General features: G+C 36.3%; 49 protein-coding genes (1 of these 49 running past the window's edge). 30 read left to right on the plus strand and 19 right to left on the minus strand.

The features are described from left to right. Positions 1-106: 106 nt before the first annotated feature. Together dsbB and nhaB are read right to left on the minus strand one after the other, a co-directional pair. Positions 107-622 carry a disulfide bond formation protein DsbB gene (dsbB, locus tag I3259_RS12045; RefSeq protein ID WP_238029897.1) on the minus strand — a complete coding sequence of 172 codons (516 nt, stop codon included), beginning with the start codon at positions 620-622 and terminating at the stop codon, positions 107-109. A 144-nt stretch (positions 623-766) separates the two neighbouring features. Then, on the minus strand, positions 767-2,353 hold the full coding sequence (gene nhaB / locus I3259_RS12050) for a Na(+)/H(+) antiporter NhaB (protein ID WP_238029853.1): 1,587 nt from the start codon (positions 2,351-2,353) through the stop codon (positions 767-769). 522 nt (positions 2,354-2,875) lie between these two features. Here nhaB and fadR point away from each other — a divergent pair. From fadR to I3259_RS12070, 4 genes are all read left to right on the plus strand, one after another. Beyond that, the gene (gene fadR, locus I3259_RS12055; protein ID WP_238029854.1) at positions 2,876-3,727 is read left to right on the plus strand and encodes a fatty acid metabolism transcriptional regulator FadR; all 852 of its coding nucleotides are present in this window, start codon (positions 2,876-2,878) and stop codon (positions 3,725-3,727) included. A gap of 191 nt (positions 3,728-3,918) precedes the next feature. After that, positions 3,919-4,764 (plus strand): winged helix-turn-helix domain-containing protein, encoded by an 846-nt coding sequence (locus tag I3259_RS12060; RefSeq protein WP_238029855.1) that lies wholly within the window; start codon positions 3,919-3,921, stop codon positions 4,762-4,764. An 83-nt stretch (positions 4,765-4,847) separates the two neighbouring features. Beyond that, positions 4,848-5,246: a hypothetical protein gene (locus tag I3259_RS12065; RefSeq protein ID WP_238029856.1), complete on the plus strand. Its 399-nt coding sequence runs from the start codon at positions 4,848-4,850 to the stop codon at positions 5,244-5,246. A gap of 150 nt (positions 5,247-5,396) precedes the next feature. Continuing rightward, entirely contained in the window at positions 5,397-6,008 is a 612-nt protein-coding gene (locus I3259_RS12070) for an outer membrane beta-barrel protein (protein ID WP_238029857.1), read from the plus strand. 79 nt (positions 6,009-6,087) lie between these two features. On the opposite strand, the gene I3259_RS12075 is transcribed toward I3259_RS12070, so the two are convergent. From I3259_RS12075 to I3259_RS12085, 3 genes are all read right to left on the minus strand, one after another. Continuing rightward, positions 6,088-7,617 carry a SpoVR family protein gene (locus I3259_RS12075; RefSeq protein WP_238029858.1) on the minus strand — a complete coding sequence of 510 codons (1,530 nt, stop codon included), beginning with the start codon at positions 7,615-7,617 and terminating at the stop codon, positions 6,088-6,090. Positions 7,618-7,710: 93 nt separating this feature from the next. Further along, positions 7,711-8,982 carry a YeaH/YhbH family protein gene (locus tag I3259_RS12080; protein WP_105059723.1) on the minus strand — a complete coding sequence of 424 codons (1,272 nt, stop codon included), beginning with the start codon at positions 8,980-8,982 and terminating at the stop codon, positions 7,711-7,713. A gap of 29 nt (positions 8,983-9,011) precedes the next feature. Continuing rightward, positions 9,012-10,946 carry a PrkA family serine protein kinase gene (locus tag I3259_RS12085; RefSeq protein WP_238029859.1) on the minus strand — a complete coding sequence of 645 codons (1,935 nt, stop codon included), beginning with the start codon at positions 10,944-10,946 and terminating at the stop codon, positions 9,012-9,014. A 525-nt stretch (positions 10,947-11,471) separates the two neighbouring features. On the opposite strand from I3259_RS12085, the gene I3259_RS12090 reads away from it, so the two are divergent. Next, positions 11,472-11,852 (plus strand): VOC family protein, encoded by a 381-nt coding sequence (locus tag I3259_RS12090; protein ID WP_238029860.1) that lies wholly within the window; start codon positions 11,472-11,474, stop codon positions 11,850-11,852. 37 nt (positions 11,853-11,889) lie between these two features. Here I3259_RS12090 and I3259_RS12095 read toward each other — a convergent pair whose 3' ends face one another. Together I3259_RS12095 and gap are read right to left on the minus strand one after the other, a co-directional pair. Beyond that, entirely contained in the window at positions 11,890-12,762 is an 873-nt protein-coding gene (locus tag I3259_RS12095) for a D-hexose-6-phosphate mutarotase (RefSeq protein ID WP_238029861.1), read from the minus strand. Between the two features lie 339 nt (positions 12,763-13,101). After that, positions 13,102-14,097: a type I glyceraldehyde-3-phosphate dehydrogenase gene (gene gap / locus I3259_RS12100; RefSeq protein WP_238029862.1), complete on the minus strand. Its 996-nt coding sequence runs from the start codon at positions 14,095-14,097 to the stop codon at positions 13,102-13,104. Positions 14,098-14,431: 334 nt separating this feature from the next. Here gap and msrB point away from each other — a divergent pair, with 334 nt between their 5' ends. Beyond that, positions 14,432-14,818, plus strand: a complete 387-nt coding sequence (gene msrB, locus I3259_RS12105) for a peptide-methionine (R)-S-oxide reductase MsrB (RefSeq protein WP_238029863.1) — start codon at positions 14,432-14,434, stop codon at positions 14,816-14,818. A gap of 141 nt (positions 14,819-14,959) precedes the next feature. Here msrB and I3259_RS12110 read toward each other — a convergent pair whose 3' ends face one another. Continuing rightward, positions 14,960-15,733: a DUF2989 domain-containing protein gene (locus tag I3259_RS12110; protein ID WP_238029864.1), complete on the minus strand. Its 774-nt coding sequence runs from the start codon at positions 15,731-15,733 to the stop codon at positions 14,960-14,962. 314 nt (positions 15,734-16,047) lie between these two features. Here I3259_RS12110 and I3259_RS12115 point away from each other — a divergent pair, with 314 nt between their 5' ends. Next, the gene (locus tag I3259_RS12115; RefSeq protein ID WP_238029865.1) at positions 16,048-16,347 is read left to right on the plus strand and encodes a DUF1315 family protein; all 300 of its coding nucleotides are present in this window, start codon (positions 16,048-16,050) and stop codon (positions 16,345-16,347) included. A 2-nt stretch (positions 16,348-16,349) separates the two neighbouring features. Here the strand turns inward: I3259_RS12115 and I3259_RS12120 are convergent, their stop codons facing one another. The 3 genes from I3259_RS12120 to sppA form a co-directional block, all read right to left on the minus strand. Then, the gene (locus tag I3259_RS12120) at positions 16,350-17,033 is read right to left on the minus strand and encodes a glutathione S-transferase family protein (RefSeq protein WP_238029866.1); all 684 of its coding nucleotides are present in this window, start codon (positions 17,031-17,033) and stop codon (positions 16,350-16,352) included. Positions 17,034-17,179: 146 nt separating this feature from the next. Continuing rightward, on the minus strand, positions 17,180-18,193 hold the full coding sequence (gene ansA, locus I3259_RS12125; RefSeq protein WP_005369017.1) for an asparaginase: 1,014 nt from the start codon (positions 18,191-18,193) through the stop codon (positions 17,180-17,182). A 244-nt stretch (positions 18,194-18,437) separates the two neighbouring features. Continuing rightward, positions 18,438-20,285, minus strand: a complete 1,848-nt coding sequence (sppA, locus tag I3259_RS12130) for a signal peptide peptidase SppA (RefSeq protein WP_238029867.1) — start codon at positions 20,283-20,285, stop codon at positions 18,438-18,440. Positions 20,286-20,527: 242 nt separating this feature from the next. On the opposite strand from sppA, the gene I3259_RS12135 reads away from it, so the two are divergent. Continuing rightward, a complete protein-coding gene (locus I3259_RS12135) occupies positions 20,528-22,540 on the plus strand; it encodes an NADPH-dependent 2,4-dienoyl-CoA reductase (RefSeq protein ID WP_238029868.1) in 2,013 nt (670 codons plus the stop codon). 63 nt (positions 22,541-22,603) lie between these two features. Here I3259_RS12135 and I3259_RS12140 read toward each other — a convergent pair whose 3' ends face one another. The 3 genes from I3259_RS12140 to I3259_RS12150 all read right to left on the minus strand — a co-directional run bounded on the left by I3259_RS12140 (position 22,604) and on the right by I3259_RS12150 (position 26,778). After that, the gene (locus I3259_RS12140; RefSeq protein WP_238029869.1) at positions 22,604-24,739 is read right to left on the minus strand and encodes a YjbH domain-containing protein; all 2,136 of its coding nucleotides are present in this window, start codon (positions 24,737-24,739) and stop codon (positions 22,604-22,606) included. A 93-nt stretch (positions 24,740-24,832) separates the two neighbouring features. After that, positions 24,833-25,747 carry a hypothetical protein gene (locus tag I3259_RS12145; RefSeq protein WP_238029870.1) on the minus strand — a complete coding sequence of 305 codons (915 nt, stop codon included), beginning with the start codon at positions 25,745-25,747 and terminating at the stop codon, positions 24,833-24,835. Positions 25,748-25,797: 50 nt separating this feature from the next. Beyond that, the gene (locus tag I3259_RS12150) at positions 25,798-26,778 is read right to left on the minus strand and encodes an OmpA family protein (RefSeq protein WP_238029871.1); all 981 of its coding nucleotides are present in this window, start codon (positions 26,776-26,778) and stop codon (positions 25,798-25,800) included. 457 nt (positions 26,779-27,235) lie between these two features. Between I3259_RS12150 and I3259_RS12155 the strand changes: the two genes are divergently transcribed. From I3259_RS12155 to I3259_RS12250, 20 genes are all read left to right on the plus strand, one after another. Further along, a complete protein-coding gene (locus tag I3259_RS12155; RefSeq protein ID WP_238029872.1) occupies positions 27,236-28,366 on the plus strand; it encodes a polysaccharide export protein in 1,131 nt (376 codons plus the stop codon). 65 nt (positions 28,367-28,431) lie between these two features. Then, entirely contained in the window at positions 28,432-30,600 is a 2,169-nt protein-coding gene (locus I3259_RS12160) for a polysaccharide biosynthesis tyrosine autokinase (protein ID WP_238029873.1), read from the plus strand. Positions 30,601-30,850: 250 nt separating this feature from the next. Continuing rightward, positions 30,851-31,975, plus strand: coding sequence for a UDP-N-acetylglucosamine 2-epimerase (non-hydrolyzing) (gene wecB / locus I3259_RS12165; protein WP_238029874.1), 1,125 nt, complete (start codon positions 30,851-30,853; stop codon positions 31,973-31,975). A gap of 24 nt (positions 31,976-31,999) precedes the next feature. After that, a complete protein-coding gene (gene wecC / locus I3259_RS12170; RefSeq protein ID WP_238029875.1) occupies positions 32,000-33,268 on the plus strand; it encodes a UDP-N-acetyl-D-mannosamine dehydrogenase in 1,269 nt (422 codons plus the stop codon). A gap of 2 nt (positions 33,269-33,270) precedes the next feature. Then, positions 33,271-34,491 carry an oligosaccharide flippase family protein gene (locus I3259_RS12175; RefSeq protein ID WP_238029876.1) on the plus strand — a complete coding sequence of 407 codons (1,221 nt, stop codon included), beginning with the start codon at positions 33,271-33,273 and terminating at the stop codon, positions 34,489-34,491. Further along, on the plus strand, positions 34,478-35,611 hold the full coding sequence (locus tag I3259_RS12180; RefSeq protein WP_238029877.1) for a polysaccharide pyruvyl transferase family protein: 1,134 nt from the start codon (positions 34,478-34,480) through the stop codon (positions 35,609-35,611). The genes I3259_RS12175 and I3259_RS12180 overlap by 14 nt, the downstream gene beginning before the upstream one ends. Positions 35,612-35,625: 14 nt before the next feature. After that, positions 35,626-36,747, plus strand: a complete 1,122-nt coding sequence (locus tag I3259_RS12185) for an EpsG family protein (RefSeq protein ID WP_238029878.1) — start codon at positions 35,626-35,628, stop codon at positions 36,745-36,747. A gap of 13 nt (positions 36,748-36,760) precedes the next feature. Continuing rightward, positions 36,761-37,288, plus strand: a complete 528-nt coding sequence (locus tag I3259_RS20280) for a DapH/DapD/GlmU-related protein (protein ID WP_275949792.1) — start codon at positions 36,761-36,763, stop codon at positions 37,286-37,288. A gap of 415 nt (positions 37,289-37,703) precedes the next feature. Further along, positions 37,704-38,327: a glycosyltransferase gene (locus tag I3259_RS12195; protein WP_238029879.1), complete on the plus strand. Its 624-nt coding sequence runs from the start codon at positions 37,704-37,706 to the stop codon at positions 38,325-38,327. Between the two features lie 31 nt (positions 38,328-38,358). Further along, a complete protein-coding gene (locus I3259_RS12200; protein ID WP_238029880.1) occupies positions 38,359-39,306 on the plus strand; it encodes an AAC(3) family N-acetyltransferase in 948 nt (315 codons plus the stop codon). Then, a complete protein-coding gene (locus I3259_RS12205; RefSeq protein WP_238029881.1) occupies positions 39,303-40,403 on the plus strand; it encodes a hypothetical protein in 1,101 nt (366 codons plus the stop codon). Before I3259_RS12200 ends, I3259_RS12205 begins: the two co-directional genes overlap by 4 nt. A gap of 5 nt (positions 40,404-40,408) precedes the next feature. Next, the gene (locus I3259_RS12210) at positions 40,409-42,547 is read left to right on the plus strand and encodes a bi-domain-containing oxidoreductase (protein WP_238029882.1); all 2,139 of its coding nucleotides are present in this window, start codon (positions 40,409-40,411) and stop codon (positions 42,545-42,547) included. Positions 42,548-42,551: 4 nt separating this feature from the next. Beyond that, positions 42,552-44,189 (plus strand): alginate lyase family protein, encoded by a 1,638-nt coding sequence (locus I3259_RS12215; RefSeq protein ID WP_238029883.1) that lies wholly within the window; start codon positions 42,552-42,554, stop codon positions 44,187-44,189. Position 44,190: 1 nt separating this feature from the next. Then, entirely contained in the window at positions 44,191-45,354 is a 1,164-nt protein-coding gene (locus tag I3259_RS12220) for a glycosyltransferase family 4 protein (protein ID WP_238029884.1), read from the plus strand. Next, a complete protein-coding gene (locus I3259_RS12225) occupies positions 45,350-46,294 on the plus strand; it encodes an SDR family oxidoreductase (protein ID WP_238029898.1) in 945 nt (314 codons plus the stop codon). The genes I3259_RS12220 and I3259_RS12225 overlap by 5 nt, the downstream gene beginning before the upstream one ends. A 14-nt stretch (positions 46,295-46,308) precedes the next feature. Then, positions 46,309-46,860 (plus strand): sugar transferase, encoded by a 552-nt coding sequence (locus I3259_RS12230; RefSeq protein ID WP_238029885.1) that lies wholly within the window; start codon positions 46,309-46,311, stop codon positions 46,858-46,860. 281 nt (positions 46,861-47,141) lie between these two features. Further along, positions 47,142-49,085, plus strand: coding sequence for a nucleoside-diphosphate sugar epimerase/dehydratase (locus I3259_RS12235; protein ID WP_238029886.1), 1,944 nt, complete (start codon positions 47,142-47,144; stop codon positions 49,083-49,085). 57 nt (positions 49,086-49,142) lie between these two features. Then, positions 49,143-49,631: a GNAT family N-acetyltransferase gene (locus I3259_RS12240; protein WP_238029887.1), complete on the plus strand. Its 489-nt coding sequence runs from the start codon at positions 49,143-49,145 to the stop codon at positions 49,629-49,631. A gap of 190 nt (positions 49,632-49,821) precedes the next feature. Continuing rightward, the gene (locus I3259_RS12245) at positions 49,822-50,202 is read left to right on the plus strand and encodes a hypothetical protein (RefSeq protein ID WP_238029888.1); all 381 of its coding nucleotides are present in this window, start codon (positions 49,822-49,824) and stop codon (positions 50,200-50,202) included. Next, positions 50,202-51,167 (plus strand): polysaccharide deacetylase family protein, encoded by a 966-nt coding sequence (locus I3259_RS12250; RefSeq protein WP_238029889.1) that lies wholly within the window; start codon positions 50,202-50,204, stop codon positions 51,165-51,167. Before I3259_RS12245 ends, I3259_RS12250 begins: the two co-directional genes overlap by 1 nt. A 36-nt stretch (positions 51,168-51,203) precedes the next feature. On the opposite strand, the gene I3259_RS12255 is transcribed toward I3259_RS12250, so the two are convergent. Genes I3259_RS12255 through I3259_RS12275 form a run of 5 tightly spaced genes read right to left on the minus strand, consistent with a single transcriptional unit; the run spans position 51,204 to position 55,777 of the window. After that, positions 51,204-52,325, minus strand: coding sequence for a DUF3596 domain-containing protein (locus tag I3259_RS12255; protein ID WP_238029890.1), 1,122 nt, complete (start codon positions 52,323-52,325; stop codon positions 51,204-51,206). A gap of 22 nt (positions 52,326-52,347) precedes the next feature. Continuing rightward, the gene (locus tag I3259_RS12260) at positions 52,348-53,667 is read right to left on the minus strand and encodes a hypothetical protein (RefSeq protein ID WP_238029891.1); all 1,320 of its coding nucleotides are present in this window, start codon (positions 53,665-53,667) and stop codon (positions 52,348-52,350) included. 3 nt (positions 53,668-53,670) lie between these two features. Continuing rightward, positions 53,671-54,678, minus strand: a complete 1,008-nt coding sequence (locus I3259_RS12265; protein WP_238029892.1) for a site-specific integrase — start codon at positions 54,676-54,678, stop codon at positions 53,671-53,673. A gap of 11 nt (positions 54,679-54,689) precedes the next feature. After that, a complete protein-coding gene (locus I3259_RS12270; RefSeq protein ID WP_238029893.1) occupies positions 54,690-55,286 on the minus strand; it encodes a hypothetical protein in 597 nt (198 codons plus the stop codon). A 14-nt stretch (positions 55,287-55,300) separates the two neighbouring features. Then, on the minus strand, positions 55,301-55,777 hold the full coding sequence (locus tag I3259_RS12275; protein ID WP_238029894.1) for a hypothetical protein: 477 nt from the start codon (positions 55,775-55,777) through the stop codon (positions 55,301-55,303). Between the two features lie 295 nt (positions 55,778-56,072). Between I3259_RS12275 and rfbB the strand changes: the two genes are divergently transcribed. Next, positions 56,073-57,098, plus strand: a complete 1,026-nt coding sequence (rfbB, locus tag I3259_RS12280; RefSeq protein ID WP_238029895.1) for a dTDP-glucose 4,6-dehydratase — start codon at positions 56,073-56,075, stop codon at positions 57,096-57,098. Positions 57,099-57,322: 224 nt separating this feature from the next. Then, positions 57,323-57,671, plus strand: the beginning of a protein-coding gene (gene tsgA, locus I3259_RS12285) for an MFS transporter TsgA (protein WP_238029896.1). Its footprint extends 842 nt past the window's final position; only the first 349 of its 1,191 coding nucleotides appear in the window; the start codon lies at positions 57,323-57,325; the stop codon falls past the right edge of the window.

Consider the following 57,671-nt stretch of genomic DNA (forward strand, 5'->3'; position numbering starts at 1 on the left):
AAAGCCTACCCTAAGCCTAACGGCTTAGGATGAGGCGGACCATATAATTAAGCGAAGCCTAGTAACCTAGTCTTCGCTTTTTCTGTCTTATTTATTCGTAGCTAACTTAAGCTGATTTCTTACCGAAGAACTGAGCGATAACCATCACTGCCCAAACAATAAGATTTCCAGCAAAAATAACAACCAACCATTGTGGCATCGTTAGTGTTAAGAAATGCCAAACAATTTTGGCACAATCACCGTATGCTTCAAACATCCATGGTGCCCAATGGTTTATTGGTGCCCAGCTTGGAAATTGGACGAATAGATCGCAAGTTGCAAATGGTGACGGGTTCAACTGAAAACCAACATGTTGATAAGCCAATACAACACCGCGATAGGCACAATACCCCCAACCAGCTAATCCCATCCAACGGAAAAAGGCATTTTGGGGAGCGATAAGACCAATAATAGCGGCAAAACCGATCCCCATCATCGCGACACGTTCATAAACACACATTACACACGGTGCAAGGTTCATTACATGTTGGAAGAATAGGGCACAACCTTCAAATACAACAATAGAAAGAAGTAATAGCAGCCATGCTAAACGTGATTTTGAAAAGGTATTGAGGTGTTGCATCATTGATACTCTACGCACTAATTGAGATAAAAGAAAACCCTGAACTATCAGGGTTTTCATATACGTTATGACACTAATCTAACAGCAATATTCAATCATAGCTTCATAGAGAAGTAAATCATCTGTCAATTTAGCCGTTGTAAATTAGTGAGCAAGCGCCGGTATAGTTGCCGCAGCTGATGACGCATCAGTTATCCAACCCATGGTATAGAACCACTCTGTCATTGGTACTAGCATTAGCTCAATGCCTGCTAAACCTACGCACGCAAGTACAATAGTATAAGGTAGCGCCATGTATACCATTCGGCCGTAAGAAAGACGGATAAGTGGTGCAATAGCCGAAGTTAAAGCAAACAAGAATGCCGCTTGACCATTTGGTGTTGCTACAGACGGTAAGTTAGTACCTGTATTGATAGCAACGGCTAACATGTCAAACTGACTACGGTTGATAACACCGTTTGTTAGCGCTGTTTTTACTTCGTTAATATATACCGTACCAACAAATACGTTATCAGATACCATAGATAACAAGCCATTCGCAATGTAGAACATAGTTAGCTGTGAACTACCTTCAAGGCTTAATACCCAATGAATAATCGGTGCAAATAATTGTTGATCAATAATTACCGCAACAATTGAGAAGAACACCGCAAGTAGTGCAGTAAAGGGTAGTGCTTCTTCAAACGCTTTACCCAGCGCATGCTCTTCGGTGATACCAGTAAACGAGGTCGCTAAAATAATAACGGTTAAACCGATTAAACCAACGGCTGCTAAGTGCATTGCAAGACCGATGATTAGCCATACTGCAATAGCGGCTTGAATAATTAATTTTGCGTAATCAAGATTAGTACGTGATTTACGTTCTTCATTATCAAAGTCGACTAAGATTTGGCGAACATTTTCAGGTAATTCTGCACCATAGCCACAGATTTTAAACTTCTCAACTAGTGCACAGGTTAACAAGCCACAGAAAAAGACAGGAACAGTAACAGGCGCCATACGAATAATGAATTCACCAAAATCCCAACCTGCTTGATCGGCAATGATTAAGTTTTGTGGTTCACCTACCATTGTCATTACACCACCTAACGCGGTACCCACACCAGCATGCATTAACAAGCTACGTAGGAATGCGCGGTAGTTTTCTAAGTCATCACGACTTAGCTCTGGAACGTGATTATCATTGGTATGATCATGATTAGAGTGAGGATCTTGCCCTGAAGCAACCTTATGATAAATGCTGTAGAAACCTACCGTTACACTGATAACAACCGCAATCACGGTTAGTGCATCAAGGAAAGCAGAAAGAAAAGCGGCCATCACACAAAATGCGAGTGAAAGTAAAATTTTAGAGCGGATGCCGATTAGTATTTTTGTAAACATGAACAACAATAGTTGCTTCATGAAGTAGATGCCCGCGACCATAAAAACCAGTAAGAGCAGTACTTCAATATTGGCAACAAGTTCATGTTTCACTTGATCTGGGCTTGTCATCCCGATGGCAACAGCTTCTATCGCCAATAAGCCGCCGGGCTGCAACGGATAACATTTTAATGCCATTGCCAACGTAAAGATGAATTCGATTACTAACAACCAGCCAGCAACAAACGGATCAATAAGAAAAAAGACAATAGGGTTAATGATCAAAAAAGTAATGATTGCAATTTTGTACCAGTCAGGTGCCTTACCCAAAAAATTTTTGATAAAGGCATTCCCTAGCGATATAGCCATGTGTTGGATCTCTTTATTATTAGCGCAAAATAGTATGGATTTGATGTCGGCTAAATGCCTTGATTGATCAATCAGCAGGGTAATCAGTTGCTTCTTGCAAAAGATTATTGGTCGAGATTGAGGTATCAAAGTTAAACAAGAGTATGGTTCTTGGATGTTTTAACTTTCTTAGGCAGCAGCTTCCATTCGCTCCCAGTTCATCTTTATATAACTTTACCGTTTGAGAGGTATTAGTCAATAATTTAAACAAAAATGCAATTATTTCGTTACATTTTCATCGTGAAATGGGAGTTGAATATGTCAGTGTTATAAACCGCACAGTATACAGAAAATGTGACTAGAATTGTTAGATTGCATTCAAAAACCCTTTTTTTTAGTGAGCAGTTTAACAATATCGTTGTATTTTTATACTTCTCTTTCATGTTCATGTCAGAGTTAGTGGCTAGGTTTCTTCTCAGAAGAAACTAGTGGTATGATGAGTACTATTATAAAAATGCATGAAGCGAACTGGATTTTACTTAGATGGTCATTAAGGCAGATAGCCCAGCGACATTTGCTGAGAAATATATTATTGAAAGCATATGGAATAATCACTTTCCTCAGGGGTCGATTCTTCCTGCTGAGCGTGAACTTTCAGAGTTAATTGGAGTAACTCGAACAACATTACGTGAAGTATTGCAGCGTTTAGCGCGTGATGGATGGTTAACCATTCAACATGGTAAACCAACGCGTGTTAATAACTACATGGATACTTCAGGTCTAAATATCCTTGATACCTTAGTGACATTAGATGGGCAGGATGTCCAACGAGTGCTAACCGATCTTCTTGCTGCACGTACTGATATTAGTAGCGTATTTATGCGTTACGCAGTCAGAGGTAATGCAGAAGAGTCGAGTATTTTAATTCAGCATGTCATTGATTCAGTTGAAAGGCTTCGTAAAGCATCAAGCTTTGCTGAGTTTATTGAAAACAGTGATGATCGCATTGATCTTATTCAAGAAGTTAAAAAAATCGTAGATAAGTACGGTAAAGATGATCCTCAGCTTTGCGAAGAAATTTGTTTAGCTCGTGCGTTCAACTATTATGATTATCGTCTATTCCAAGGTATGGCGGGTAAATCTGGTAATACACTTTATGTACTAACTATTAATGGTTTACGCAAAATATATACACGTGTTGGTGGCTATTACTTTATGAAGCCAGAAGCATGTGAATTAGCATTAAGTTTCTACCGCGATATGAAATCATATTGTGACGAAAATAAGCCAGAGCTAGTCGCTGATCGCATTCGTTTATATGGACGTGAAAGTGGTGCGATTTGGTATAGTCACCGTGTTGAAATTTCAAAATACATGTACGAAGAAGAGCAATAATTTAAAATTACTGCGGCGAATATTAGACCAAGTGTTAAGCACTTGGTTTTTTTATGCCTGTATTTCTGTTGGTTAAATCAGCATATTGATGTAAATAGAAATGCTTGAAGGTGAATAACTCGATTGTAAGTTGATTGTATGGTTAGCATAACTAATAATTAAGGATTAATTATGTTAATAAAATGGTCAGTATGACAAGCAGTGAAGTGTACCGAATTGGTTCCGTAACCTACGACAGTTCCACACGAACTCTTACTCATGACAATGGACAGACAGAGTATTTTACGCCCCGTGTGAGTGATGTATTTTTACTTTTACTGGCACACCAAGGAAAATGTGTAGAAAAAGAGTTTTTATTATCTCAATGTTGGGGAGATACGATTGTATCTGAGCAAGCCTTAACAAATGTGATTTCTAAACTTAGAAAAGTATTAGCTAAGCATGCTTTAGAGATGATTACGATCACAACAGTCAGTAAGTCTGGTTATTTACTTGAAGTGAAAGAAGAAAGTTTCAGTTTTGAATACCAACAAGAGAGTTGCGATATTATACCAGAACACGTTTCTGAGGATGTCGTTGTAGAGAAAGGCAACGTAAAGATAAAAGAAACGCCACTGTCATTCTATTCCCATAAGCGCTTTTTCTATTTGCTACTTGTTATAGCTATTATGCTAGTAAGCATATTTAGTTACATGAATAATAAAATAAATACATTACCGTATTTTATTGATACTGAAAATTATAGTAATGAACTCAGTATTGGTAGTAATAATATATATTTTAATAATATCGATAAATATAAAGTTGATAAAGTTTTCTTTATTAAAGATATAAAGAAAGGTGTTTCATCAATATGTGACTCTAAGGTTTTTATACAATTTTACTATAATACAAGAATAGCTAACAATACGGCAGTCGTAGTGTTTATAATTACATCAGATGGTGGAACATTTAATTTTAGAATGTCTAAATATATTAATGGTGGATTTTCTAAACAGTTAAATGATTATTTGAAGAGCAAAAAAGTAGTATGTTGAAGTATATTAACGCAGTATTAATGGTTATTGTTTTCCTCCTTCTATTAGGTCTTTTTTACTTATTTACAAATAAAGATAATTTAGTGTCAACGACATGGGTATGCGACCAAATAAAATCGGGGTTTATATCAAAATCTTATACTAAATATAGCCATATATCTGAAAGTATGATCTTAACATTTAGCTCTAAAAGTAGCTTTTTGATTAATGAATTTATACAAGCTCAGGAAGGGGATGATGAGTATAAGCTGATGGAGCTTTATTATGAAGGTGATTATATACAAACGAGAGAACATTTAACCTTGAATTTTAATCGTGTTCGAATTTTAAAAAAACATGATGATCCTAATTTAAATAAAGCCTATAAAGATTATGAAGGTTACAGCATCTATTATCGCTATAAAAGAATAGATAATAGATTGTACTTTTTCACCGATAGCAAAAATGAAGCGTTTGATATGGTTTGTTACACTGACAAGTAGTAATAAAGTAAGATATATCATCATGATTTTGTTTGTTTTTTATGTTTATTTATTTTTGGTGTAGTTAAGGTTTGGTTTTCGTTTGTTTTTTTTAGACATGCTTTACTAAACTACGCTTCTCTTTTGTAAAGCAGTTTAAAAAGTAAAAACATGAAAAAATTATTATTAGTGACACTTATTGGTACGCTAGCTTCATCTTATGCTTCAGCGTCTGAAAACCCATCTAATAAATATAATGGATTTTATATTGGTGCTGGTGTAGGTACTACTGATTTTCATTATGATAAATCACTTGCAAGTAGTATTGAAAATAACCATGAAGTTGGCTATTCAAATAAAGCTGATGGTGAAAGTTATAAACTAATTGCGGGTTATCAGTTCAACCGCATTGTTGCTTTAGAAGCGCAATACACGACCTATGGCGATATTAAAAACACCTTAGAAGTAAAAGGTCACAAGTTCACAGGTAAAACAGAGCATCAATCTTTCAGCCTAGCTGCAAACTTGGGTTATACTTTTGATAATGGTCTACGACCTTTTGCTCTTGTTGGTTTAGGTCAAATTTCTGTTAAAGAGCCTGGATTTAAAGATGATGGTGGTTTAATTCGTTTAGGTGCTGGCTTAGAGTATCAAATTAAACAAGTACCAGGTTTAGGTATTCGAACAGCTTATGAAGCAGACTTCTATACACTTGAAGCGACGAATAAAGATTATGATATGTCTGTTGGCTCTTGGTACTTAGGCGCAACATATAAGTTCTAATGATTAATTTAATCTAATAAATAAAACGCCACTGAAGTTAAAAATTTCAGTGGCGTTATTTTTAAGTAGAGATTAAAAGTTAAATCTCAGTATTATATTGTGTCTTAATTGGACAAGTCGCAATGATTTGGGTACGTCCGTCTGGTAATTCTTCTTCCAATGTGACATCAAATCCCCAGAGTCGATGAAGATGTTTGATCACTTCTTTATGGCTATCAGCAAGTGGGATCCGATTATGGGGAATATAGCGTAGTGTTAATGAGCGATCACCGCGCAAAGCAACATTCCATACTTGAATATTGGGTTCATTATTACTGAGGTTATATTGTGAAGAGAGCTTTTCTCTTATAGCGCGATAACCTTCTTCATTATGTATAGCGCTCACTTCAACATAGTTATGACGATCATCGTCGTTAACAGCAAACAGCTTAAAATCTCGCATGAGTTTGGGCGACAAGAATTGGCTAATAAAGCTTTCATCTTTAAAATTTTCCATCGCAAAATGTAGGGTATCAAGCCAATTAGATCCTGCAATGTCAGGAAACCAATGCTTATCCTCTTCTGTAGGATCTTCACATATCCGACGTATATCTTGAAACATAGCAAACCCTAAAGCATAAGGGTTAATACCGCTGTAATAAGGACTGTTATATTCAGGTTGAGCAACAACATTAGTATGACTATGCAGAAATTCCATAATGAATCGCTCTGTCACCAAGCCTTCGTCATAGAGGTGGTTAAGAATCGTGTAGTGCCAAAATGTCGCCCAGCCTTCATTCATGACTTGAGTTTGTTTTTGGGGATAAAAATATTGACTGATCTTGCGCACTATCCGAACTAACTCACGTTGCCAAGGTTCAAGCAGTGGGGCGTGTTTTTCGAAGAAATAAAGAATATTTTCTTGTGGCTCAGAAGGAAAGCGTTCTTCTTCAATAACGGTTTCTTTTTCTGCTTGAACGGGGATGGTACGCCAAAGTGCATTAACTTGGGATTGAAGATAATCTTCACGGGCTTTTTGACGAGCTTTTTCTTCGACTAATGATATTTTTTGCGGACGTTTGTAACGATCAACACCATAGTTCATTAACGCATGGCAGGAATCAATGAGCTTTTCGACGTCATTGACTCCGTATTTTTCTTCACATTCAGAAATGTATTTTCGAGCAAAGAGAAGGTAATCGATGATAGAACTTGCATCGGTCCATGTTTTAAACAGGTAATTACCTTTAAAAAACGAATTATGACCATAGCAGGCATGCGCCATCACGAGCGCTTGCATAGTGATGGTATTTTCTTCCATTAAGTAGGCGATACAGGGATTCGAGTTAATGACAATCTCATAAGCGAGTCCCATTTGCCCGTGCTTATAACCGCGTTCTGTTTCAATAAAACGTTTACCAAAAGACCAGTGATGATAATTTATTGGCATTCCGATACTTGAATAGGCGTCCATCATTTGTTCGGCAGTAATGATCTCAATTTGGTTTGGATAGGCATCTAGGCGATAGTGCTCTGCAACTCGCTTGATCTCAACATGGTACTGTTCTAGTAGGTCAAAGGTCCAATCCGGCCCATCGCTGAGTGTTTTTGTTTTTGTCTTTGTATTCATGACTAAGATCCCCTTAAAGCGCGTGATACCAGCCAGAAAGAGTAGCGATATTGTTTCAATATCGCTGACTATCGATTAGTAAGTTTTCAAACATTAACTCACTTGTTTTTTAAATAGCTCTCTAAATACTGGGAAAATATCATCTACAGTCCGTATGTTTTGCATCGCAAAATTATCATGGCTGTTGTGTAGCGCTTCATACTCACGCCATAATGTCTGATGTGCTCGTCGTGTAATTTCTATGTATGAGTAATAACGTGAAAATGGTAAAATATGCTTATCTAATAGCTCTCGACAACCGGGAGAGTCATCAGCCCAGTTATCGCCATCAGAAGCCTGAGCCGCATAAATATTCCACTCTTCAGGACGATAGCGGTCTTTCACTATGTCATTCATCATACGTAGTGCACTTGAAACAATAGTTCCCCCAGTTTCTTGCGAATAGAAAAACTCGTGTTCATCCACTTCTTTTGCTTGGGTATGGTGACGAATAAAAACCACATCCACGTTTTTATAGGTACGGTTTAAAAAGAGATAAAGCAAAATATAAAAACGTTTAGCAATATCTTTTGTGGCTTGATCCATCGAGCCTGATACATCCATCAAACAAAACATCACCGCTTGGCTTGATGGTTGCGGTCGGCGTTCATAATTTTTATAGCGAAGATCAAACGTATCAATAAATGGTGTTCTATTTATTTTTTGTTTCAATGACTCGATTTCTTGCTTTATCCTTTCTTCTTCAAAAGGTTGCGCAGGTTCGGTGTTAAATAATAACGTGAGCGCTTGTTCTAAATCACGCAGTTTTCTTCTTTTTCCTGCGGTCATTGCGGTACGTCTTGCTAATGAATTTTGCAAGGTTTTTACAATGGCAATATTTGCGGGAACACCTTGTGATTTATAGCCTGAACGGAAGGTTTTCCACTCGACTATTTTGTTCATCTGGTTTTTTTGTAAATTAGGTAATTCAAGATCTTCAAATAAAAGGTCAAGATATTCATCTTTAGATATTTGGAAAACAAATTCATCATTGCCTTCGCCATCAGGACTTGCATCTCCTTTACCAGCCCCACCTTGACCAGCGCCACCCGGCGGTCGTTCGATACGATCGCCTGGTGTGAATTGGTCGTTGCCAGGGTGGACAACATCACGTTGTCCACCTTTACCTTGATGAAAGCTAGGTTCTCGGATATCACGTGATGGGATAGTGATATCTTCACCACTATCAACATCCGTGATCGAGCGTTTATTTACCGCATCAGCAATAGATTCTTTAATTTGCTGCTTATGGCGGCGTAAAAAGCGCTGGCGATTAACCGTACTTTTATTTTTACCATTGAGCCTGCGGTCGATAAAATATGCCATAGCTCCCCCTTATCTCATTTGCAGCTGGTTTACGACGATTTACGTACGCGTAAATACCATTCAGACAATAAACGTACTTGCTTGCGGGTATAGCCTTTTTCCATCATACGAGCGACGAAATCATCATGTTTCTTTTGCTCATCTGTTGATGTTTTTGCATTAAATGAAATAACAGGAAGTAGCTCTTCAGTATTAGAGAACATCTTCTTCTCTATTACTGTTCTCAGTTTTTCATAGCTGGTCCAGTTGGGGTTTTTGCCTGCATTGTTTGCTCTAGCACGTAACACGAAGTTAACAATTTCATTTCGGAAATCTTTAGGGTTACTGATCCCCGCTGGTTTCTCTATTTTCTCTAATTCGTTATTAAGTGCTTCGCGATTAAAGAGTTGTCCAGTTTCAGGATCACGGTACTCTTGGTCTTGAATCCAGAAGTCGGCGTAGCTGACATAGCGGTCAAAAATGTTTTGACCATATTCGGAGTAAGACTCGAGATAAGCGGTTTGGATCTCTTTACCAATGAACTCGACATACTTCGGTGTAAGGAAACCTTTTAAATGTTCAAGGTATTTTTCAGCAATGTCTTGTGGGAATTGTTCACGTTCAATTTGTTGCTCAAGCACATAGAACAAGTGAACAGGGTTTGCAGCAACTTCTGAATGATCGAAGTTAAATACTCGCGATAAAATTTTAAAGGCGAAACGAGTTGATAGCCCATTCATACCTTCATCGACACCGGCATAGTCGCGATATTCTTGGTAAGATTTTGCTTTTGGATCTGTATCTTTTAGTGTTTCACCGTCATAGACTCGCATTTTTGAGTACACACTTGAGTTCTCTGGCTCTTTTAAGCGAGAAAGAACGGTGAATCGAGCAAGAATCTCAAGCGTACTTGGTGAGCAAGGTGCAGCTGATAGCTCACTGTTTTCAAGTAGTTTTTGGTAGATTTTTATTTCTTCAGAAACCCGTAAACAATAAGGGACTTTGACGATATAAACACGATCTAAGAAAGCCTCATTTGTCTTGTTATTTCTAAAGGTTTGCCATTCTGACTCGTTAGAGTGAGCAAGGATCATTCCATCGAAAGGTAATGCGGATAGCCCTTCAGTACCGTTGTAGTTACCCTCTTGCGTTGCGGTAAGAAGTGGGTGAAGTACTTTTAACGGCGCTTTAAACATCTCGACAAACTCCATTAAGCCTTGGTTAGCTTTACAAAGTGCACCGGAATAACTATAAGCATCAGGATCGTCTTGAGAATAATGTTCAAGTTGACGTATATCGACCTTACCAACTAGCGATGAAATATCTTGGTTATTCTCATCTCCTGGCTCAGTTTTGGCTATACCAACTTGGTCAAGGATGGATGGGCGAACTTTCACCACCTTAAATTGTGTAATATCACCACCAAATTCATGGAGTCGTTTTGCCGCCCATGGTGACATGATGGTGTTTAAGTAGCGTGATGGAATATTGTATTCATTGGCAAGCAGTTCGCCGTCTTCTGACTTATCAAATAAACTGAAAGGGTGATCATTAACAGGGCTACGTTCACCGTTTGCCGTCAGAATATAAATCGGCACTTTCTGCATTAAACTTTTTAACTTTTCTGCCAGTGATGATTTACCACCGCCAACAGGGCCTAATAAATAAAGAATTTGCTTACGTTCTTCAAGCCCTTGGGCGGCATGTTTTAGGTAAGAGACGATTTGTTCTATCGCATCTTCCATACCATAAAAGTCTTCAAACGTTTTATAACGAGAGATGACACGGTTAGAGAATAGGCGACTAAGATATGGGTCTTGCGCGGTATCAATCATTTCTGGTTCGCCAATCGCCATCAATAGACGCTCTGCGGCGTTAACGTAGGCGCTGCGATCGTTACGACAAATATCAAGGAATTCTTGTAATGAAAGCTCTTCGTCCTTGGATTCTTCATAGCGATGACGATAGTGGTCAAAAATACTCATGGTATGCCCCCTGAATCGTTCTTTGATCATTTAGACAGGACGAAAATTAACCTCTTTTGCATCCCTTACTGTAAGCCTAGACCGAACTAATCAATTTGCTGTACTGAGTTAATGATTTCTAAATAAAAATACCGTGTGATAACGGTTTTAAACTGAGTGTTTTTTAACCGTGTATTTTTACTATCCTCTTATGGGATGGGTTCTGCAAGCGCTTTTTAAGGAAAAACGCTTTTGTTTTTGATTGTTGCAATATGAATTTATTGTTAATTGTATTAACTAATGAAGAATCTTGTTTTTCATGCTCTAGGTGAATTAAATATCTGTAAAACTTTTTTATGTTGAATTATTGTTTTGCTTAAATATCTTTGTTTGGTTTTATTTGTTTTTTTTTAATTATTATTCAGTGGTGGACAATAATTGAGAATTTTTTTGTGTATTTGAGTCTAAGATATTTTTTTTCCACGAAAGTGTCTTCTCTGACATAAGCTGAAATGAGTCCTAAAAATTGTATAGGTAGGTGGCTTTATGGCAATTTCACGTGTCGATACTGTTTCTATTCCGGTTTCAGATCAAAATCAGGCTTTAAAGTTTTATCGAGATGCTCTTGGTTTTGAATTGATCCGAGATCATTGCTCAAAGAATGAAAAACGCTGGTTGCAATTAGCACCAAGAGGTGCGGAAACCACAATCAGTTTAGTGATGCCGTTTGGTGGAATGAAAGCGGGCACAGTGCAAGGATTAGTTGTACAAACAGATGACATACAGTTAACGCATAAAGAACTTAAGCAGCGTGGCGTATTATTATCAAGTATTGTCAACTTAGTGGGTGGTAAGTTTGCTACGTTTAGTGATCCTGATGGTAATGGCTGGGTATTGATTGAAGCGTCAGCAAAAATGTATGCTTAAACCACGAGCAATAACATTGCTCGTGGTTAGTTTCTAATTAACGGCTATAAATTGTTGTCGCTAAAGTATGAGACTGTCCTGGTGCTAGTTCAATACTTGGCTGGTGGATTGTTGATTCCACACATACCATAGTTTCAAAACTATTATCAGCCATGTCGCCCATACTAATGGATAGATCTTGCCAAGGGTTCCAAATTACAACGGCATTATGACCTTCATTCGTGACTAAAATTTCACGATGATTGTTTTTATCATTAATTGTGATAGTCGCGTCTGGCTGAGTATATACACGATCAGTTTCGCTGGTGAATGTTAGTGTAGTACCACCTTCACACGCTTTACCTTGCTGTGTACTATCAAGGTAGTTTGGCCCCATTCCTGTAATATCAATATCTTTAATATTGTCAATATCGAAGTAAGTATGTAATGCACCACTGTATGACCATGCCTGATTGCCGGTATTCGTTGATGTCAGGCTTACTTTGAGTTCTTGACCGATTTCAAACGTTAGGACGTTTTTAAACTTATGTGGCCAAATAGCGTAAGTTTCTTCATTATCTTCCAGTGCTAGACTGACAATAACGCCGTTTTCATTTTCACGGTGTTCCAATAATGACCACTGTGATGTACGTGCAAAGCCATGTGAAGGTGTACCTGCTTGACCAAACCAAGGCCAACAAATTGGAATACCACCGCGTACTGCTTTTGACTGATCAAAAATGGCTTTTTCACTCAACCAAATAATGTCTTTTTCACCTTGTGGTTTAAACCATAACAGGTGACCACCATGGAGTGAAATTCCAGCTTCAGCAAGCGGGTGGATCACTCTAATGATATTAATCCCTTGATATTCACAAGCGGTGACGTAGTCGGATAAAGCGTTAACAGTAGAAAGTTGACGTAGATTCATCTTCATTCCTTAAAAGTTAAAAGCAGAAAGTGCCTATTTGTTTAACTCTTATTATGCTGATAGAGAGATAAACAAAAAGGTACTTATTTTTTGTCTTAAAATATCAAAAAATATGAAAATTAATTTGTTAAATTTGTGAGAAGATAGTAATGATAGCGAAGAGCTTTGCTTCATCATACGCTTATCCTCAGAAATGGCATCTTAATTAACTCGATGACATGTATCGGATTTTTATTAATTTAGCTGTGCTTATCTTGTCATACATTCAGATACAAAAAAGGCGCCGCTCAATGCGTCGCCTTTTAAATTGCTTTCAAAGAAAGCTAGCTAATGCTTACATTACTTAGAGATGTGAGCGATTAGGTCTAGAACTTTGTTTGAGTAGCCGATTTCGTTATCGTACCAAGATACAACTTTAACGAAGTTATCGTTAAGTGCGATACCAGCAGCAGCATCAAAGATTGAAGTGCGAGTGTCGCCGTTGAAGTCAGTAGAAACAACTGCATCTTCAGTGTAACCAAGAATGCCTTTTAGTTCGCCTTCTGATGCAGCTTTCATTGCAGCACAGATAGCTTCGTAAGATGCACCTTTTTCTAGGTTAACTGTTAGGTCAACTACAGAAACGTTAGCAGTTGGTACGCGGAAAGCCATACCAGTTAGTTTGCCGTTGATTTCTGGAAGAACAACGCCAACAGCTTTAGCTGCACCAGTTGATGATGGGATGATGTTTTGAGCAGCACCACGACCACCACGCCAGTCTTTAGCAGAAGGACCATCTACAGTTTTTTGAGTAGCTGTAGTTGCGTGTACAGTTGTCATAAGGCCAGAAACGATACCGAAGTTATCGTTAAGAACTTTAGCGATAGGCGCTAGACAGTTAGTAGTACAAGAAGCGTTAGAAACGATATCTTGACCTGCGTAAGTGTCTTGGTTAACACCCATAACGAACATTGGAGTTGTGTCTTTAGATGGACCAGTAAGAACAACTTTCTTAGCACCAGCAGTGATGTGCTTACGTGCAGTCTCGTCAGTTAGGAAAAGACCAGTTGCTTCAGCAACAACGTCAACGTTGATTGCATCCCACTTAAGATCTTCTGGGTTACGTTCAGCTGTTACACGAACAGTTTTACCGTTAACGATTAGGTTACCGCCTTCAACTTCAACAGTACCGTTGAAACGGCCGTGAGTTGAATCGTACTTAAGCATGTATGCCATGTACTCAACATCGATAAGGTCGTTGATACCAACAACTTCAATGTCGTTGCGCTCTTGCGCTGCACGGAAAACAAAACGACCGATACGGCCGAAACCGTTAATACCTACTTTAATTGTCATTACAGTTGCTCCACAACTTAATTTCTAATGAAAGATAACTGGTAGTAAAATTACATAATCCTACGTGACCCTGCAAGCAAAAAAATCGTTTAAATTGCTTAAAATCAAAAAAAAGATCGGATTTAATTTACATTTCGACTACAACGGCGGTAAATCATACAAATATTGTGTAATTTAACAGCGCAATAATTTTCAAATTTTATATCGCTGATAAATACATTAGACGCTTTTTTTTTAAACTGTGAATTTTTAAAACATGCTTATATGTTAAAGTTACTATAAATAAAAAATAGGTTTTTAAATTTAATATTGAGGGAAATAAGGGACGACGGTAATGAAAAATAAATCTGATGTTTATTGGCGAGAGAAATTATCTGAAATGGCTTATCAAGTTTGTCGGCAACAAGCGACTGAGCCACCTTATAGCGGCAAGCTACTTCATAACCATAAAACAGGTATTTATTCATGTGCCTGTTGTGAGTCGCCATTATTTTCCTCTAGCAATAAATATGATTCAGGCTGCGGCTGGCCTAGCTTTGATGCGCCGATTAATGATGATTGTATCCGTTACATAGAAGATCATAGTCATGGCATGCAACGAATAGAAATTCGCTGTAAGTATTGTGATAGTCATCTTGGACATGTTTTTAATGATGGCCCGAAAACAACCGGTGAGCGTTATTGTGTGAATTCAATATCTTTAATATTTGAAGATAAATAAATAGTATGAGTGACGGTAATATATAATTTTCACCGTCACTGTGATAAATATCGAAAATCATACTTTTTCAAACAAAATAATTTTAACGATTAAATCTTGTATGTATTAATTATGAAAATATTTGATATTTACAATTAAATTTTAATTAATCATATTTCGCTCGTAGCTGCCATTTTGTAAATTATCTAAAATATTGACTGCTTTTTTATTTAAAACCTTCTGTTCATCTTCTGTTAACAAAAATAGGTTGGCAATATTTTTTGCTTTGGCTACAGGCATATTCATATCATTAGCAATTAATACCCAGATATAGGCTTCTTGCAGTTTTTTTTGCTGCTGAGATAAGGTTGCCAATGACTTTATAATATCTTGGTTTACTGTTTCATTTTTCTTATAAAGTGAAAGTGCATGATGTAGTAATTGATAGGTTTTGTCTTTATCTTTGCTGATGTAGTAGCTGGCAAGCGCAAGTTGAAGATCTGGGGTTTCTAACTCTTTCTTACCTTCGAGTGCCAGAAATTGTTGTTGTGCTTGTTCATCACCTTGACTCCAACGATAGTAAATAATCTCTGGATCGGTCGACAATGACAGCTCTTTGTTTAAGCGAGTTATATTATTATAACTGTCGTACAGGGCATTCATACGAACGGTCTTTCGATCTTTTAGCTCTGTTGGCTCAATACGTGCAGCATATTCTAAGCAAAAAATATATTTTTGCGTTGCTTCAAGCTCTTTAAATTTTTCTTGGTCGGTTGGGTTTTTCAGTACATCGTAACGTTGCCAAATTAACCCTGTACGTTGAATACGGCATTGACCATCATTGACGTTGAGCTGGGTACACAATTCAGGGTAACTTTCACATAAGCTATCTGTGGTACGGTGGCGTTCAAAACACCCTGTTAATAATAAGCTCATACTGATCGTTGTGAGGATACGTTTGATATTGCTTAAGAATAATCCTGTTGGTATTACTCTTTTTGATGTTTGTATGATTGATGAGTAATACATCTTAATGACCTACATGTTAGTTACGAGTAATGATAAATATAACGATGTCATTCATTGTTATCGACGGATGCTTCCAAAAATGTTGAATTTATTTTGATAGACCTATCAAGCTGTGATCATGATTGCAGTTTAAGGGGAAAGCATTGACTGTTATTACGTATTTTATAAGCTACAGCGAATGTAGTTAAACATGCTGTTTAGTTTCAAAATGAGGAATAGATATGGATGTATCGCCATTATTAAAGGCAATGACGCCAGAAGTCTTTGAGCGGATATCAGCTGCTGTAGAAACGGGAAAATGGCCTGATGGTACAGCATTAACACCTAATCAAAGAGATTCTGCTATGCAGGCTGTGATGCTTTATCAATCGCGGCATAATAGTGATGCGCAGCATATGACGGTTGCTGCGGGGGGCGAAATAAAATTTAAGAGTAAAGCTGAATTAAAACGTGATTTTACTTCTCAAGGCCCTCTTGAAGAGTCGCCAGAGATTGCTCGCTTTGAACATGATGATATCTAACGTTAGACCTTCTCATGTAGGTTAGGCCATATCATAGCTTCGCAATAGAAACTTTGTAATTGATGATCTTCTTCTGCCACAATATTGGCTATCCATGGCTCTTGCTCTATACGCTGTAGATAGTGATGTAGAATAGGATAATGGGGTTGCAACCGTAGCCCTGCCATCCATCCTGTTCTAAAAACACTCCAGAGACTTATTTCAGCCATTGATAAATGATCGCCAACATACCCTTGCTCGGGAAGTTGTTCTTCGAGGTATTTCAACACATTGGGCAGGTGGTGAGAAAGGCATTGTTCCACAGCCTCTTCATCACATGGCTTATTTTGCATTTTATCGCGTAATACTTTTTGATAAAACAAAACGCCACCGAGTAATGACGTCACACGTGTCGCAGCATAAGCTTCAAACCAACGAATTTGCGACCGTTGTTTGGCATCGCCCGGATAAAGTGGGGGAACAGGATAGGTATCGTCAAGATAATGGGCAATAACGGTTGAATCGATGATGGTTGTATCATTATGTTCAAGTACGGGGACTTTTCCCATTGGATGGCGTTTGTGGGCAAGTTCTTTTTCTAAAAAAGGATTGAGAGGCTGGAGCTCATAACGTATCCCTTTGTAATTAAGTGCCAACATGATTTTTCTGACGAAGGGTGAAATAGAGGCACCGTGTAAAATCATCATTGTTCCAACCCATGAAGGTAGAGTGCTATTAGCTGTAATTGTAGTTCGATTGGAAAATCTTGGGAGAAGGATGTTTTTATTTATATCTACCATAAAATAAAAAAGAGCCAGCTCGGCTCTTTTCTTTATAAAACAATTACGGTTTATTATAGGGTTAATTCACCGCGGAGATCTTGCTGCATTAGTGTACGCATGGTCTCAATGGGTAAATCTTGGCTAAGTAAATAATGCAATTTAGCCAGTGCCGCTTCAGGTGTCATATCATAACCACTTAATACGCCAGCATCAGCCAGTGCACAACCCGTTGCGTAACCACCCATATTAACTTTACCAGATAAGCATTGGGTTAAGTTCATAACAATAACCCCACGATTTGATGCTTCTTTTAACTGGTCAAGTAACTCTTTATTTTGAGGTGCATTGCCCACGCCAAATGTCAGTAAGATCATAGCATTTACAGGTTGGCGTAAGGTATTACGAATGACCTCTGGTGAGATCCCTGGGTACATGGTGATCACACCAATAGGCTGTGGTGTAATGGTATGAACTTTAAATTCACCATTGGGCTTTTTGTTTAATTCAGTTCCGCTATTAACGGTAATGTTAATGCCTGCTTCTAATAATGGTGGCAAGTTTGGTGAGATAAATGCGCCAAAACCATCGGCATGGGCTTTAGTACTGCGGTTGCCTCGGATCAATTGGTTGTTGAAAAATACTGTTACTTCATTGATCGGATAATTAGCTGCAATGTGTAACGCATTAAGCAAGTTACTTTGACCATCTGAACGTAATTCGACTAATGGGATTTGCGAGCCAGTTACGATCACGGGCTTATCTAAATTTTCAAACATAAAAGACAAAGCAGAAGCGGTGTACGCCATGGTATCTGTACCATGAAGGATCACAAAGCCATCATACTTATCGTAGTTGTCTTTAATATCGTCAGCAATACGTTGCCAATCCGCTGGTGTCATATCTGATGAGTCAATTAAAGGCGAATACTCATGGATGGTGAACTCAGGCATTTCTGGGCGATGGAATTCTGGCATGCTAGCTAATTGCTTTTGCATAAAGCCTGATACCGGAATATAACCATGATCAGATTTTTGCATACCAATGGTGCCGCCAGTGTAGGCGATATAAATATGTTTTCTTTCCATTTTTCAGCACAGAGTTAACGGGTTGGTGTGCGCATTATACGCAAACTGTATGAAGATGCGAGTTAAGCGATTTTTAGAGTGATAGTTATTGCGTTGAAATGTGAACTGAGATTGATATGCTTATATTTTGAGTTATTGTAGTTTTTATCACTAATGTTAATTGGCTGGTTTATTAAAGCGTTTTTGTATAATAAAAAGCTCGGCATTATAGCCGAGCTTTTAAACTGTATTTACTGATAACGTGCTAGTTAACTGTGCTGCAGTTTAAACAAAACGCATAACGACCATTCGGATCGTTAAAGTTACTAAGAGATGTCAGATCTTTTGCAACCTTAGTTACTGGAGCCAATGCGTTAGGTGTCTCGCCTAAGACCATCGCCATTACTTGTGTTTTTACTTCCCCTGACATTTCTTTGAAGAATTGTTGGATAGGAGAAAGAGGCTGTTGCATCCACACCAATTGGTAATCATCAACTTTAGCAAGTGATACCGCTTCAGTAATAGCGGTATCAAAATCACCGAGTTCATCAACTAAACCGCGCTCTTTAGCGTCTTTACCTGTCCATACTCGGCCTTGAGCAATTTTATCCGCTTGCTCAAGTGACATATGACGGTATTTGCTGACTAAACCAATGAAGCGTTGGTAGCCATTATCAACCCCAAGTTGGAAAACTTTACCGATATTTTCAGGAAGCGCACGTGTTACACCGACACCTGTAAAAGGAGTGGTGCCTACGCCATCACTATAAACGCCAAGTTTTTCTAGACTTTTCTCAAATGTGGTTAAAATAGCAAAAATACCAATAGAGCCTGTGATGGTTGTTGGTTGTGCGATAATTTTATCTGCACTTGAAGAGATCCAGTAACCACCAGATGCGGCAACACTCGACATCGAAACAACAACAGGTTTACCCGCCGCTTTTAAGGCATCGACTTCATTACGGATCACTTCAGAAGCAAAGGCACTGCCTCCTGGGCTATCGACACGTAAGATCACAGATTTTACATCGTTATCAAAGCGAGCTTTGCGAAGTAGTGCTGCAATCGTGTCACCACCTGCTGTACCTTGGCTACTCTTACCATCAACAATGGCGCCACTTGCAACAACGACAGCTACTTTGTTATCTGATGGTTGTTGATCATCAACCAGCATAGATAAGTAATCGTAGTAGCTGATCTGCTTAAAGCTGTGCTCACCGTTATCACCAAATTCTTTGATTAAGATTTGGCTTAATTGAGGACGGGTTACCAACTCATCAACAAGACCCATTTTTTTACTCAGTTGAGCAAAGTCTCCCTTAACCGCAGTGAGTTGTTCAATAAAGCTGTCCATTTCTGGTGTCAGTGTTTTAGCATCAATATTACGATTTTTCGCCACATCAGATGTATAAGCATGCCACAGTTGATCTAACCAAACCGTATTGGCTTCTTTCGCTGCGGCAGACATACCATCACGAATATAAGGTTCGACAAATGATTTGTAAGTACCGACACGGAAAACATGGGTGGTGACATCCAGCTTTTCTAATAGTGTTTTATAATAAAGCGTATAAGTGCCGTAGCCTGTTAGCATGATACCGCCATCTGGCGACATGAAGATCTTGTCGGCATAACTCGCGAGATAGTATTGGCTTTGGCTGTAATGGCCACCATAAGCATAAACAGGTTTACCGGATGCTTTAAACTCTTGAATGGCTTTTGCAATATAACGCAGCTTAGTCAGGCTTGTTTCTGGCATGTTTTTAAGGTTTAACACCAGGCCAGTGATAGAGCTATCGGTAGTTGCAGTACGGATGGCTTCGACAATATCGAATAAAACGTTTTGCTCAACGGGTGGTTGCCCCATCACATCACTAATAACGCTATCTAACGGATTGTCATAGTTTTTCTGCTCAACAATCGGACCTGATAGGTTAAGTACAAGTGCCGATGCCTCTGGTTTTTCAGCGCTGTCATCATTGTCACTAAAAGCAAAAATAATGGCACCGACAATCAGTAGGAAAATTAAGTTAAGAATAAACTTACGGGTAAAGTTGACTAACTTCCAGATTGTTCTGAAAAACGCTCCAATCCCTGTGAATATGGCTTTCATGAATGATCTCTTTAATGATTCTTGAGGCATATCGTATCGTACTCATTAACTAATTTCAGTAAATTTACTATTAGAAGACATATCAAAACAAGGCATTGAGTAAATAGTCGTGTTGTTAGTCATCGAAGGGATAGGAAAAGTGCGCGAAAGCACAAATGTTAACTTAATGTAAACAAATGTTTGAAATGGCATCGCAGGGTTAATATACTGGTCAGACCATAATAAAAAGAGAAGCAAAAGCCATGGACAATAAAGCATACCCTCATTTATTAGCGCCATTGGATCTTGGTTTTACTACCCTACGAAACCGTGTGTTAATGGGCTCTATGCACACAGGGCTTGAAGAATCACGTGATGGATTTAAAAAATTATCTGCGTTCTATGCTGCACGTGCGCGTGGTGGAGTAGGATTAATTGTCACTGGCGGTTTCTCTCCTAATTTTCGTGGACGATTACATCCGTTAAGTGCCGAGTTTAGTTCATCACGTGCAGCACGAGCACATAAGAACATTACAGAGGCTGTGCATAATGAAGGTGGAAAAATAGCGCTTCAGTTACTGCATGCAGGGCGTTATGCAATGTCGCCTTTTGCGGTGAGTGCTTCTGCAATTCGTTCACCTATCTCTAAATTCACCCCCAGCAAAATGTCTGAACGTCAGATATTAAAGACCATTGATGCTTTTGCGAAAAGTGCCGAGCTTGCAAGAGAAGCTGGGTATGACGGCGTTGAATTAATGGGATCTGAAGGTTATCTGATTAATCAGTTCATCTGCCAGCGTTCTAATTGTCGTTATGATGATTGGGGCGGGAGTTATAAAAATCGTATTCGTTTTCCGCTTGAGATTGTGAAAGCGGTTCGCGCGCGCGTTGGACGTGACTTTATTATTATCTTCCGTCTTTCCATGTTGGATTTAGTTGAACAAGGCAGTACCCATGAAGAAGTTGTAATGTTAGCTAAAGCACTTGAAAAAGCCGGTGTGACAATTTTAAACACAGGTATTGGTTGGCATGAAGCGCGTGTTCCGACTATTGCCACGCAAGTGCCACGCGCTGCATTTGCTTGGGTGACAGAGAAATTAAAAAGTGAAGTTTCTATTCCATTGGTGACCTGTAACCGTATCAATACCCCACAGGTAGCTGAAGATATTCTCTCGTCAGGTCAAGCTGATATGGTGTCGATGGCAAGGCCGTTCCTTGCTGATCCTGAATTTGTAAATAAAGCAGAGCAAGATCGCGCTAATGACATTAATACCTGCATTGGTTGTAATCAGGCTTGTTTAGATCATGCTTTTTTTGGTAAGCGAGCCAGTTGCTTAGTGAATCCTCAAGCCTGCTATGAGACCGAGCTGGTATTAACACCAACAACGCATAATAGGAAAGTAGCGATCGTTGGAGCTGGTCCTGCAGGTATGGCATGTGCGGTAGCTGCCGCAGAGCGAGGATTTAGTGTTGATCTGTTTGATAAAAATGATCACGTAGGCGGACAGTTTAACCTAGCGATGCAAATTCCAGGTAAAGAAGAGTTTAAAGAAACCATTCGCTATTTTACTCGTCGTTTAGTGCAAACAGGCGTTAATGTAAAACTCGGATATACCGTTACTGAAAATGATTTAACTGGTTATGATGAAGTGATCATCGCAACAGGTGTAAAACCGCGTATACCACCCATTCCAGGTGTTGATAATCCAAAGGTTATCGATTATCAAACCTTGATCAGAGATAAAGTACAGCTAGGACAAAAAGTTGCTGTTATTGGTGCTGGTGGTATTGGGGTGGATGTATCTACCATGCTAACAGAGCCTAAAAATCAAAATCTCGATCAATGGCTGCAAGAGTGGGGAATCGATCAATCCCTTGAAAATGAAGGGGGATTATTACCTCAAGATGACTTCATTAGCCCTCGTCAAGTATGGTTAATGCAACGTAAACCAGGCAAAGTTGGTAAAGGCCCGGGCAGAACAACGGGCTGGATCCATCGTCGTACACTTGAAAAACGTGGGGTAGAGTTACTCGGTGGTGTGAGTTACGACAAGATTGATGATCAAGGGCTACATATTACGGTTAAAGGGCAATCTCGCTTATTAGCTGCTGATAATATCGTACTATGTGCAGGACAAACATCGGTTGAAGAGTTGTCGGAAAAACTGATCGAGCAAGGGATTAATGTTCATGTGATTGGTGGGGCAGATGTTGCCGGAGAAGTGGATGCCAAGCGAGTCATTCGCCAAGGTGTAGAATTGGCTGTGAAGCTGTAGCTATCCATAAACGCGAGATATAGAAACGACAGCTTTTGCTGTCGTTTCTAGTATTAAAGATTGTTACTGAGTGATAGAAACATAACGAATATAAGCATTGCGTAAACGTTGTGTATTCGCTTTGAAGTAAGCACTCGTTAAACGGCTTTGTCCTTGATATTGTCGAGCTAAATTATGTTGAATATCATTAGAACCGCCAAGTCCTGTATTTAAGTTATTGTGCCCATCTTCATTACCAACACGCGTCTGTAATGAGTAGGTAAATTGGTCAATACCTCTAACTTGAAGATATCCTGGATTCATATCACGCCATGGTGTTAAAGGTAATGAAATACTTAAGGTTAAGAAATCTTCATATTGATTTGCTCCTTGAGCTTTTGAGGTTAGGTAACTCGCACTTAAACGTGTATCACCTAACCAGTGGCTAGAGGTTGCTTTAATGCCTCGATCACCTTTCCAAAACTCACCACCTTGTAACTCTAATTGCCAATTCCAATCAGGATAAGAAAACTGATATTTTGCTAAACGTACACCTTTATCTGATGTGTGTTTACCGTTTTTATATTCATCTTCTGGACGGAATTGACTCACTTTAAAGCCAAGATCATGAAAACCATTAGGTGATATCCAATTTGTTTCATTCATCCCTCCCCAATAGTCACCATACATATAACCAGCAGTGAATTGGGTCATAATATTTTGTGGTAATTTAAATGCTTGATGGAGGAATAGACGATTGATTTCGTTATCGTAAGCTGAATTACCCCAAATTTCGCCCTCTTTAAAATCATCACTTTCGGCAACCGGTAAGGTATGGCGAATATCAATAGCAGCACCTTGCCATAAAGGGGTATACAGGTTAGTCACCAATGCTAACGAGTAATCAAAAAAGCCGTATTCTGTTGCTGTTCGATGAGCAAGTTCTGGAGAAATGATGACTTGGCTGCGACCAAAACCATTATTGATTTTATTGATCAGCCATGTGGTATTGTTAAATGCTGTTTTTGCATTGTAACTATTAAAAGTCAGCGATTGACATGAAGAGCCATTTTTTAAGAAATCACGATAACAGGTCATTTCTGTATTTACAGTAAACATAGGAATACCGTTAGTTAGCATAATGAGCTCAACATTTTGTTGGGTATCATTTTTGCCTAATTTAGCCATTTTTGAAAAATCAGAAAATGTGTCACTGCCTGCGTGTTCAGCAATAATTCCAAGTGCAACACCTACACCATCCATTGGATTGTGGTTATAACGTCTATTTTCTAGTGCGATAACTAGATTATCTTGATGTTTACCTATTTGAAGATTAATGAATCCATCATTTCGTAAGGCTGTAATTAAACGTTGTAAGCTGCTGTTTTGATTCTGGGCTAATTGTTGGTCGACCGTTTTTTGTAAATCAATTGCTTGAGTATTCGATAAATCTTTACGGACATTGTTGTTGTAACCAAGTAAAGGCACGGCAGCGTTGATCCCCCACACGGTTTGATCACTATTTTTGTGGCCAGTATAAAGCTCATAATCAAGGCTTAGTTGTACGCCATAGGGAAGCAGGTTTTCTGGCGTAAAAAGTTTTGCGTTGGCATTAAATTCGGCAGCATCATATTCTCCTGTTATTTGTAAAAAGGATAAAGGTTGCCATTCAGCGCCACCAAAAGGACCATTCATAATGCCTGAGGCGAGACTTGATTGACCATAACCAGCGCTTAATCGAAGATTTAAGGTGTCAAAGGTGGTATCTGCAACAATATATTTGGTATCAAAGTTATTTGCTTCTCCACCAATATCTTGCGCACCGACCGCAAGATGTACCCCTGTATAATCATAAATAAAAGGGAGCTGGTATTTTAGGGATGCTGATAGATCTCGAATACCGCAACCGTCGGTATAACAGTTACTGTCATAGTCTCGAGTAACAATTCGCCCGCCAGCTTCTAAACCTTTAAATATACCAGCTGCAAAAAACCAATCATCAAGCTTTGCAATACTGTTTTGATAAGGAACACCTTGATGAAAAGATAAATTAAAGTCACCAGTGTCAATAACTTGTGCGTTAGGAGTAAACATCAAGCCAGTATAGCTTTGGCTTGATGGTAGGTTATCAACACTTTTCGCTATAGCGATATGGCTTGAAAAAAAAGCGGATAGAGAAAGTGTGAGTAATGAATAAGGAAAATTAAACGGTAAACGCATGAAAGACATCCGTGTATAGATTAATAGAAACGACGAAAGGCATCGTAAATGCGATGCCTTTTTAGGTATTAATTAATTAATATTGATAGAGGTTTAACCGTTAGGGTTATCGCCATCACTACCACCAGTACCACCTGTTGGTGGTTTAGTTGGGTCTTCTGGCCTTGTTGGTGGCTTAACGTCAAGCACTGGAATAGATGGAGCCGACTCTATATCTTCTTTTGTTATATCTTCTGTTTTTTGAGCATCAAATGTAGCTGGTGGTAATGTGTCTGCTGTTATTGCAATTGGTGTTGCTGCATCAAAGTTAGGATATTGATGAAGAATAATAGCGGCTTGGTTTTTACTTACTTGAGCTATTTCGGATGGTGAAGCGTCAGGGTAAAGTGCTTGAACATCAGAAACAGCAACGGTTGTCGCAAGTACTTTTTTATGAAGAGCTTTATTTTCATCATTGTTAAGTTTGCTAATTGCAGATTCAACATCTTGTAGGTAAGTACTAAAACTATCGCAAATGCCATTATTAACAACATCACTTAGTCCTAATGAAGCAAAGATTGTTTGTGCTGTTGCTTCATCATAAATATTATCTTCACCTAATTCATTCGCAATTAACGTCGAAATAGGAGAAGCAGTAGCCTTCTTACCTGACTCAAGTAGTCCTTGTGGGATTTTATAAGTAACGCTTGATAAGTCTTTACCGTTTGAAATATCAATAGCTTTATAGTTAGGATTATTAGCTTGAGGTGAGAAAGTCACTGAGCATTTTTCTGGAGAGTTAATAAAAGTTTCATTTTGAGTTTCGATGTTGCCATCAAAATCAGTTGTGCCAACGAGTACGGTATCTTCACCTTCACACTTGAAAGACCCTTCAATCCCCCAAACTGCACCATCAAAAGCTTGAATTTTTTTTGATTTAACTTCAGGTGTAACACTGTTGTCATTGTCACTACCACAACCAGCAATAACTAAGCTTGCAATGATTGTCGATAATAATTTGATCTTCATATCTATTCCTTATTTATGAAGCGATACATTTAAATAAATGAGTAATGGGATTATTCAGCAATAACTTGCGTTATCGTTTCAATATCAAGTGATGGTGAGATAATGTCGACACGACGGTTCTGTGCACGACCTTCTTCGGTTTGATTTGATGCAACAGGGTCAGATTCACCACGACCTTGAGCAACAATGCGTGTGTTATCCATATTTAGATGTTGACGAAGTGCATCTGCAACCGCTTCGGCACGTTTAACAGATAACGTTTGGTTATAAGCTTCAGAACCACGGCTATCGGTATGACCAACAACATAAATTTTTGCAGCATCTTGTTCTTTTAGGCGTTGCTCAAAAGGTGCAAGTTTTGCGGCATCACCAGTTGTGATGGTGCTGCTATCAAAAGCGAAAGGGACGGTAAGTTTAAGCTCTTCAAGCGTAGCGACAGTAACTTGATCAACATAAACGGGTTCTTCAATAACAACAGGTGCTGGCGCGCCCCAATGAAAAGCTAAACCTAAACCTGCAAAGTGGATATCAGGGCCGGCAACATCGTTGTAGTATTGGTACTCCAAACGGGTAGAAACATTTTTATTAATGAAATACTCAAGGCCTGCACCTGCTGTAGGCGACCAACCATTGTCGCTATTGGTTACACCAGAACCAATTGCATTCCAGTCGTAATAAAAAGCACCCGCTTTAGCGAAGATGTCAACGCTATCTGAAATAGCATAAGAAAACTTAGTAACAAGGTCAGCACCTTGCGCTTCGTAGCTGCCTTGTCCGTTATCGAGCTTAGCATTGCCTAAATGGGTGTAACCTGTTTCTAAAGCAAACCAAGGTGTGACTTGGTAGCCCGCGAACACACCACCGGCAAAATTAGTATCTTCTAATTCAGTTACAGAAGTAACAGCATTATCCATGTTAGTAATGTGGCTTGCACCTACACGAGCACCAACGTACCAAGGATTATCGGTTGATGCTTGTACGGAATTAGATACAGCTAGAGCAAGAGGAATCATTAAAATGACTTTGTTCATTATTGCCACCGTATTTTAAATAAAGGTTAATAGATATTTGAATATTAAACGAGGAGTATATATTTTGTTGCATATGCTGGGGAATGTATTTTTTTGCTGTGTCAGTTGTTTTACTAAAAAGTGATAACAGCATCACAGTGATGAATAGTATTTAATATCTTTGAAACAAAAATAAAACATATTTTATTTTGTTTATTGTCAATATGTTAGGTATGTTTTTATGTTTTTGCTGTAAAAAACTGCGATCTGCAACTAGTTTTAATAAATTGATAGAGTATATAGGTGTGTTAATGCATTATCATGCGAAAAAATTCATATTAGATTGGTGGCATTTAACTGCCTCTACCTATCTTACTTTAAAGCAAATGAGGGGCTGTAACCTTAGGGCGGTAGCTTACTTTTTTGTTGGTTAAATTAGACATTTCTGTTTTTATTCACTCTTCGCTGTGAGCTAACCATGACGTTATCAAGAAAAATCATATCTACAGTTTCAGTTACCTTATTGCTAACTGGATGTAGTATTCCAGGTTCGAATATCAATATTGATAATAAACAAGTGATCGCAACTAGCTCTGAAGATACTGCGTTAGATAATATAAATGTCTATCCATTAACCGCTACAACGGTAAGCCAATATAAACTTACTCCAATTTCAGCGCGAACCAATAGCACACTTGAAAATGAATTAAAGCATTATGAATATCATATTGGTCCAGGAGATATTTTAAATGTCACTATTTGGGATCATCCTGAACTAACCATACCAGCGGGCTCTTATCGAAGTGCGAGTGAAGCAGGTAACTGGGTACATGCTGATGGTACTATCTTTTATCCTTATATTGGTAAAGTAAAAGTTGCAGGCAAAACCGTTACTCAAGTACGTAAGGAAATTGCCCGTCGATTAGCCGCTTATATTGAAGCGCCACAAGTTGATGTAAATGTTGCTTCTTTCCGATCTAAAAAAACCTATATCACGGGCGAAGTAAAGAATCCTGGACCGCAAGCAATAACTAATATTCCGTTAACACTGCTTGATGCAGTGAATAAATCGGGTGGTTTAGCGAAAGATTCTGATTGGCGTAATGTAACCTTGACGCGAAATGGTAAAGATCAACAAGTTTCCTTATACGCATTAATGCAACGTGGTGATTTAACTCAAAATAGGTTACTACAAGATGGTGATATTGTGCATATTCCTCGAGATGATGCACAAAAAGTCTTTGTGATGGGCGAAGTAAATAAGCCGCAGTTATTAAAAATTGATCGTGCTGGTATGAGCTTAACAGAAGCACTTAGTAATGTTGGTGGTATTAACGAACTAGAAGCTGATGCGACTGGGGTATTTGTTATTCGCTCAAAAGAAACAACGAAGCCTAATGATCCTATCGCAGATATTTATCAATTAAACATTAAAGATGCGACAGCATTGGTGATAGGTACTGAATTTGATTTAAAACCTTACGATATTGTTTACGTCACCGCTGCGCCAATTACGCGTTGGAATCGTGTTATTAAACAATTATTGCCTACTATTACCGGGTTTAATAGCTTAACTGAAGGTGTTAATCGTTTTGTCGATTTGAAATAGATAAAACGTCGAATTTAAAGAAAGCAGTTAAATAAACCTATATTGACTCGAATGGAAAATGATTCATGAGTTTAGCTCAAAATTTAACGAACAAAGCGACACCTAATCAGAGTGATGAAATAGATCTTGGTAAGCTATTTGGCATATTAGTTGATAACCGTTGGAATATTATTGTTATCACCTTACTTTTTACTTTTATTGGTATTGCTTATGCGCTACTCGCAACACCAATTTATAAAGCCGATGCTCTAATTCAAGTCGAGCAGAAGAGTACTGGTATGCCAGCCCTTGGTGGTGACATGGCTGATCTTTTCTCTTCTGAATCAACCGCCACTACTGAAATCGAAATTATTAAGTCTCGTATGGTATTAGGCGAAACAGTCGATAAACTGAATTTAACGATTGTTGCCACACCTAATTACATGCCCGTTATTGGAAAAGGCTTAGCAAGACTTGCTGGAGATAGCGAATCGATCGCCGTTTCTCGATTCCTATTACCTGATTCAGCCCTACAAAGTGGTTATGTGCTAACTGTTACTAACAGTAAAGACAGTGATTACACGTTAGGGAATGCAGATGGCCGAGAAGTACTAAAAGGGCAAGTCGGTAAACTGGCTGAAAATAAAGGTATTAGCTTATTAGTCACCGACCTGAATGCAAAGAATGATGCGACATTTACCTTAAGTAAAATTAGTCGACTGGATGCAATTCAAGGTTTACAGCGTGGTTTGTCAGTGAGCGAGCGAGGGAAGCAAACAGGTATTCTTCAGCTTTCAATGACGGGTGAGAATCGTACTAAAATAAAAGATATTTTAAATGATATCAGTCAGAATTACTTTTTACAAAATGTAGAACGTAATTCTGCCGAAGCTGAAAAAAGTTTAGTGTTTCTTAAAAAACATTTACCTGAAATTAAAAGCCAATTAAATAATGCAGAAGACAAACTTAATCACTATCGTCAATTAAACGAGTCAGTTGATCTTAATTTAGAAGCAAAATCCGCATTAGAAGTGATGGTGAATGTTGAATCACAGTTAAATGAACTAACCTTTAAAGAAAGTGATATTTCACAGCGATTTACGAAAGAGCACCCAGCATATATTGCTTTATTAGATAAGCGCAAAACCTTGTTATCAGAAAAAGCACGTTTAAATAAACGTGTAGAGAAACTGCCGAAAACACAGCAAGAAATTTTACGTTTAACCCGTAACGTTGAAGTGAATCAGCAAATTTATGTTGAATTGCTAAACAAAGTCCAAGAGCTAAGCATTGTAAAAGCCAGTACTGTGGGTAATGTGCGCATTTTAGATTCAGCGCAAAGCTATTCACAGGCAGTGAAACCGAAAAAAGCCTTAATTGTTGTTCTTACAACACTGATAGGTGGCATGCTGTCGGTTGCGATTGCTTTACTTCGTGCAGCGTTCCATAAAGGGGTTGAAACGCCAGATCAAATTGAAGGAATTGGCTTACCTGTTTATGCTTCAATTCCTTTATCTGACTCACAAACCGAGCTACTGAAAAAACAAAAAGGTAAAAACTTAACAGTAGAGCAAACCTTGTTAAGTGTTTATAACCCAGCGGATCTATCAGTTGAAGCGCTGCGTAGCTTACGTACAAGCTTGCACTTTGCGATGATGGAAGCAAAAAATAATGTGCTAATGGTATCAGGCCCTAGTCCTGGCATTGGTAAATCGTTTGTATCTGTAAACCTAGCATCAGTGATTGCAAAAGCGGGTCAAAAAGTATTAGTGATTGATGCTGATATGCGAAAAGGTCGCATGGAAACACAATTATGTACAGATAATAAACCTGGTTTATCTGATTACTTATGTGGCAAACAAGATTTTGGCAGTATTGTCCGTGAAACAGGTGTGAATGGCTTAGAATTTATACCTCGTGGTGACACACCACCAAACCCGTCAGAGTTGTTAATGCATCCGCGTTTTAAAGCATTAATCGAGTGGGCAGGACAGCATTACGATATGGTGATTGTAGATACTCCCCCTATATTAGCGGTAACTGATGCTGCGATTGTGGGTGCCCATGTAGGAACCACATTATTAGTAGGGCGATTTGAGCAAAATACCGTTAAAGAAATTGAGGTTGCTAAACAACGCTTTGAACAAAATGGCATTGAAGTGAAAGGCTTTATTCTTAACGCCATTGTTCGTAAAGCAAGCAGTACCTACGGCGGAAATTATGGTTACTATAATTACAGTTATGACAGTAAGTAATTATTAAGCGTTTTAATTATAAAGAAATACGGTCTTAGGCTTCAGTCGTAGGACCTATTCCCTCAACACCTTAAATAACAATTAAACTTGTTTCATAACAAAGCATTAGCTGTGACGGCTAGTGCTTTTTTATGGCTCAAATTTCAGGTTTTGTGTCTCAGGTCCCTAAAAACACTGAGTTGGCCTGATGAAAATATTCAATCAATTGCATTTCTCTTTCATATAAAAAACAATTCAAATGGAATTAATCATGGAAAAAAAACGTGTGTTAACCGTTTTTGGTACGCGTCCAGAAGCAATAAAAATGGCGCCTTTAGTGCATGCATTAGCAAACGATGAACGCTTTGACGCTAAGGTTTGTGTGACAGCACAACATCGTGAAATGTTAGATCAAGTATTAGAGTTATTTGAAATAACGCCAGATTATGATTTGAATTTAATGAAAGCGGGGCAGACATTAAATGATGTGACCGCAGGGATTCTATTAAAACTAAAGCCAGTATTAGAAGAATTTAAACCCGATGTGGTATTGGTTCATGGTGATACAGCAACCACATTTGCGGCAAGCTTAGCGGCATATTATGAGCAGATTGCGGTTGGTCATGTGGAAGCAGGATTACGAACGGGTAATATTTATTCGCCGTGGCCAGAAGAAGCCAATCGACGCTTAACTGGAACATTATCTAACTATCATTTTGCACCGACAGAGACGTCAAAAGAAAATTTATTAAAAGAAAATTTTTCAGCTGACGATATCTATGTCACCGGAAATACTGTGATAGATGCCTTGCTGATGATCAAAGATAAGATAGAGAATGATGCCGATCTAAATGCAACATTAGCATCTTTATTTCCATTCATAGATGAGAATAAAAAATTAATATTAGTGACGGGTCATCGACGTGAAAGTTTTGGTGGTGGTTTTGAGCGTATTTGTGAAGCATTAGCGATCACGGCAAAAAAACATCCTGAAACGCAAATTATTTATCCGATGCATTTAAATCCCAATGTCCGTGAGCCTGTTAATCGTATTTTGGCAGGTATCGATAATATTTTCTTAATTGAGCCTCAGCAATATTTACCCTTTATTTATCTAATGAGCCGCTCTCATATTATTTTAACCGACTCGGGTGGTATTCAAGAAGAAGCACCGTCATTAGGTAAACCTGTATTAGTAATGCGAGATACAACTGAACGACCTGAAGCTGTTGCTGCTGGCACCGTTAAATTAGTCGGTACGGATATTAATGTTATTACTTCAAGCTTAGATGAACTACTGACGAATGATGATATTTACCATGCGATGAGTAAAGCACATAACCCTTATGGTGATGGTCAAGCGTGTCAAAGAATTTTAGATAATTTAGCGAAATAAAAAGAACTAAATAAGGATATAAAAATGTCATTCGAAAGAATCTCGGTTATTGGTCTTGGTTATATCGGTTTACCGACGGCAGCAATGTTTGCATCACGTAAGAAAAACGTTATTGGTGTTGATGTTTGCCCCAAAGCGGTTGAGACCATTAATGCGGGTAAAATTCACATTGTTGAGCCTGAGCTTGATATGGTGGTTAGTGCAGCGGTAACGGAAGGTTATTTAAAAGCGGTATTAACACCAGAGCCGGCAGATGCGTTTTTAATTGCAGTACCAACACCGTTTAAACCTTGTAATGATGGTGATGTACCTGAGCCTGATTTAAGTTATATCGAATCAGCGATTAAAGCTATTTCACCAGTATTAAAAAAAGGTGATTTAGTTATTCTGGAGTCTACATCACCTGTAGGTACAACAGAGCAAATGGCTGAATGGTTAGCGATTCAACGTCCAGACTTGTCATTTCCACAACAAGTGGGTGAAAGTGCTGATGTAAACCTTGCGCATTGCCCTGAGCGAGTATTGCCAGGTAAAGTTATTTGTGAGTTAGTACAAAACGACCGCGTTATTGGTGGTATGTCAGCGCGTTGTTCAGAGCGTTCAGTTGAATTGTATAAAACATTTGTTGAAGGTGAGTGTGTTATTACTAATGCACGCACTGCAGAAATGGCAAAATTAACAGAAAATAGTTCTCGTGATGTACAAATTGCTTTTGCGAATGAGCTATCTATTATCTGTGACAAGTTAGATATTAATGTTTGGGAATTAATTGCCCTTGCAAATCGTCACCCTCGAGTAAATATTCTTCAACCAGGTCCTGGTGTTGGCGGACATTGTATTGCTGTTGATCCTTGGTTTATTGTGTCAAAAACACCGGAAGAAGCAAAAATTATTCATACAGCACGTTTAGTGAATGACAGTAAGCCAGAGTGGGTAGTGAATAAAGTTAAGTTAGCGATTGCTGATTTTTTACAAGCCAATCCAGACAAAACAGCCCGTGAAATAACGATAGCTTGTTATGGATTAGCATTTAAACCTGATATTGATGATTTACGTGAAAGTCCAGCTATGGGTATTACTCAGAAAATTGCTGAAATGCATGCCGGTCGTACTATCGCGATTGAGCCTAATATCCAAGAGATCCCTAAAAAATTAACAAGTGTTGAATTAGTTGATATTGAATTAGCTTTGGTTGAAGCGGATATTCAAGTAATGCTTGTTGATCATAAAGAATTTAAAGATATATCTATAAGATCAGGAATTGTTATTGATACGAAAGGAATAATAAGCTAATAATGTATCGGCTTCTTTTGAAAGTGATATCAAGTAGTGGAGGCGGAGTAATTGTTAATATATTACTCTATCCTTTTATTATTAATATATTTTCACCTATGGAGTATGGAGAGTTTTCATTATTTTTGGTTCCACTAACTATTGTTGTTGTCTTCGCTAATTTTAAAATGGACTTAGTTATAGTTTCTGCAAATAAGCAAGATTTAACACGAATGTTTAGGTTGTCAATAATATTTGCATTATATGTAAGCATTGTTGGTGCCGCACTTTCTGTCATTTATTATAAGATGATTGGAGTGGATGATTTATTTAAGATATATTTACTGTCAAATGTATATGTGTTTTCATATGTTGTTATACAATTAGCGACAGCATTTTATATTCGAGCTGATAAAATAGGTATAGCTAGTCTTTTATTATTTTATCAATCATCAGCAATTGGTGTTTTTCAATTGATTTTGTCTATGACAAGTTTAAGAACGGATGCTTTAGTTTATGGTTCTGTATTAGCACCATTTAGTGCCTTAATTATTATACTAATATTTGAGCGTGATATTCGAGGATGCTTTAAAGTTAAATTTTCTGATGCAATTAAAGAAGTAAGATATAATAAAGATATTACATATTACGCGACAGGGCAAAATATAATTAATTCACTATCTGTTTCTTTGGTACTAATTATTATCAATTATATTGGTGGAACGAATATTGCGGGTGTATATAGTTTAGCATCAAAAATACTTGTTATTCCCTGTAGGGTTGTTTCTAGTGCGGTACGTCAAACATTCACTAGTTACTTAAGTGGTTTTGACATAAAAATACAAATTAAAAAAGTATACAAATTGTCAATTTTTATATTCTTAATTTCAACGTTAATTTATCTAGCAGTATTGTTAAGTTTAAATTTTGGCATTCTTGAGTATTTAAATGTTGATCCAAAATGGTTAAAAATTAATGAGTTCTCAATCTATATTTCGATATGGTTAGTTGCCGTTGTTGGGTGTTCTCCATTTATTAGTTTGATGACAGTCTATAAGAATAACAAACAATATATGAAGTTTGAAATTGTAAATTTATTTACACGAATATTAATAGGTATGATGATTATTTTTTTGGGGTTTGGATATAATGATTACATTATAGTTGTTAATATTCTAGGTGCTATATTTTATATGTTATTGTCAATTGCCATCGTAAGGAAGATAGAAAATGAAAATAGTTAAATACTCACCTATTTATGGTAATAATATAGGTGATTTAATGATCTCTAAATGTATTGAAAACCTTTTTTTAAGGCATGGTATAATAATTGAATCTCGTGATTTTTTGATGAGAGATGTAAATTCATTTGAGGAAAGAAATATTAAAGACAACTTAAGAATGTCTGCTTCTTTTTTTTTACAAAATAGATTGCCTTGGTTGTTTTACCAAATAAAAAAAACAAAATTTGAATTAAGTAGTTCATCTAAAAAATATATTTCTTCATTAGATGGTGTTGATGGGGTTATTTTTGGTGGTGGGAATATATTAATGTCAAATAAAGGATGTGATTATGCTTATAGGGTAGTTAGAATGCTAAAAAGCACACCAGATAATATAAGTAAAAATTTAGTATTTTGTGGTGCTGGACCATTTGAATTTGAAGAAAAGAAACTTATTAAATCTTTGATTAAATTATCAGATTCTATTTTTGTTAGAGATGAAGTGTCATATGAATATTTTGACAATAATGAAAAAGTCAAAAAAATTGCAGACCCTGTTTTTACCTTAAGTGATATCTCCGTGGCAAGAAATAAAAGTTCAAAATATATTGGTGTTAATATAATAGCTAATTATTTCAGTCAAAGTGAGATATTGGAATTTGCAAAACAGTTATGTGAAATATCTGAAAAGTTAAATATGCCAATAAAAATAATTAACACAGCTTTCCCTCAAGACAGTATAGCTGCTGTTAAATTGAAAAACAGTGTAAAATTAATAAATAAAAATATTTTAATCAAAATCGAAGATGCAAAATCATCACCTCAAGAATTAGCAGATATTTATTCTGATGTTGGTGTTTTTATTGGTTGTCGTATGCATAGTATTATATTTGCACTTACATATGGTATTCCTTCTATTGGATTTATGTGGGATGATAAAGTTTCTTCTATGTTTGATGAATTTTATAAAGATAAAAAGATAGTAAATAAAATAGTTTTATCAAAAAATAAGTTTAAATTAGATAATGCTGTTCTTTTTGCTATGGATATAGATCAAATGTCGTATTTAAATGAGATAAAATCCTCAATATATTTAGGTGTTGAAAAAATAGTTTGTAATTTAAATCGCTCACTAAAATAGGATGTATTCCTAGCATGATTGAAGTAAATATTTTTACATACTATATAATATGTTTAGTCATTTTTTTTATTGCAATATTTAATACGCGACTCGGATTGATATTGTTATTTTTGAATGTTCCCATTGTTCTATATTGTATTCAATCGAATGGTGCAGATTATGAACATTATAAAGCTGATTATGAAACTGCAAGACAAATAGCCACATATCCATATTTTTATACGTTTTCTAGTCTAACTGCTGAGCCTTTTTATAAGATTTATAGTGCATTTATAAAAGTAATTACTGATATTAATTATAGTGGGTTTTTAGCTGTAAATTTTATATTTTGTTTTTCAATATACTATATTTTTACGCCGTTCAATAAAAAATCTTGTATTATTAATCATTTATTTTGGTTGATGACATTACCTGTAATAATACCGACAATATTTTATGCTTCTCCTCGATCTTCATTATCGTATATTTTAATATTGGCTGGTTTTTTTTGTTTATTAAGAGATAAAAAAATATTTTCTGGTATTTTATTTTTTGCTGGAGGAATGTTACACTCACAATATTTGGCAATTTCTTTTATATTATTTTTTGCTGGGTATTTTAATTTAGGGGCGATACCATACGTTAAGAATAGATTTATTTTATTTTATATTCTAGTGTCATTGTCTTTTGTTGTTGTTTTGAAATCTATAAGTATTATTTTACCAAATATATCGTCATTACTATCTTTTCTTCCTAGTGCTGAAGTTGCAACTGGTAAATTACATTATTTGACATCTAATAATACAGGTTTTAGATTGACATCAATACTATCTATTATTATTTTTCCTATATTTAGCTTGTTGCTTTATAAACGATATATTAAATTATCCGAAGTTTTTAATATTGATATAAACATTGCTTGGCGTTTGTGTTTTTTATTTCTATTAATTACAGCTTTTGGTTTAGCTATTAATGTGGCTTTTTTTTCTAATCCACATTTGTCAGGAAGGTTGTCGAGATTCTCAGATTACACCTCATTGGCTTTACTTATTCCGTTAGTACTTATTTGCTATTTTAATCGAATTAAGGCCGTAATGATATTATCTATATTTTTATTACTGGCACCTCTATTATATCCAACTGTTTATCCTATATGATATAAGGAAAGTGATGTTTATATATAAAATCTTAAGAAGTATTTTAATTAATATATATAAGAGTTTTTTTTTATCTTGTGGGGAAAATGTTAATTTTTATCCTATCAGGTCACATTTTTCTTATAGAACTATTAAATTAGGTAAAAATGTATTCATTGCACCAAAAGCATGGTTTAGCTCTGATAGGGGATATATAATAATTGGTAACGATGTTATGTTTGGACCTAACGTACAAATATATGGTGGAAATCATATATATGATGTTATTGGATATCGTATGAATGAAAATCATAAGTCAGAAGTTCATATTGATAAAAATGTAATCATAAATGATGATGTTTGGATTGGGGCTAATACTATTATTCTATCAGGTGTTACTATAGGTAGTGGGTGTATTATAGGTGCAGGTTCTATTGTTACAAAAGATATACCAGAGTACTGTATTGCTGCAGGTAATCCTTGTAAAGTAATAAAAAAAAGATTTACAGATAAAAGCATTTTAGAACATAAAGCTATTTTGAAAAAACGTGGAGTTTGTTAATTTTGAAATTATTTTTTTTTGGTCGTTTTCCTGCAGATAAAGAGGTTGGAGGAGTAACTACATTTACCTTTAACTTTGCAAAAAAATATAAAAATAAAAACCTAATAGTTGTGGACTTATACCCATCAAAAAAAAAAAGGTACCAAATGGAGTCAATAGCATATTTTTATCAGGAGGGGTTTTAAGGCGTTTTGTTTCATTTTTAAAAATAAACTTATTAAATAATGGTATATTCTTATTTAATTTTTCAACGATAAACTCTTTACTATTATTATTTTTCATACCAAAAAGAAAAATATCTAAATGGGGGCTAATTCTTCATAATGGTGAACAAGAAAATAAATATAATAGTTTAAATCCGTTATTTAAACATTTGGTTTTCAAAGCACTCGATAAATTCAATGCTATTGGCTATTTGTCTGAAAAACAGAAGTCTTTTTATGAAAGTTTGGGAGCAAAAAGGTTATACAAAATCAGCCCTTACATTCCTGATGAAAATGAAAATAAAAATAAAAATAACGTTATTGGTAATGAGAAGGTTAGATTTTTAATATCAGGTTTTCCAATATCAATTTATAGATTGAAAGAAAGTATATATATATTTTCTAGACTATCTAAAGCTGGTAAAATATTTCACTTAGATATATGTTTATATGGATTTGATTATGAGGGATTGCAAAGTGAAATTATTTCTTTAGCATCAACGCTTCCATCTTATACTATATTTACTCATCTAAATGAAAAAGAATTTAATAGAGTCTTATCAGCAACAGATATATATTTACGATTGAATTCAGTCGATAGTTTTGGTTTGATAGTTGCAGAAGCAATTAGCAAAGGTATAAATGTTATAACAACAGATGTTTGTGAAAGATATCCTGGATCCAATTTAGTTGCAGTTGATGATTTTGAAACAGTGTATAGTGAAATTAACTATTATATAAAATTTAGAAAAATGTCTGGTACTTTACCTATTCAACAAAAAGTAGTATCTGAAATCGATTATGATGAATTTCTTGATGTTTTTTTAGAACCGTAATTGAAAGTTTGTTTAATTATTAGGAATAGTAATGGCTAATGATACTTTAATTAGAAAAATATTTGCAATATCTCCTTATATAGAGGTTTTGGGGCGGAAAATATATTGGAATAATGTGAAACATTTATCAACTGTGACAAAAAAAAGCATTAAGAATTCTATAAATGAAAATCCTGTGAATTTCAATGAAATTAAAAATTTTTTATATCGTTCAGGTGTAAGTGATGGAAGTTTGATCCTTGTTCATTCGGCTTTTTCACCGTTAAAAAGTACAGGGCTATCTCCGACCGAAATTATTAATGAGTTATGTTCATTAATTGGGGATACCGGTACAATCGCAATGCCTGCAATGCCAAAGTTTAAACAAAAAGAAGAAAAAAAAGAATATTTAATAAAAAATAATACTGATTATATCTATGAGTATGATGTTAAAAAATCACCGATTAAAACTGGCTTATTACCTGCTTACTTACATCGAAATAAAAACTCTATACGAAGTAGGCATCCAATTAATACGATGGTTGCAATGGGGCCGTTAGCTACTACTTTAATGAATGATAATCTTTCTGGATTAAGTCCATTACCTTGTGGTTATGAATCCTCTTGGTCTAAATGTATTGATCATGATGCGATTATTATATCTTTAGGCACTGATTTAACACATAGTTTAACTGCTATTCATGTTGCTGAAGATAGACTTGATAAAGATTGGCCGATTAGTAATTGGTACAGAGAAAAAAGATTTATTATCAAGGATGGTGAATTCCAACAAGATATTACTTTAAGAGAAAGACAACCTAAGTGGGGAGCATTACATTTCGCTGAAAGAACTTTATGCAAAGATTTAATTAATTCAGGGATAATGCATTCAACTAAAATTGATGGAGTTACTGTTGAAGTTGTTAAAGGGAAAGATTTAATTGAATTTTTGAATAAAAATAACAATTCTGGCTATCCTTATTTTGGTACTTCATTATGAAAGGAACCTTATTTTTGAAAAATTGTAAGCCGTTATTTTTTGATGGAGATAAACTGATTTATGCTAGAGGAAATAAAGTTTTTTCATGTTTTAATAATTTAAGTGAAGAACTTTTATTTACATTCCCTAAATCTAAATTAAATTTAATTACAAATAAAAGTAGATTGTTTTATCGGATGTTTAGATCTGGAGTTGGAGCTGCAATAAAGGCTGAGCTCAATTATTTTTTTGTATATGATAAAAAATTATTTAGATATGATATTGTTAGCCGAGTCTTAGTTAAAGAGTTTAATTTTACTGTTGGTAGAGGACCTCTACAATTCTCTATTATTAAAAATATAGATGGTTTTACAGACGTAGTTTGCTTTGGAGAGTATTTTGGAAATCATGATCGAGATCCTGTAAATATTTATGTTCGTAATTCTAATGGTAAATGGATTAATACTTACTCTTTTGTGAAAGGAGAAATAAATCATATACATGCATTGATCCCTGATATATATAGGAACTGTATTTGGATTTTAGCTGGTGATTTTGAACATTCAGCTAGCATATATAAAGCTGAAGATAACTTTAAGAATGTATCTCCTATTTTGACAGATAATCAGAATTATAGAGCTTGTGTAGCCTTTCCATTAGAGGATGGAATATTATATGCTACTGATTCGCAAATAAAAACTAATAGTATCCGTATGATGAAACAAGTAGGTGCTGGATGGGTATCAGAACAATTAGTTGATATTAATGGGTCATGTATATATGGGACAGAATTAAAAGACTATTTTGTTTTTTCGACATCGACGGAACCATCAGAGAAGAAGATAGGTAAAATAGCTAGATTGCTAGATAATAAACCAGCTCCAGGTATTCTTGAAAATAAGTCTGATATTATTATTTATAACAAAAAATCAAAAAAAATATCAATTATAACTTCTATTAATAAAGATATTTGGCCTTATCGATTGTTTCAATTCGGTAGTGTGATGTTTCCATCAAATTCAGAAAAATCTAATATATTATATTCTTATAATGTAGGTAGTAAAGAAAATGATTTATCTACAGTTATTTACGATCTTACAAATCGAACTCTTAGGTGAAATTAATGAAACAAGTATTACAAGATATGGCAAAAGGTGGCTCTAGTATTGTTGAAGCACCATCTCCAAAAGCTTCTATTGGGCATTTACTTATCGATACTAGCATGACGCTTATTTCTGCAGGAACAGAGCGTATGTTAGTTGATTTTGGTAAAGCTAATTTTATTGATAAAGCCCGTCAACAACCAGATAAAGTTAAAATGGTGCTTGAGAAAGTGCAAACTGATGGCTTGATGACGACTATTGATACAGTTAAAAGTAAATTAGCACAGCCTTTACCATTAGGTTACTGTAATGTTGGTATTGTTAATTCTGTAGGTAAAAATACTGATAATTTTAAAGTGGGTGATCGTGTAGTTTCAAATGGACCCCATGCTGATGTGGTACGTGTAGCAAAAAATTTATGTGCAAAGATTCCTGAAAACGTATCTGATGAAGAGGCCGCTTTTACTGTTGTTGCAAGTATTGGTCTTCAAGGTATACGTTTAGCTAACCCTACGATGGGTGAATGTTTTGTTGTAACTGGTGTTGGCTTAATTGGTTTGTTAACAGTGCAAATGTTGCGGGCTCAAGGTTGTCGGGTTTTAGCTATTGATTTTGATGATTCAAAACTTGAGCTAGCAAAGCAGTTTGGTGCAGAAATTTGTAATCCAGGAAAAGGTGAAGATCCGGTTGCTGTTGGTATGGCATTTAGTCGTGGTATTGGTGTTGATGGTGTAATAATTACAGCTTCTACTAAGTCTAATGACCCAGTAACACAAGCCGCACGAATGAGTCGTAAACGTGGACGTATTATCTTAGTTGGGGTCATTGGTTTAGAGTTAAGTCGTGCAGATTTTTATGAAAAAGAACTAACTTTTCAAGTTTCATGTTCTTATGGTCCTGGTCGTTATGATTCTGATTATGAAGAACAAGGCAATGATTATCCCATTGCATTTGTTCGTTGGACAGAACAGCGTAATTTTGAAGCTATTTTAGATATGATGTCAGGTGGACAACTTGATGTTAATCCTTTAATTACACATAGATTTGAGTTTGAAAAATCAGCGGATGCATATGAGTTATTAACAACAGATAAAACAGCTTTGGGTATTCTATTACAATTTAATTCGGAGCCACAAAAACGTCATCTAAGTGTAGTTAAGCTGAATAAAACACCTGAATATAGTAAATCAGAGCCTGTTGTTGGGTTTGTTGGTGCTGGTAATTATGCTTCTCGAGTATTAATTCCTGCCTTTAAAAATGCAGGTGCACAACTTTATAGTATTTCTACTTCTGGTGGTGTGAATGGTGTTATTCATGGTGAAAAGGCAGGCTTTGTAGAGGCAACTACAGACACGTTAGCAATGATTAACAATGATAAAATTAATACTGTTGCAATTGTTACTCAACATAATAGCCATAGTTACTTTGTTAACCAAGCGTTAAAAGCGAATAAAAATGTTTTTGTTGAAAAGCCGTTAGCAATTAATCTTGAGGAGTTAGCTGAAGTTAAATTAGTTTATGAAGAAGCTCAAACTTCAACTAATCCGCCAAAATTAATGGTTGGTTTTAATCGACGATTTTCTCCACAAATTCAAAAAATGAAACAGCTGTTAACTTCTATTAAAGAGCCAAAATCATTTATTATGACTATGAACGCAGGTGCAATTCCTGGCGATCATTGGACACAAAATAATGAAATTGGTGGGGGGCGAATTATTGGTGAAGCTTGTCACTTTATTGATTTGATGCTTTTTTTATCAGGAAGTGAAATTGTATCGGTTCAAGCTCGTAGAATGGGAGATACTAGCGCAGTTGAAATAACTGAAGATAAGGCTGCGATTATTCTAGGTTTTGCTGATGGTTCATTTGGCACTATTCACTATTTAGCTAATGGAGCTGCTAGTTTTCCTAAGGAACGAGTAGAGGTTTTTGCCGCTGGAAAAGTATTACAATTAGATAACTTTGTTAAGTTAAAAGGTTTTGGTTGGAAAGATTTTAAAAAAATGAATTTATGGAAGCAAGATAAAGGACAAGCTCTTTGCTCTCAGCTATTTTTAGATTCAATTAAAAATGGTACTGCTGCTCCTATTCCGGCTAAAGAAATATTTGAGGTTGCTAAAGTTTCTATTGAAATAGCTGAACAGCTTCGTAATCAGTAATAATATGAAATTAAATAATATGATGCAGGTGTTTCACACAGTGAAACACCTGAAATTTGAACAGTTTTTTTTTCGATTTTATTATCGATATAAAAAACCAGTATTAAGAGTTAAAAATCTATCTGTTATTAACAATTGGAAATGGGATGGACTTTATTTGAATAATCAAAGTATATTTGATTTTAATGAAGTATGCTTTTTAAATAAAAAAAACAATAATTTTAACCATAATAATTGGAATGATATAACTCAAGATAAATTATGGATTTATAACTTACATTATTTTGATGATTTAAGTTCATATACTTATCTTGAGCGAGAAGAATTGCATTATTTTTATATGAATTCATGGATCATAAATAATCCTCCATGTAATGGTAATGGATGGGAGCCTTATCCATTATCAATACGTTTAGTGAATTGGATTAAGTGGCTTAGTAAAAAAGATAATGTAGATATTAAATTCATTAACAGTTTATATCAGCAATCTGATGCTTTATATCAACAGATAGAATATCATATTCTAGGGAATCATTTATTCGCGAATGCGAAAGCTTTAATATTTTCTGGTTCATATCTAGAAGGGATAATGGCTGAAAAATATATAAATAAAGGGTTGAAAATATTAAATCATGAATTGAAAGAGCAATTTTTATCTGACGGAGGGCATTTTGAATTATCCCCAATGTATCATCAGATATTACTTTGGGACCTTTTGGAATTAATTGATTTAGCAAGTATTTCTCAAAATGAAAAATTATTAGAGCAATTATGTTATTGGAAAAGCGTAGCATCTAAAGCATTATCATGGTTATCTTCAATGCTTCATCCTGATGGCGAAATAGGCTTTTTTAATGATGCAGCTATAGGGATAGCTATTCCGCCTTATGATATTTTTAGATATGCAGAAAGGTTATCAATTAATTATTATGATAAAAAAAGTTGTTTAGTTACTAATTCTGTTAGTGGCTATAGTAATATTAGTTTTGATGATTATACTGTTATTTTTGATCATGCAAATGTTGGCCCCGATTACTTACCTGGCCATGCTCATGCTGATAGTTTAAGTTTTGAAATGTCTGTCGGCCAGCAACGTTTATTTGTTAATTCAGGTACCTCATTATATGGAATTAGTGATGAACGTTTAAGGCAAAGAAAGACTGCTGCACATAATACTGTTGAAATTAATGGTTGTGACTCTTCTGAGGTTTGGTCAGGTTTTCGTGTCGCAAGACGAGCTTATTCTACTCTAAATAAGTCTTTCTTTGATGAAATAAATCAGAATGTGATTATTTCAGCTAGTCATGATGGTTATACAAGAATTGATAAAAATATTATTCATAGCCGTATATTAACATGTAGTTTTGATCAGGTAACAATAGAAGATACTTTTGGTAAAGTAGTCGTTGGAACTTTTATATTACATCTTCATCCTAATATTGAAATTATTAAAAGGTCAAATAGAATTTTGATTTTAAAAATTAATGATTTTTTGAATGTTGAGTTTTCAAGTTCCGATGATATCAAAATAGAGCCTTCAACATGGCATCCTAGATTTGGTGAGTCAGTTGATAATAATAAAATAATAATTAATTTTAATAAAAATAAAATATCTAGTCATATAAAAATATTAAAGGATTAAAGTGAAAATACTTATTTTGTCATTTTATTATTCACCTGATTTATGTGCAGGTTCATTTAGAACAACAGCATTAGTTGAACAATTAAAGAAAAATAAAGAGATAGACATTGAAGTCATAACCACAATGCCTAATCGTTATTCTTCTTATAAACAAGAGACACTGTCTTTTGAAGTTGATGGTAATGTATCAATTAGACGTATATCTTTACCTGCACATAAAAGTGGAATGGTAGATCAGATCAAATCATTTTCTAAATATTATATGGAAGTGATGAAAATAGTAAAAAAAGAAAATTATAATATTGTTTTTGCAACAAGTTCTCGATTGTTTACTGCTTTCCTTGGTGCAAGGATATCTAAAAATAAAAAAATACCATTGTATTTAGATATTAGAGATATTTTTGTTGATACGTTGAATGATGTTTTAAATCCATTTTTAGCAAAAATAGTTAATCCTCTTTTATCTGCAGTTGAAAAATATACATTTTCAAGCGCAACACATATAAATTTAGTATCTAAAGGTTTTTCTGATTATTTTGAATCACGTTTTAAAAATACTACCTATTCATGGTTTACTAATGGTATTGATAGTGAGTTTTTATTAGATGATCAAAATTCTAGTGTGATTAAAAATAAGAAGCAGATATTATATGCTGGTAATATTGGTGAAGGGCAAGGACTTCATAAGATTATACCAAAACTAGCCAATAATATTGGAACTGATTATGAAATATTAATTGTTGGTGATGGTGGTCGGAAAGATATTTTAGTTAATAGTATAGTTGGATGTAATAATGTTACATTATGTGAACCAGTAAATAGGAATGAACTGTTAAAATTATATAATAATGCGGATGTGTTATTTCTTCATCTGAATGATTATTCAGCTTTTGAAAAAGTATTACCTTCAAAAATATTTGAATATGCAGCTACAGGAAAACCCGTACTTGCTGGTGTAAGTGGTTTTGCTGGTGAATTTATTAATACTGAAGTAGATAATGCAGAAGTTTTTTATCCTGGCGATGAAAAAATGGCTTTTTCAGCTTTAAATAAATTAAATTTAGATACAATTAATAGAAAGAGTTTTATTGAAAAATATCGTCGCGATAATATTATGACTGAAATGTCTAATTCGATTGTTAAATTTGGATCTATAAATGATTAGTATTGCGATAACAGGAGCGAGTGGTTTTCTAGGTAAAAATATTGTTAAAGAGTTAGATGGACAATATGAATTATCAATGCTGTTAAGAAATCCTATTGTTGGCTATGAGCAATGTTTTCATAAGTATGATTTAACTAAAGGATTAAGTGATAATAAAACATTGCAAAATATTGATGTTTTAATACATTGTGCTGCTCGCGTACATATTATGGATGATGCATCAAATAATCCTCTTGATGATTATCGTGAAGTTAATACCAAAGGTACATTAAATTTAGCAAGGCAAGCAGTAGATGCGGGTGTTAAGCGGTTTATTTTTATTAGTTCGATTAAAGTAAATGGTGAATCAACTCAATTCGGTAACCCTTTCAAGTTTGATGATAAACGATCCCCTGAAGATTTTTATGGTCAATCTAAGTCTGAAGCTGAAGAGCAACTATTACAACTTGCTGAAGAAACAGGCTTAGAGGTAGTTATTATTCGCCCTACATTAGTTTATGGTACTGATGTTAAAGCTAATTTTGCTTCTTTATTAAATTTAGTATCAAAAGGATTTCCCTTACCTTTTGGATGCATTAAGGATAATAAGCGCAGTTTAGTTTCAGTTGACAACTTAGTTGATCTAATTGTTACTTGCATTGACCATCCTAAAGCAGCTAATCAAGTATTTCTTGTTTCTGATGATAATGATGTTTCAACCAGTGAAATGGTTCAGCAGATGGCAAAGGCTTTAGGTAAGTCGCAATGGCAATTACCTATACCTATAGCTTGTTATCGATTAGCTGGAAGGGTTGTTGGTAAAGAGGACGTAATAAATCGTTTATTAGGTTCTCTTCAAGTTGATATTACTCATACTAAAGATACGTTAGGATGGAAGCCGCCTCAAACGCTTGAAGATGGTTTTAAACAAACTGCGGATGCTTTTCTTCAAACTAAATAAAAGGATTAATATTAATGATTCGAATAATCGATTTTCTGGCTGCCTTTTTCGGTTTGTTATTTTTATGGCCGATACTGTTAATCGTAGTTGTTATTGGTTTATTTGATACAGGCTCACCAGTCTTTATTCAAACTAGAGTAGGTAAAAATAAACAACCATTTAAACTAATAAAGTTTCGTACTATGTCGGTTGATACAAAATCAGTAGCTAGTCATTTAGCCAGTAATGCTTCTATTACAAAACTAGGTGCTTTTCTTCGCAAAACAAAAATTGATGAACTGCCACAGTTAATTAATGTTTTAAAAGGTGAAATGAGTTTAGTTGGACCTCGTCCTAATTTATTTAATCAAGAAGAGTTGATAGCTGAGCGTGATAAGTTAGGTGTTTATGATGTTTTACCGGGTGTGACTGGTTTAGCACAAGTGCAAAATATTGATATGTCGACACCACAATTATTAGCTGAAACAGATAAGAAAATGATTGATAGCTTAACAATCAAAGATTATTTTAAATATATATTAATGACGGCTACAGGAAGTGGCAGTGGTGATGCAGTAAAGCCTTAATTAACCATCTTACGTCTACTAAACTCATTTTTTATCGTATATTCTCAAATAATTACATTAATATCTCATTGTAGTGCAGTGATATGTAATTGGTGTATCACTGCTTTATTACATGGAGATACAATAACTTTGTAATTAATCGAATAAAGTTCAAGGTTATTATTTAAATCTCTATTTTAAATTTAGTGCCAACGCAATGTTGTCGTTGAATATCTTACTACGTTATACCAAAAATTAGTTATTACCTCTTTAGTTAACCTTTTTAACCTATAGGCTCCTCTATGAAAGTGGAACAGTTTATTTTTTCACTGTCTCGCAGTAACAAGCGTTTTGTTAGCTTAGCTTGTGATGTGTTATTTATTTCCGTGGCTTTTTGGGGCGCATTTGGTGTCCGTTATGGTCACTATGATTATTTCCTTGATGTAGCATTATGGGAATGCTTAGCTATTCTAACAATCGTGACATTATTTATATTTGTTCAGCTGGGCTTATATCGCGCGATATTACGTTATTTAACTTTTCAAGCTTTAGTGGTTGTCAGCGCTGGTGCAGTATTTTCTACTATTGCGTTTTCAGGGTTAGGTTTTTATTTAGATGTCGGTATTCCGCGTACTGTGCCGATTATCTATGGTGCGTTCTTAGCTTTATTAGCTGGCGGTGCCCGTTTACTTATGCGCACTTATATTGCCAATCGTAATCATTCTAAAAGCCTACGTAAATCAGTGGTTATTTATGGTGCTGGCACAACAGGGCGTCAGTTATGTTTAGCTTTGCGTCAAAGTAATGATTATAAGCCTGTCGCGTTTGTTGATAACGATGATAGCTTGCGTAATACCACTATGATGGGGATACACGTTTATTCGGCCAATAAAATTGCGATGGTGCTAGATAAATATAATGCTGAGCAAGTGTTATTGGCTCTGCCAAATGCCAGTCGTTCTGAGCGTAAAGCGGTGTTAAATCACTTGCAGCATTTGTCGATTGAAGTACGTACCGTGCCTGATATCGAAGATATTGTCAGTGGTAAATCAAAAATTGATGAGTTGCGTGAAGTGCCGATTGAAGATCTATTAGGTCGTGATCCGGTTGAGCCTGTGGCTGAATTATTTAGTGCCAATATTACTGATAAAGTAGTAATGGTAACTGGCGCGGGCGGTTCGATTGGTTCTGAGCTTTGTCGGCAAATTCTAAATCAAAAACCCGCTAAATTATTATTGTTTGAAGTGTCTGAATATAGCCTTTATGCAATCGAAAAAGAGTTGGTTGAAACGGTTAAAAAACAAGGCTTAGCCGTTGAGATTTATCCGTTATTAGGCTGTGTTCAACGTGAGAATCGTCTGCAAGCAGTGATGGAAGCGTTCCAAGTTCAAACGCTATACCATGCTGCAGCTTATAAGCATGTGCCTATGGTTGAATTTAATGTGGTCGAAGGGGTACGTAATAACGTCTTCGGCACACTTTATACTGCGCAAGCGGCAATCAATGCGGGGGTTGAAACCTTTGTATTAATCTCAACTGATAAAGCGGTACGCCCAACCAATGTGATGGGTACCACTAAGCGTATGGCTGAGCTGTCTTTGCAAGCCTTGGCGGAAACCTCAACCAAAACCCGTTTTTGTATGGTGCGCTTTGGTAACGTTCTTGGTTCATCAGGTTCAGTTATTCCACTGTTTAAGCGTCAAATTGCGGAAGGTGGCCCGGTTACGGTAACTGATCCCAATATCATTCGTTACTTTATGACCATTCCAGAAGCGGCGCAGTTGGTGATCCAAGCGGGCGCGATGGGTAAAGGTGGTGATGTATTCGTATTGGATATGGGCGAGCCAGTTAAGATTGCTGAATTAGCGGCGAAGTTAATTAAGCTTTCAGGCTTAGAAGTCAAAGATGAACTAAACCCCAATGGCGATATCGAAATTCAGTATTCAGGCTTACGCCCAGGTGAAAAACTGTATGAAGAGTTATTGATTGGCGATAATGTTGGTCAAACTCGCCATGAGCGTATTATGACAGCTGATGAGATTTATTTGCCGTGGTCTGAGCTTGAACCATTATTACAGCGCCTTGATGCAGCTTGTCATGACTTTGAGCATGAAGTGGTACGTAATATTCTGCTGGAAGCGCCAACAGGCTTTGTGCCTACCGATGGTATTTGTGATATTGTGTGGAATATTAAGCCACGTCCGCAATTGGCTGAAGTGTTGCCGCATCAACCGATTAGTGCATAGCTTTTATAACAGAGTATCTATTAAATTAGAGATAATAATTTCACGGGAGTATATTCTATGAGTTTAATGATAGGCTCTGCAAGAGAACTAAATGTCAGCATAAGTGAGATAACCTCATTTTATAGAGAAAATTGGCCTAGAAAAATAGCATTAGCTAATGAAGATTTCTATAAATGGCAATTTATTAACACACCTAATAATAACAATGATGAATGTTGTGTTGCCGTTCAGGACGGCAATGTAATTGCTGTTATGGGGTTAAATGAACGATCATTCTCTTTTGATGATCTTATTTTGTATGGTGCAGAATTAACTACTTGGATAGTACATAGTGAGAAAAGAAATTTAGGGTTAGGCCCTAAAATGATTGATTATTTAAAAGATAAATATTCCGTTTTATTTGGTATGGGAATTAGTCCTCAAGCTCTTCCAATATATTTAAGAAAAGACTTTAAGTATATTAAATCAATTCCGAGGTTTATATATCCTATAAATGATAATGTTATCGAAAAGTTTGGTATTTATACGCCATTAGCTAAAAAATAAAAAATCTAAAAAAAATAACTATTATATCAAATCAATAACCGATGAAGAATTAAATGAGATTTATCTCTCTTACTCTAAAGAGAACAATTTATTTGATAGAGGTGATAAATGGTTTAGATGGCGATATGATAAACATCCATCATTCAATTATATATCTAAAATAATTTCTGATGATGATGGTAATAGATGTGTGGTTGTTTATAGAATAGATCAATTACCTGAGTTGAATATAATGCATTGTGTAGACCTCTATGGTTCAAGTTCTGCTTATTCAGCAGCTATATCTTATCTTGAAGAGCAAGCTATTCATAATAACATCGATATTATTGATTTTTATTCAACTAATACGAGAGTAAATAGTATTTTTATTGAAAAAAATTGGTTTTCTGTATTAGATTATGATTTTATCGATTTTCCTCACCTTTTTCATCCATTAGAAATGAGAACCCCTTCAACAACATCCTTAATTATGTGGTGTGATAATAAAGTTAGTGGTTTTTATGATGTTGGTAAATTATATATAACGAAACAGGATTGTGATTTTGATCGGCCAGTTGCGAGTAATCTATAATGAATAAATTAACTGTTGTTATGTACCATTATGTAAGAGAAATAAAAGACTCAAGATATCCAGATATAAAAGGGATGGAAGTTGAAGATTTCATAAAACAAATTTCTTTTTTTTTGGAAAATTATAATATAGTAAAAATGGAAGATGTTGTTGCGTGTAGTAATGGGATATTAGAACTACCAGTTAATGCTTTATTATTAACTTTTGATGATGGTTATGCTGAACATTTTAATTATGTATATCCAATTCTAAAAGAAATGAATATACAGGGGTCTTTTTTTGTTCCAGTAAAACCTGTTATAGAAAATGAACTTCTAGATGTTAATAAGATACATTTTATACTTGCAAGCATTAATAATATAAATCATCTGGTCTCTGATATTAAAAGTGATATCGAATTATATAAAAATAAGTATCATCTTAAATCATTTGATGAATATTTTTCTGAATGGGCTATTTCAAATAGATTTGATAATAAAGAGGTTATTTTTATTAAAAGAATGCTTCAGCATGTATTACCTGAAGAGCTAAGAAATACTCTTTCAAGTAAATATTTCTCTAAATACGTAAAAATAAATGAGAAGTCGTTTGCGAAAGAACTTTACATGAATACCTATCAATTAAAACAACTTATTCGTGATGGTATGCACGTTGGATGCCATGGTTACGATCATTACTGTTGGAATAAATTAGATGAGAAAAGTCTTCAAGTTGAAATTATGAAATCAAAAGAATTTTTATTATCGTTAGGGTGTAATATGCAGAAATGGACAGCTTGTTATCCTTATGGTTCATTTAGTGATGATGTTGCTTCAGAACTTTTAGTTCAGAACTGTAAGTTAGCATTTACAACAGAAGTTAAAATGGTTGATATTGATAATGATAATAAATTATTATATGCCAGATTGGATGCAAATGACTTTCCACCAAAATCGGATAATTATAAAAAATATTTAAATGGTTAGGTAATATAAAAGTCAATAGTTGTAGATATTAACAATCTACTGTTTTTGCCTTTTAAATGTATGAGGCGCGTAAACATCAAATAATAACCGTGTATTACTGTGGCCGAGCATTTGTGAAACGTACAATGGATTTTCATGGGCTGCTAAATGCAGCACCGCCGCAGTATGGCGGGTTTCATAAGGGCGACGTGTTTTTAAATTGGCTTTTTTAAGTGTTGGGTGCCAAATATCTTTACCTATTTTACGGGTATCCAGTGGCTCGCCAGCATCATTGGTAAACAGAAAATCGTCAGGCTCGGATAACGTTGCGGTAATACGTTCAAGAGACGATGATAAAATATCATTGATAGGTAAATCGCGGCGAGATTTCGGGGTTTTCACATCGGTGATTTCACCATTCACCACATTTTGACGGACTTTAATTAAGCGGTGATCAAAATCAATATGCTTAAGTTGAAGGCCGTGCACTTCACAACTTCTCATCCCCGTCATAAAACGCAGTAGAAAATAGTCATACCATGCAGGTTCGACATAATCTAAAAAGCGTTTTACTTCTTGTAATGTCATCGGCGAACTATCGGCTTTTTGCTCTCGCAATGCGCGATAACGTGAAAAGGGATAATCAAATTTAAATTCTTCTGCCGCCACAATCATGATTGAAATTAATGGCCACAAAATATTATTAACACGTGCATTCGATAATGTGCGGCTGCCATCTTCTTTTTCCATCTCGGTTAGTTGCTGGCGAAATTGATCTAATTGGTTTAAATAAATTTCATTGATTAAAGTATTACCAAAAAACGGGATCAAATAATGGTGAACGTTACGCTCAACGGTTTTGTGGTAGCTGTTTTTCCATTTTGGGGCTTGTTGCGCTAACCACTTCTTCGCAAAATCATCAAAGTAGGGATAAAAACGATCAGGGTATTTGTCTCGCTGTAATTGCTCAAACAATTCAACCTTTTTACTGTCAGGAAAGTAATCACGGTATTGAAAGGAGTTTAAATCAATTTCCGCATTGATTTGTTTAATGGTCGCTTTTGCAATTTTGAGATTTTTTGGTGTTGCAGGCATGCCTGAGGTTTCACGAAAACGTTCGCCATAAATGTGAATATCGTATTGAATGATCCCATTAGGGCGCACTCGAATGTTAGCCATATCAAGTCTCCATTGAATAGATCTACCCATATCCAATGGACTTAGATACACTAAGACCATCGGCTGGGCCTTCCTTAAACGTCGGGGCAGCCGATACGAGGCGATACACCTCGATTGCCCAATCCATGAGCGCCTCGTGATCACAGGCCTCGATATAAGAAAGCGGATAGTCTTCGAGTTGATGGTATATACGAGTGTATTTACGAATACTGTCGAACTGTAATGATGTCGCTCTTACACCACCAAATTGAATTAAATCATAGGTAAAGTAATACATAACATGGGCAATAATATTGTCGTGAAACCGTGGTGGTGGCGTTGCAAATTGGGTGTTTAAAATATGCTGCCATTGAGAAGAAAGCTGGTTTTTAATGGCGTTGATTAGTGCCAGGTGTGGCCAACGTTCAACTTTATTGGCTGCAAAGGTGTGGTAGGCAGGCGCTATCCAATCTTGATCATAAATCTGCTTAATGTGTTGTTCATACTGTGGGTGAGGTCGCTGTGGAATAAAGGCAACATGACGATGTGGCTGACTGATATCTAATAGTAGCGCACAAGGAAATTGGTATTGCACCAGCCAAATTTGTTGAAAACAATGTTGCCATTGCGCCGCATTTCTTGAGGCAAGATAAAACGGTGTCCGTGATAGCAATTGATCCAGTGCGTGATGCAACGTTTTGAGCGTTATCTTATCTGGCTCACTATTAAAGTAGTTGATTAACAACCGACAGCTAAACGGGGTTAATGCATAACGCGTAAAATAGGATGGCTGTTGTGGGTGCTGTGCTGCGGGAGTCTGGTGCTGGACGACAAGCGTGAGTTGATTATCAAAGAGCTCAATACTGGCTGGCTCATTTAAAACCTCAGCCCAGTAGCGCAATGATAGTGGTGCGACTTCAATACTCAATGCCAGCGCAATAAAACCAATGTTGAGCTCTGGGCGATCCTGCAAAAAGATCGGTTTGTATTCTTGGTAAGCCTGATACAGTGCTGATGCATCATGCGCTTGTAGGCTGATGAGTTGCATCCACGCTAATTGGGTATCGTGAAAACGTTTAAGCTCGGGCTCTGGCAGTTGCCATGCACAATGTTGATGTAAGTAAAATAACACATTATCAACGTCCCGTAGTAAATGCCGTTGCTTGCCTGTTGGAATGGTCGTGATTGTTTTTTTTATGCTTTGCAGCTCTGCCATTGTCATGCTGCGATCTGAACGAGGTGTTTTGTTGATCAGATCAATAATGTATTGAATAAATTCTTTATTTTCACAAGCTAATCCCTGCTGAGAATGACTATTTATGATCTCGTCGCTCACTGATTTTAGTGTCATATTTTCTAGCATCGATCATTCCTGTAAAAGATGAGTATGTGAAAAAGAAAATAACGTGGTGCTATCTAGACTGAAATACAATTTTTCCGGAAGCGGATTTAAAAACTCTAATAAGATTTTTTTGTTGATGGGAAAACATTGATCGCTGCCAAGGTGCTCACCAAAGGAGGAATGTCCCATTAGACGATCAATGTGCTGTGTTGTGAGCTGCGGATTGGTCGATGTTAGTGCCTGTTGCGCAAAGGTATGACGTAAACAATAAGGCACGATTTTTTTTACATTACTGCTCTTATAAGGCCAATGCTGGTGCATAAATTGACGCATACTGCGGGCATTAAGAGGCTGGGGCTGATTGTTTTCATCAAATAAAAACCATAAAAATGGCGATGAGGCATGGCTACCAAGTTGGGTCAATAAATTCTGTTGAATAAGTAGGTAGTACTTGATGGCCTCTTGTAAATAATCGCAAAGGTAAAGCGTACGGTAACGGCCTTTATCTGATAGCGTTGATTGCAAAGTGCCATAACATCGACGCGTTTCAAGTGAGATCGCGTGTGTCGGCCTTGCGCCTGTTAACATCAAAAACTGAAACGCGAGTTGATAGGTTAATGCATTGTAATAGGCCTTTAATTGGGTCTTTGTCGTGACCTTAGCAACGGTATGTTGTTTGACGTTATTATCAAGCGCCAGAAAAAAAGTCCGTACATCATCTAAAGGTAAGGCGCGATTTGATCCCACCCAAAGCGTGGGTAATTCGATATATTGATAACCGTGATCATTAGGGTTTTTTCGACGTTCAAAAACAACGATTTTTCCTACCGTGGTTAAATACGCAGGTAACATCACTTTTGTATTTAATAATAGTGAAAGATGATGATGTGCGCTATCTATCGCGAGATTAATGCGATAACGACTTGCTGTTTGGACGATGCGCTCTAAATACTCATTGTGTGCTTTAAAAATTTTATAGCGGATCTGATCACTGCTTTCCCGTTGGTAGGCAGTTGCGCTGCGATGATGCAACGTTTTATTCCCTAACAAGACTGATTTTGCCGACGTTGAGAGATAGGGACAACGTTGAGCCATGATCGTGAAATAGCGAAAAAAGACATCTTTCTTAGGCGACCATACTGCGCGCACAGCTTGGGTGTTTTCCATGATTTATCGATAAATCGCCACAGTTGCTGTTTAAGCGCGACGTTTAATAACGGCTTTTGCGCTGTTGTGGCGAGCGTTTTAACGTAGCGGTAGAAAAAATGATTCAGTGCACTAGGGACAGGTTGCCACTGCCAAACAACCCCGGTTGAGGTTGAATAACGTAGGGCATATTCAACCCATGAAATACAATTGGTGTAGATAATACGTAGTCGATGTTCGGCACACGCATCTTTACCTGTTACATGCGATAACGACGGAATATCGTCTGCCGCGGTGAGGCTATCGAGTTGCTGTGTCATCCATAAATAGATAAAGGTGAACAACAATGACTCTTTATCCTTAGCGGTGTGGAATAACCGATTAAAATGAATAATGGCAATCTTCAGGGTATTAACCACATGCAGGGGATCTGGCGCGATCCCACCACTGTTATTACTTCGATTCTTTTTGGCTATGGCTGCTTGAAATCTCATCCTGACCTCTCGACTTAGTGGCGAATTGCAGACGGTGAAGTATTGGCAATGACAGCCAGTTTTCGTTTAGAAGGCATAGATTTTAGATATTGTTTAGCTAATTGGTGACGTTTTGAGAGGTTATGTAATGCTTTCGTTTGAAGCCCGTGATGCAGACTTGGCGCAATAAAGCTCAATGTTTGGATGATGGATTCAGCGTCTTCGAAGGGATAAATAAGCAGTTGGACTTGCAATGTTGACGCATGAGGATGCTGCTGGATAAAGAAAAAATCAGCAGCTGGTGAAAGCAAATAATACTGAGCGGTTTTATTGGGATGAGGTACAACAGAAAGTGTCATTTGCTCAAGTAAACGACTTATTTCTTGATCAGATAGGCAAGATAACTGTGTTTGTTTGGTTAGAGGATAATAATCATCTTTTATCACTTGTTCTAAAAGTGGGTGATAAGATAATTCTAATGTTCGAAGCGCGATCATTTTTCTATTTGGCATGTTTGATTGCTCATCTATTTATATCTGATTTAAAAACAGTGATATGTTTTTATTTAAGTTGGTTAGGCTACTTACTAATAGGATTGCTGTGTTTGTTCTGAATACTCAATAGTATGCATGCAAATAAATGTCTATCTTTCGATCATACATCTACGGATTAAGTGCAAATTATTACATTACATAAATAAAAGTGAGAGATATCTCCATAATAAAGATAAATATTGTTGATTGGCGTTCGAAATGAATCGTGTTAAAACGAGAATTTTTATCTCAAAAATACAGTAGGGTTGTGGCAGTGAAAATCCTAATAACAGGTGGTGCTGGATTCATTGGTTCAGCGGTTGTTCGCCACGTGATAGAAAATACACCTCATCAAGTGATGAACATAGACAAGCTCACGTATGCTGGCAATTTAGCATCACTTGAATGTGTCAGTGATGATGACAGGTACAGTTTTGAGCGGGTAGATATCACTAACCGGATTGAGATTGAGCGTGTTTTTTCTCAGTATCAGCCAGATGCTGTGATGCATTTAGCAGCAGAAAGTCATGTGGATCGCTCGATTGATGGGCCTGCGGCATTTATTGAAACTAACGTGATTGGAACATATGTGTTACTGGATGTGGCAAGACACTATTTTTCTGCACTTTCTGATACTCGTCGTAAGCAGTTTCGGTTTATTAATGTATCAACCGATGAAGTTTATGGCGATCTTTCACCACAAGCGAAGCCGTTTACTGAAACCTCACCCTATCAACCCTCGAGTCCTTACTCGGCATCAAAAGCATCAAGCGATCATCTAGTTAGGGCATGGCACCGCACTTATGGTTTGCCTGTTGTTGTCACCAATTGTTCAAACAATTATGGCGCGTATCAATACCCTGAAAAGCTGATCCCCGTAGTGATATCAAATGCCTTAGCAGGAAAACCACTTCCTATTTATGGCAACGGTCTGCAAGTGCGTGACTGGTTGTATGTTGATGATCATGCTAAAGCATTGGTAACAGTGGTGGAGAAGGGAAAAGTCGGTGAGACGTATAATATTGGCGGTAACAATGAACAAACCAATATGGCTGTTGTTCATGCTATCTGCGATGTATTGGAGATCTTAGTGCCTAATAAACCGCAAGGGATTAAGGCATACCGTGATTTGATCACTTATGTGGATGATCGCCCTGGTCATGATAAACGTTATGCGATTGATGCATCCAAAATTTCACAAGAACTGGGCTGGGCTCCACAAGAGAGTTTTGAATCGGGGTTGAGGAAAACAGTCGAATGGTATTTAGCTAATCCATCATGGCAGCTAACCATGCAATAGCAGTCGAAGAGTTAAGTTTTCACCAGCAAAGAGTTTGAGCTGTTAGATTGATACTCGTACTGTTGTGTATGAATAGCTGAACTAAAACTGAAAAAAGTGACGTTTAATCCTAGTCAAATCTGCGTTAATTATTCTTTGTGAGTATAATCACAATTAAATGTAATTTAGGTGGTAGGATTTCACCTACATTATTTCTTCATCGAATGTTATTTTCAGGACTTGCAATGACAAACACAAATCGCAACCTCCTGACATGGATTAGTTTTTTATCATATGCGCTAACAGGCTCATTGATTATCGTCACAGGTATCGTGATGGGGGATATTGCTAAGTACTTCAACTTACCAATATCAAGCATGAGTAACACCTTTACCTTTTTAAATACAGGTATCCTAATCTCCATCTTCCTTAATGTATGGTTGATGGAAATTGTGCCGTTAAAACGCCAGCTTATCTTTGGTTTTTGTCTCATGGTCTTGGCGATATTCGGACTGATGTTTGGGCATAACTTGGCGATTTTTTCTGGCTGCATGTTTGTATTAGGTGTGGTGAGTGGTATCACCATGTCAATTG

The organism is Photobacterium sp. Ph5 (genome assembly GCF_022129445.1).
Lineage (GTDB): Bacteria > Pseudomonadota > Gammaproteobacteria > Enterobacterales > Vibrionaceae > Photobacterium.

Bases quoted from the DNA above. Each gene is read 5' to 3' on its own strand.
- I3259_RS12115 (WP_238029865.1), top strand. From the start codon at position 16,048: ATGGATGTATCGCCATTATTAAAGGCAATGACGCCAGAAGTCTTTGAG.
- I3259_RS12210 (WP_238029882.1), top strand. From the start codon at position 40,409: ATGAAACAAGTATTACAAGATATGGCAAAAGGTGGCTCTAGTATTGTT.
- wecB (WP_238029874.1), top strand. From the start codon at position 30,851: ATGGAAAAAAAACGTGTGTTAACCGTTTTTGGTACGCGTCCAGAAGCA.
- I3259_RS12090 (WP_238029860.1), top strand. From the start codon at position 11,472: ATGGCAATTTCACGTGTCGATACTGTTTCTATTCCGGTTTCAGATCAA.
- dsbB (WP_238029897.1), bottom strand. From the start codon at position 622: ATGCAACACCTCAATACCTTTTCAAAATCACGTTTAGCATGGCTGCTA.
- I3259_RS12185 (WP_238029878.1), top strand. From the start codon at position 35,626: ATGATTGAAGTAAATATTTTTACATACTATATAATATGTTTAGTCATT.
- gap (WP_238029862.1), bottom strand. From the start codon at position 14,097: ATGACAATTAAAGTAGGTATTAACGGTTTCGGCCGTATCGGTCGTTTT.
- ansA (WP_005369017.1), bottom strand. From the start codon at position 18,193: ATGGAAAGAAAACATATTTATATCGCCTACACTGGCGGCACCATTGGT.
- I3259_RS12175 (WP_238029876.1), top strand. From the start codon at position 33,271: ATGTATCGGCTTCTTTTGAAAGTGATATCAAGTAGTGGAGGCGGAGTA.
- I3259_RS12135 (WP_238029868.1), top strand. From the start codon at position 20,528: ATGGACAATAAAGCATACCCTCATTTATTAGCGCCATTGGATCTTGGT.
- I3259_RS12155 (WP_238029872.1), top strand. From the start codon at position 27,236: ATGACGTTATCAAGAAAAATCATATCTACAGTTTCAGTTACCTTATTG.
- I3259_RS12145 (WP_238029870.1), bottom strand. From the start codon at position 25,747: ATGAAGATCAAATTATTATCGACAATCATTGCAAGCTTAGTTATTGCT.
- I3259_RS12270 (WP_238029893.1), bottom strand. From the start codon at position 55,286: ATGAGATTTCAAGCAGCCATAGCCAAAAAGAATCGAAGTAATAACAGT.
- sppA (WP_238029867.1), bottom strand. From the start codon at position 20,285: ATGAAAGCCATATTCACAGGGATTGGAGCGTTTTTCAGAACAATCTGG.
- wecC (WP_238029875.1), top strand. From the start codon at position 32,000: ATGTCATTCGAAAGAATCTCGGTTATTGGTCTTGGTTATATCGGTTTA.
- I3259_RS12095 (WP_238029861.1), bottom strand. From the start codon at position 12,762: ATGAATCTACGTCAACTTTCTACTGTTAACGCTTTATCCGACTACGTC.
- I3259_RS12085 (WP_238029859.1), bottom strand. From the start codon at position 10,946: ATGAGTATTTTTGACCACTATCGTCATCGCTATGAAGAATCCAAGGAC.
- msrB (WP_238029863.1), top strand. From the start codon at position 14,432: ATGAAAAATAAATCTGATGTTTATTGGCGAGAGAAATTATCTGAAATG.
- I3259_RS12205 (WP_238029881.1), top strand. From the start codon at position 39,303: ATGAAAGGAACCTTATTTTTGAAAAATTGTAAGCCGTTATTTTTTGAT.
- I3259_RS12250 (WP_238029889.1), top strand. From the start codon at position 50,202: ATGAATAAATTAACTGTTGTTATGTACCATTATGTAAGAGAAATAAAA.
- I3259_RS12235 (WP_238029886.1), top strand. From the start codon at position 47,142: ATGAAAGTGGAACAGTTTATTTTTTCACTGTCTCGCAGTAACAAGCGT.
- I3259_RS12150 (WP_238029871.1), bottom strand. From the start codon at position 26,778: ATGAACAAAGTCATTTTAATGATTCCTCTTGCTCTAGCTGTATCTAAT.
- I3259_RS12075 (WP_238029858.1), bottom strand. From the start codon at position 7,617: ATGAATACAAAGACAAAAACAAAAACACTCAGCGATGGGCCGGATTGG.
- I3259_RS12140 (WP_238029869.1), bottom strand. From the start codon at position 24,739: ATGCGTTTACCGTTTAATTTTCCTTATTCATTACTCACACTTTCTCTA.
- nhaB (WP_238029853.1), bottom strand. From the start codon at position 2,353: ATGGCTATATCGCTAGGGAATGCCTTTATCAAAAATTTTTTGGGTAAG.
- I3259_RS12215 (WP_238029883.1), top strand. From the start codon at position 42,552: ATGAAATTAAATAATATGATGCAGGTGTTTCACACAGTGAAACACCTG.
- I3259_RS12080 (WP_105059723.1), bottom strand. From the start codon at position 8,982: ATGGCATATTTTATCGACCGCAGGCTCAATGGTAAAAATAAAAGTACG.
- I3259_RS12275 (WP_238029894.1), bottom strand. From the start codon at position 55,777: ATGCCAAATAGAAAAATGATCGCGCTTCGAACATTAGAATTATCTTAT.
- I3259_RS12060 (WP_238029855.1), top strand. From the start codon at position 3,919: ATGACAAGCAGTGAAGTGTACCGAATTGGTTCCGTAACCTACGACAGT.
- I3259_RS12120 (WP_238029866.1), bottom strand. From the start codon at position 17,033: ATGATGATTTTACACGGTGCCTCTATTTCACCCTTCGTCAGAAAAATC.
- I3259_RS20280 (WP_275949792.1), top strand. From the start codon at position 36,761: ATGTTTATATATAAAATCTTAAGAAGTATTTTAATTAATATATATAAG.
- I3259_RS12110 (WP_238029864.1), bottom strand. From the start codon at position 15,733: ATGAGCTTATTATTAACAGGGTGTTTTGAACGCCACCGTACCACAGAT.
- I3259_RS12160 (WP_238029873.1), top strand. From the start codon at position 28,432: ATGAGTTTAGCTCAAAATTTAACGAACAAAGCGACACCTAATCAGAGT.
- I3259_RS12240 (WP_238029887.1), top strand. From the start codon at position 49,143: ATGAGTTTAATGATAGGCTCTGCAAGAGAACTAAATGTCAGCATAAGT.
- I3259_RS12255 (WP_238029890.1), bottom strand. From the start codon at position 52,325: ATGGCTAACATTCGAGTGCGCCCTAATGGGATCATTCAATACGATATT.
- I3259_RS12230 (WP_238029885.1), top strand. From the start codon at position 46,309: ATGATTCGAATAATCGATTTTCTGGCTGCCTTTTTCGGTTTGTTATTT.
- I3259_RS12070 (WP_238029857.1), top strand. From the start codon at position 5,397: ATGAAAAAATTATTATTAGTGACACTTATTGGTACGCTAGCTTCATCT.
- I3259_RS12260 (WP_238029891.1), bottom strand. From the start codon at position 53,667: ATGCTAGAAAATATGACACTAAAATCAGTGAGCGACGAGATCATAAAT.
- I3259_RS12200 (WP_238029880.1), top strand. From the start codon at position 38,359: ATGGCTAATGATACTTTAATTAGAAAAATATTTGCAATATCTCCTTAT.
- I3259_RS12180 (WP_238029877.1), top strand. From the start codon at position 34,478: ATGAAAATAGTTAAATACTCACCTATTTATGGTAATAATATAGGTGAT.
- fadR (WP_238029854.1), top strand. From the start codon at position 2,876: ATGGTCATTAAGGCAGATAGCCCAGCGACATTTGCTGAGAAATATATT.